Source organism: Kitasatospora sp. NPDC001540, assembly GCF_042894345.1.
GTDB classification, from domain to species: domain Bacteria; phylum Actinomycetota; class Actinomycetes; order Streptomycetales; family Streptomycetaceae; genus Kitasatospora; species Kitasatospora phosalacinea_C.
The window spans coordinates 173,015-230,171 of sequence record NZ_JBIAVO010000004.1 but is presented as its reverse complement, the minus strand read 5'-3'; the positions used below and the strand labels follow the sequence as shown (position 1 = coordinate 230,171).

The window sequence follows — 57,157 nt, the reverse complement described above, 5'->3', positions numbered from 1 at the left end:
CACCTCGGCGGGCACCGCCGCGGGCATCGACGCCTGCCTGCACCTGGTCCGCAAGGTGCAGGGCGCCGAGGTCGCCCGGGAGATCGCCCGCCGGATGGTGGTCGCCCCGCACCGCGACGGCGGACAGGCCCAGTTCATCAACCGCCCGCTGCCCGAGGCCGACGGCGAGTCGCTGGCCGGGGTGCTGGAGTGGATGCGCCGCCACCTCGACCGGGACACCGGCGTCGAGCAGCTCGCCCGGCTCGCCCACATGTCGCCGCGCACCTTCGCCCGCCGCTTCCGGCAGGAGACCGGCACCACCCCGCACCGCTGGCTCACCGGGCAGCGGGTGCTGCTGGCCCAGCGCCTGCTGGAGTCCACCGCGCAGAGCGTGGACGCGGTCGCCGCCCGCTGCGGCTTCGGCAACGCCGCCGCGCTGCGGCACCACTTCAACCGCCGGCTCGGCACCACCCCGCAGGCCTACCGGCGGGCGTTCGGCGGACCGCGGACCGTCGACGGGTACCTGGACGCCTGACCGCCGCGGCGGCGGCCGCGCGGGCGCTCAGGCCGACAGGTGGCCGGTCTGGTTCCAGCCGGCCGGGCGCAGCCGCCCCCCGCGGGCCCGCCAGAGGCTGGTGGAGCAGTTCGCGACCGGGTCCAGCGCCAGCAGCTCCCGCTCGTCGAGGCGGTCCAGCACGTGCCGCAGCATCAGCACCGTGCAGTCGTGCGCGACCACCAGCACCGGCCGCCCGGCCTCCTCCTCGCCCAGGTCGCGCAGCAGGTCGCGGACCCGCAGGGCCACGTCCAGCCAGGACTCGCCGCCCGGCGGCCGGTAGTACAGCTCGCCCATCCGCCGCCGCCGCTCGGCCTCCGCCGGGTGGTCGCGCTCGATCGCGGCCTTGGTGAGCATCTCCAGCACGCCCAGCTCGCGGTCCCGCAGCCGCTCGTCGTAGCGGACGGTCAGCCCCACCGGCACGGCGCCCAGCCCGGACGCCTGGGCCAGCGCGATCCGGGCGGTCTCCGCGGTGCGCAGGTACGGGGAGCACCAGACCGAGCGCGGCCGGTCGGCGGGCGGCCGCTCGGCCCACCAGCGGCCCAGGTCGCGGGCCTGGTCCTGGCCGTGCAGGGAGAGCGGGATGTCGGCGTCCCGGCAGGTGATCGGGACGGACAGGGCGCCGCTGGCGTCCGCGTGCCGGAACTCCACGTTGGCGGTCGACTCGCCGTGCCGGGTGGCGATCAGCACGGAGGGCAGCCGCCGGGCTCTCTCCGGCTGCTCGGCCTCGGGGCGGTGCCCGTTGCGTACCGTGGTGAGGTCGGTCATGGCGGTGGCTCCCCGTGGTCGGTGCGTGCGGTGGGTGTCGTCTCTCCCGGTCTCTCCGGCGAACGGCCCGTCATAAACGGACGGCCGCGCCGTCCTCCCAGTGTCGATCGGGGCGACGGCGCGACCACAGGGCGCACGGCGCGATCGTGCGCGCCCCCGGTGCGTCAGTGCGCCGCCGCGGGCTGCGGAGCGCGCTCCACGGCCTCGTCGCCCGCCTCCGCGCGGTAGTCGGCCCGGTCGGTCCCGTCGGCGCCCTCGGGGGCCCTCAGGGCCCGCAGGAGCGGCGTCAGGACCACGGCGACGAGCAGGTTCAGCGCGAACGCGGTCAGGCCGATGTAGCCCTTCTCGCCCAGGCCGGGCACGTCCGCGCTGTTCCCGCCGAAGTGCCGGGTCGCGGGGGAGGCGATGCCCCACGCCGTCCACGTCCCGTAGACCATGCCGACCGCCCAGCCCGCCAGCAGCGCCCAGCGGTGGAACCAGCGGGTGAACAGGCCCGCGACCAGGGCGACCGCGGTCTGCAGGATCCACAGGCCGCCCAGCAGCTGGAAGTTGATCGCGGCCTGCTTGTCCATCGTCAGCACGAACGCCAGCGCGCCGACCTTCACCAGCAGCGAGGCGAGCTTCGCCACCCGGGTCTCCTCGGCCGGGGTCGCGTCCGGCCGCAGGAACTCCCGGTACACGTTGCGGGTGAACAGGTTCGCCGCCGCGATCGACATGATCGCCGCCGGGACGAGCGCCCCGATCCCGATCGCCGCGAACGCCACCCCCGTGAACCAGGACGGGAACATCTGCGCGAACAGCTGCGGCACCGCCAACTGGCTGTTGAAGCCCGGCACCCCCGCGCCCACCCCCGCCGCGATCGCCAGGAACCCCAGCAGCGCCAGCAGGCCCAGCACCAGCGAGTACGCGGGCAGGATCGCCATGTTCCGGCGCACCGTGCCGCGCGACCCGGACGCCAGCACGCCCGTCACCGTGTGCGGGTACATGAACAGCGCCAGCGCCGAACCGAACGCCAGCGTCGCGTACGTCCACTGCCCCGGGACGCCCAGCAGCAGCGAGCCGCTCGGCCCGCCGTTCGGCCCCGGCACCGCGAACTTCCGCGCCGCCGCCGCGAACACGCTCCCGTAGCCGCCCAGCCGCAGCGGGATGTACACCACCGCCACCAGGATCACCACGTACACCAGCGCGTCCTTGACGAACGCGATCAGCGCCGGGGCCCGCAGCCCCGCCGAGTAGGTGTACGCGGCCAGCACGCCGAAGGCGACGAACAGCGGGAGGTCCTGGAGGAACCAGTTGCCGCTGCCGCCCACCCCCAGGGTGTCCAGCACCGCCTGGATGCCGACCAGTTGCAGCGCGATGTACGGCATGGTGGCCAGGATCCCGGTCAGCGCCACCGCCACCGACAGCACCCGCGAGCCGTACCGCCCGCGCACGAAGTCCGCCGGGGTCACGTAGCCGTGCACCCGGGAGACCGACCACAGCCGGGGCAGGAACAGGAACACCAGCGGGTACGCGATCACCGTGTACGGCACCGCGAAGAACCCCGCCGCCCCCACCGCGTACACCGCCGCGGGCACCGCGACGAAGGTGTACGCGGTGTACAGGTCGCCGCCCAGCAGGAACCAGGTCACCCAGGTGCCGAAGCTCCGGCCGCCCAGGCCCCACTCGTGCAGGTGCGCGGCGTCCTCGGCGCGGCGCCAGCGCGAGGCCAGGAAGCCCATCACCGTCACCAGCGCGAAGAACAGCAGGAAGACCGCCATCGCGGTCCCGTCGACGTGCCTCACGCCGGGCCACCGTCCTTCGGGGCGGGCCTGACCGGAGCGGCCGCCCGGCGGAGCGCCTCGTCCCGCCGCACCAGCAGGTACGCGGTGCCGGTGAACAGCGCCGACACCGGCACCCACAGCAGCTGGTACCAGTAGAAGAACGGCATCCCGCCCAGCCCCGGGGCGAGCCGGTTGTAGGACGGCACCCACAGCATCACCACGATCGGCACCAGCAGGCACAGCCCGGCCAGCACCCGGGCGACGGAGACCGCGGGAGGCGCGCCCGGGACGGGCGCGTGGGGGGAGGAGGGCGGCACGGGCGGCTCCGGGGGACGACGAGGAGTCACCTCAGCGGCACCCTCGGTGATCGGAAGGTCCCTGGCGAGACTAGGGCAGCGGAGTGACCCCTGTCACACCGCCGTCAACCCGATCGCGGGCACCACCCGGACGCGCCGCCCCACGAGGGGCCGAGGCCGTTACGCGGGTCGGTTCAGTCGCGTGATGAACTTGTAGCGGTCGCCGCGGTAGATCGAGCGCACCCACTCCACCGGCGCGCCGTCCGCGTCGAAGGAGTGCCGGGACAGCTGCAGCATCGGCAGGCCCAGGTCGGAGCCGAGCAGGCCGGCCTCGCGCGGGTTGGCGAGGGTGGTCTCGATGGTCTCCTCGGCCTCGGCGACCGTCACCCCGTAGACCTCGCGCAGCGCGGTGTACAGCGAGTTGTGCTTGGCCAGGTTGCGCCGCAGCGCGGGGAAGCGCTTGGCGGACAGGTGCGCGACCTCGATCGCCATCGGGTCGCCGTTGGCCAGGCGCAGGCGCTCGATCCGCAGCACCCGGCCGCCGGGCTTGATGTCCAGCAGCGGCGCGAGCCGGTCGTCGGCGGAGATGTAGGCGACCTCGATCAGGCGGGAGGTCGGCTCCAGGCCCTGGGCGCGCATGTCCTCGGTGTACGAGGTGAGCTGCAGGGCCTGTGCGACCTTCGGCTTGGCGACGAAGGTGCCCTTGCCCTGGATGCGCTCCAGCCGGCCCTCGACGACCAGTTCCTGCAGGGCCTGCCGGACGGTGGTGCGCGAGGTGTCGAACTGGGCGGCCAGCGCGCGCTCCGGCGGGACCGGCGTCCCGGCCGGCTGGGTCTCGGTCAGCTGCAGCAGGTGCCGCTTGAGGCCGTAGTACTTCGGGACCCGGGCCGTGGCGGTGGCAGGGCCGGTCTGGATCGGCACGGTGGAGCCCTCGGCGAGCGCCGCCGTGTCCCTGTCGCCACTCATGGCAGCTCTCACTCCTCGTTGGAGGCGGTCCCTTAACGGACCCCTAAGTCCTATGTAACAGCACATGTTTGCACGCGTGGGAGAACAAGCGTGAGCCCCCGGCCGCATTCGCAGCCGTCCGCCGGGCACGCAGCAGGTTACGCGGCGGGCACGCGGCGGGCCCGGAACGGGGCCGCCTGGCGCCCGTCCCGGGCCCGTCCCGAGCGTGTCAGCCGGCCTGGGCGGCCGTCACCGCGAGCCCCGCGAGGGCCTCCGCCGCGGCGATCGCGCAGACCCGCGAGCCGCCGTAGGTGGCCAGCGTGGTCACCCCGCGGGGGGCGAACAGCTCGGCCACGCCGTGGGCGGTGCCGATCTCCACCACCACCGCGTCCGGCCGGTGCTCGACCAGGGCCAGCGCGGCCCGGCGCATCCAGGGGTGCCGGTGCACGTCGCGCACCACCAGCACCAGCGGGCGGCCGACGGCCGCGCCCGCCAGCGGGGCGGTGTCGATCTCGACGTCGGCGGCGGCGACCTCGACCTGCAGCAGGCCGGAGCCCTCGGTCACGGTCGCGGTCGGGGCGACCCGGGTGGAGGTGGTGCCGGGCACCAGCTCGCCCAGCGGACCGGCCACGCCCCAGGGCGTCTCGTCGCCGACCGCGATGTTCGCGGCCGGGGAGAACTCCACCACGTGCGGGACGCCGCCCAGCGGGCGGAGCTCGCCGCTGATCCGCAGCGCCCGGCGGGCGGCGGCCAGGCCGACGCCGACCTCGGCCTGCTGGCCGACCTGCGCGGCCCGCACCCCGGCCGACCAGCGGGCGACGGCCCGGTTGCGCTCGGCGGCCTCGTGCAGCCGCTCCGCGGACAGCCGGCCCTCGCGGACCGCCCAGACCAGGGCGTCGCGCAGGTAGACGAAGGCGTCCTCGTCCTGCAGGCCGCCGCCGACGCAGATGGTGTCGGCACCGGCCGCGACGGCCCGCACCGAACCGGCCGCGACGCCGTGGGTGCCGGAGATGGCGCCCATCTCGATGCCGTCGGTGACGATCAGCCCGTCGAAGCCGAGCTCCTCGCGGAGCAGGCCGGTCAGGATGCGCTGCGACATGGTCGCGGGCAGCTGGGCGTCGTAGGCGTCGAACAGGATGTGCGCGGTCATGATGCTCTTCACGCCGGCCGCGATGGCGGCGCGGAAGGGCAGCAGGTGCTGGGCGAACTGCTCCAGGGCGAGGTCGATCCGGGGCAGGCCCAGGTGCGAGTCGCCGGCCGTGTCGCCGTGGCCGGGGAAGTGCTTGGCGCAGGCCGCGACACCGGCGGACTGCAGGCCGCGGACGTACGCGGCGGTGTGGCGGGCGGCGAGATCGCCGTCGCCGCCGAAGGACCGGACGCCGATCACCGGGTTGTCCGGGTTGGAGTTGACGTCCGCGTCGGGCGCGTAGTTGAGGTTCACGCCGACGCCGGCCAGGTCGAACCCGATGGAGCGGGCGACCCGCTCGGTGAGGTCGGTGTCGTCGACCTCACCGAGCGCGAGGTTCCCGGGGTAGGAGGAGCCGCTGGTCACTTCGAGGCGGGTGACGTCGCCGCCCTCCTCGTCGGTGGCGACCAGCAGGTCGCCGTTGAGCGCGTACAGCTCCGAGGTCAGCGCGGCGACCTGCTGCGGGGTGCGGATGTTGCGGCCGAACAGGGCGACGCCACCGAGTTCGCCGTCGCCCAGTCTGCGGCGCAGCCACTCGGGCGCGGTCAGACCGGCGAAGCCGGGCTGCAGGACCGCTCCGGCGTCGCGGAGGAGATCGGCGCTTTCCGTACCGGGCATCGCCTTGGTTCCTTCCCTGGGGGTGAGAGGTGTTCAGGTGCAGTGGGGGTGAGGAAGGGGACTAGCCCTTGACCGCACCGGCGGTGAGACCCGCCGACACCTTCTTCTGGAAGAACACGAACAGGATGATCACGGGCAGCGAGACCAGCAGGCCGCCGGCCATCTGCGAGCCGTAGTCCGCGGCGCGGGTGGGCGTGGACGAGTAGAACGTCAGCCAGGTCATCGCGGTCTGCGACTTGTTGCCGCTGGTGCTCAGCAGCATGCTGGCGACGATGAACTCGTTCCAGGCCTGGATCCAGCTGTACACCGCGGTGGTGACCAGGCCGGGCATGGTGAGCGGCAGGATGATCCGGAAGAACGCGCCCCACTGGGTGCAGCCGTCGACCATCGCGGCCTCGTCCAGCTCCGCCGGGATGTTCACGATGAACGAGCGCAGCGTCCAGATCACGTACGGGACGGTGAAGACCAGGTAGGCCAGGATGACGCCGAACAGCGAGCCGGTCATGCCGGCGTTGTTCATCACCACGAACAGCGGGATGAGGATCGCGATCAGCGGCACCATCTGGACCACCAGCATGGTGACGATGAAGAAGCTGCGGCCGCGGAAGTTGAACCGGGCCACGGCGACGGCGGCCAGGAAGCCGACCGCGACGCCGAGCACCACCGCGCCCACGGTCAGGACCAGCGTGCTGCGCAGCGCCGGCAGGAAGCTCGCGTCGTCGAAGATCGTCTTGTAGCTGTCCAGCGAGAACGAGGACGGCCAGAACGTCGGGTCCTGGGAGATCAGGTCCTTGTTGGTCTTGAAGGTGGTGATGATCATCCAGTAGATCGGGAAGGCCATCACCACGGCCACGAACAGCGCGATGACGTTCCAGACCCAGGTCATCACGCTGCTGCGCCCGACCTCGGTCTCCTTGGACCTCTTCGGCTTCCTGACCGGGGGCAGCGGCTGCTGGGTCTCCGGAGCGGGGGAAAGGACGTCGCTCATCGCTCGTTGGCTCCGATCTTGAGCATCTGGCGGATGTAGTACACGAGCACCGCCAGCATCATGACGATCATCACGATGGAGATGACCGAGCCGTTGCTGTACTGCGAGGACGAGACGCCGTGCATGTACAGGTAGATGCCGATGGTCTGGTAGCCGTCCTCGGGGGAGGAGTTGCGCAGCGAGTAGATCTGCGCGAACACCTGGAAGTCCCAGATGAAGCTCAGGGCGGTGCTGATCATCAGGAAGGGCCGGATGACCGGGAGGGTCACGTGGCGGAACGCCTGGAAGCTGTTGGCGCCGTCCAGCTTGGCGGCCTCCATCAGCTCCTTGGGCACCTGGGTGAGCGCCGCGTACAGACCCAGCACCAGGAAGGGCAGGGCGCCCCAGACGACGACGGAGGCGCCGACCACGTACAGGCCGACGGTCGAGTCGGCGAACCAGTCGTAGTGCTTCCAGCTCTCGTCGCCGGTGAGCAGGTAGGCGATGTAGTCGACCACGCCGCTGTTGGAGGAGAACAGCCAGCGGAAGACCTGGCCGTTGACCAGCGCCGGGATCGCCCAGACGAACATCATCACGGTGAAGAAGGTGACCCGGACCCAGGCGGAGACCCGGTTGAGCAGCAGCGCGAGCAGCATGCCCAGCACCATGGAGAGGAGGACCAGCTCCGCGGTGAAGTAGACCGTCCGCAGCACCACCTCCCAGAAGGTGTCGTCGCCCAGTACCTTGCCGAACCCGTCGAAGCCGATGTACTTGGCCTTCTCCGGGTGCGCCAGGTAGGAGAACCTGTTGACGTTCATGAACGACAGGTCGATCAGCTTGTAGATCGGGTACACCAGGACGCCCGCGAGCACGACGATCGCGGGCAGCAGGAGGGTGTAGGGGATGTACTGGCCGCCCGCGAAGACGCCGCGCCGCTGCGGCTTCTTCACCGGGGCGGGCCCCTGGTCTTCGGACCGGGTCACGGTCTCGTTGGTCGTCACGCTCATCAGGGTCCTTCCCGGGCCCGCGAATCCGATCGGTCCTGGCGCACGGGTGGGCAGCCCGCGTGATCGCGGACTGCCCACCCCCTCACCTGCGCTCAGTGCGCGGTCCGTCGGGGGAGTTCCGGGCGCCCCGGACGGACCGTGCGGTTCAGTTGGTTATCAGTCGTTCAGGGAGCCGACGACCTTCGCCTCGACCTTCTTGAGCTCGGTGGCCGGGTCGCCGCCGGCGGCGATCGCGCTGAGCGCGTTCTTCAGCTCGGTCTCGTTGGAGCCGGACCACAGCGGGGAGTTCGGGATGAACCAGGTCTTGCCCTGCGCGGCGTTGCCGGTCGCCTCGTTCGCCTTGTCGGCGGCCTTGTAGGCGTCGACCAGGTTCTTGGCGTTCGGGATCGCGTGCTTGGCGAGCGCGGTCTGCTGCGCGGTGTTGGTGAAGATCTGCAGGAAGGTCGCGCCCAGGCCCGCGTTCTTGGCCTTCGCCGGGACGGCCAGGTCCGAGCCGCCGAGGAACGCCGGGGTCGGGTCGCCGGCCGCCGCGCCCGGGAGGGCGATGGTGGCGAGCTTGTCCTTGAGGGCCGGGTTGCCGTTCTTCTCGTCGATGACCGAGCCCACCTCCCAGCCGTTGCCGATGATGGCGGCGATGTTGCCCTGCGCCATGCGGGCGTCCTGGTCGGTCTCGTCGACGGTGGTGCCACCGACCGAGTAGGCCTTCTGCAGGTCGTTCCAGGTGCTGATGCCCTCGATGAACTTCGGGTCGGTCAGGGTGCTGGTCCACTTGTCGCCGGAGCTCTTGGCGATGACGCCGTCCACGCCGAAGGAGCCGGCGCCGAAGGAGACCGCGGAGTACCAGTTCTTGCCCGGCAGGTACAGGGCGGAGAAGTTGGCGGTGCCCGCGTTGGCGGCCTTGACCTTGTCCAGGGCGGTCTTCAGCTCGGCCAGGGTGGTCGGGGCCTGGGTGACGCCGGCGGCCTCGAACAGGTCCTTGCGGTAGATCATGACGCGGGCGCCGGCGTAGTACGGGACGGCGTAGGTCTTGGAGTGGTCGGCCGACTGGCCGGAGGCGGCCAGCGAGTCCAGCCACCTGTCCGAGTTGTCGAACTTGCTCTTGACCGAGGTCAGGTCGACGAAGGACTCGGCGTCGATGTACTTCGCGGCCTGGGTGTTGCCGATCTCGATCGCGTCGGGCGCGTTGTCCGAGAGCAGGGCGGTGTCGACCTTGGTGGTGTAGTTGGACCAGGTCTGCCACTGGATCTCGACGTCGGCGCCGGTCTCGTTCTTGAACTGGGTCTTCGCGGCCTCGACGACCTCGTTCCACTGCTTCTGGGCGTCGTCCATCAGCCAGACGGTGATCTTCTTGCCCTTGCCGTCCTTGCTCAGGACCTCGGAGGACTTGCTACCGCTGTCGGACGAAGAAGACGAGGAGCAAGCCGAGGCGACGAGCACGGTGGCGATAGCGGCCACGGCTGCGATCTTGCGGTTCAAACCATCCTCCAGAGGGATGAGCAAGGTAGGGCACCGGGCTGCTGGGCCGGCTGGCCGGGAGCTGCGTCGTGCCGTATGGGGGAACGTCACCGGATGACACGGGCACGAACCGCCGTCTCCGGCGGGCCGATCCGTGAGGTGGAGTAGACCATTGGTTTAGACCAACGCCTGGAGGTTGGCATGGACCAATGACGAGCGTCAAGGGTTCAAAGAGCGGTTGCACAAGCCGTTATCAACGCTTGACTCGGTCGTGTTGGACTGGACCAAGCCGGGGAGGAAACGGGACCTATCGGGACATCGGGCCGTGACCTTCCGGTGTCGCGGGCCGCGTCCGCTGCATGGCTATGAGGGCATGTCAAGTACGAGTACCGGCCAGCGGGCGAGGGTCGCGCGCAAGGGTGCCGCGCCGCGCGGCCGCGTGGCCCGACCGCCCGGGCCCCGGGTGCGGGGCCACCAGGGCGCGGGGCGCGGGGCGGGGCGAAAGCGGCGGAGTTTCCCGGCTTAATGTCGCGGACCAATAGCGGGGGCGCCCTCCCCGGTTTTCCGGCCGGGTTCGGCAATGGCCGGGGCGGGAATCCCGGTCGGCGGTTCCGCGGATTTCCCGGATGCCCGCGGCCGGACGCCCGCGGGGTCGGTGTTTTGCGGCGGCCCCGGCTCGGGCGACGCCCGCGCGCGGGCCCGCGCGCGAGGGCTGCGCGCCGCGCCGCCGCAGGTCCCGGCGCCGGGCGGGGTCGACGGCGGCGGCGCCCGGGCGGCGCCGATCCCGTCCGGGGGTGAACTCGTGCGTATCCGACGGGTGGTGGCTCCGGCCCCCGGCCGGGCGGGGGCGGGACGGGCGGGCGACCACCGGCCGGGGCGTCGGATAAAGCGGGGTGCGGGGATTCCGGGAATTGCCCTTGATCCATTCGCCTCACCGAGGGTCACCTTAAGTGAGCCTAAAGTCATGCGCGGGGCGCGGCCCCCCGGGGTGGTTGACGTGGTCGGGCCAAGGAAGGCAACGGATTGACAACGAGCAGGGTGCGAAACAGCACCCGCGTTGACGCCCCAAAATGGTCTAGGCCAAGATCCGGAAATCTGGTCTGTACCACTGCGCAGACCTCCCCGTCCCCATCCGGAGGATTGCGTGAAGCGTCAGGTACTGGCCACGCTCAGCACCGCTGCCCTGTTGGCCACCGCCGCAGGCTGCTCGTCCGGCAGCCCGTCGCCTTCGCCGACGACCGTCGACACGAAGACCTTGACCGGCACCGTCACCGTCTGGTTGATGAACGACGCCCAGAAGAGCTGGCCCGAACTGGTGCAGCAGGTCAACGACGAGTTCGCGGAGAAGTACCCGAAGGTCCAGATCAAGCTCAGCTACCACGACTGGACGAACAAGGTCTCCGAGCTGGACGCCGCGATCGCCGCCGGGTCCGCCCCGGACGTGGTCGAGCTCGGCAACACCGAGACCCTGAAGTACATCGTCAACGGCTCGCTGCTGAAGGTGGACCGGGGCACCTTCGACAACTCCGACAACTGGATCAAGGGCCTCTCCGACACCTGCACCTACAAGGACGCGCTCTACTGCGTCCCCTACTACGCGGGCGCCCGCGTCGGCCTCTACAACTCGAAGATGTTCCAGGACGCCACCGGCTCCGCGGACCTCCCGCAGGACGAGGACGCCATGCTCGGCGCCCTCGACAAGGTCGCGAACAAGTACAAGGGCGTCCCCGGCTACTCGGCGCTGTACCTGCCCGGCCCCTACTGGTACGCCGCGATGTCCTACGTCACCGCGTACGGCGGCTCGATCGCCCGCTTCGACTCGGCCGGCAACTGGCACGGCACCCTGCACGAGGCCAAGTCCCAGCAGGGCCTGCAGCACTTCGTCGACCTGGTGAAGAAGTACAACAAGAGCGGCGACCTCAAGGTCAACGAGCAGGACCAGGCCAAGGTGCTCGGCCACGAGAAGGCCGGCCTGATCTACGCCAACGGCTGGGAGCAGAGCGTCGCCACCGCCCCGATCACCGGCACCCCGGCGCTGCAGGACGTGCTCAAGGTCGCCGCGATGCCCGGCCCCGCCGGGAAGCCGCTGCCCTCCTTCATCGGCGGCTCCGACCTGGCGGTCACCGCCAAGACGCAGAACGCGCAGGCGGCCACCGACTGGGTGCGGATGTTCACCAGCGCCAAGTCCGAGCAGGTGCTGGCCGACAAGGACACCCTGCCGAACAACCTGGTCCAGCTGGCCCCGCTGAAGGACAAGCCCACCACCGCCGCGGCCGCCAACGCCGTCCAGGACGCCTGGTTCACCCCGCTGGCGCCCGGCTGGGGCGCGGTCGAGAAGCAGAACGTCCTGGTCAACATGCTGAACGCGGTCTTCGCGGGCAAGAGCGTCGAGGACGCCACCAAGGAGGCCGACGCCCAGATCGACCAGCTGATCAACAACGCGGGCTGACCGGGACGCCGACCGCCCGGTCGGCGTTCCGAGGCTCGGGACCGGGGCCCGCGGAGTGTGCTGCGGGGCCCGGTCGCACGTAGGATCGGCACAGAACAGTTCCATGCAGCGAGGGTGCGGACTCGCCGCCGTTCAGAGGTCCCCGTCGGGCGTCCCGCCCCACGGGGTAGAACCATCTCTCCACGGAGGCACACCCCGATGTCCGACCCGCAGACTGTTTCCGTACCCGGCAGGATCATGTCGGCGGAGATGGCCGAGCAGCCGGCCGTCCTGCAGCGCATCCTCGACGAGGGCGCGCCCGCGATCCGTGAGATCGCCGCGCAGATCGCCGCCCGCAACCCGCGCTTCGTCCTGCTGACCGCCCGCGGGACCTCCGACAACGCCGCGCTGTACGCGAAGTACCTGATCGAGGTGCTGCTCGGCAAGCCGGCTGGCCTGACCTCGATGTCCACCACCACCGCGTACGGCGCCAAGCCGGACCTCACCGACTGCCTGGTCGTCACGGTCAGCCAGTCCGGCGGCTCGCCCGACCTGGTGGCCTCCACCAAGGCGGCCCGCGAGGCCGGTGCGATCACCCTGGCGGTCACCAACAACGCCGCCTCGCCGCTCGCCGAGGTCTCCGAGTTCCACATCGACGTGCTGGCCGGCCCGGAGAAGGCGCTGCCCGCCACCAAGACCTACACCGCCGAGCTGCTGGCGCTGTACCTGTTCGTCGAGGGCCTGCGCGGCGGCGACGGCTCCGCGGCGAAGGCGCTGCCCGAGCTGGCGGCGGGCATCCTGGCCCGGCAGGGCGAGGTCAAGGACCTGGCCGAGCGCTACCGCTTCGCCCAGCGCCTGGTGATCACCTCGCGCGGCTACGGCTACCCGACCGCCCGCGAGGCGGCGCTGAAGCTGATGGAGACCACCTACATCCCGGCCTCCCCGTTCTCCGGCGCCGACCTGCTGCACGGCCCGCTGGCCATGGTGGACAACGTCTCCCCGGTCATCGCGATCGTCCCGGACGGCAAGGGCGGCGAGGCCCTGCAGCCCGTCCTGGACCGCCTGCGCGGCCGCGGCGCCGACCTGGTGGTGATCGGCCAGCAGAGCCAGGTCGACGCCGCCAGCGCGGGCTTCGCGCTGCCGGCCGGCGTGCCCGAGGAGGTCCAGCCGATCCTGGAGATCCTGCCGCTGCAGTTGCTGGCGTACGAGGTCACCATCGCCCGCGGCCAGGACCCGGACGCCCCCCGCGCGCTCGCCAAGGTCACCGAGACCCACTGAGACGCGCGAAGCCGCCCCCGCGAGGTGCTGCGGGGGCGGCTTCGTCGTGTCCGGGGGCGTGCGCCGAAAGCCTCGCCGGAGGAAAGGCGCCGGAGGGGCCCCGGGCGGGGCCGGAAAACACTACGGGCCACGGCGCCGACACGGGACCCTCAACCCGTGCGGCACCGTAGCCCGGAGCTGTATGCCGGAGGCGGGGACCGTCCGAGGGTTGTGCGGGACCCTCGAACGACGCCTCCGACCGAGGAGGGGCCTCGCGCGGTCAGGGCAGTTGCGCGGAGGGCCTCTCCTTGGTGCATGTTCATTGTGGACTAGACCAATCTGGGTTGTCCAGAGGCGGTCCGCAATTGGTCTGGACAACGTACGGGCAGGTGGACGGCGATACGCTCACCGTGTGCCCTCGCTGAACGAACTCGTCCGCCGCCACACCACCCTCACCGGTGCCGACGTGGAGTGGCTGCACCTCCTGGTCTCGGAGTGGCAGCTGCTCTCCGACCTGTCCTTCGCCGACCTGGTGCTGTGGATCCCCACCTGGGACGGCATCCGCTACGTCTCGGTGGCCCAGATGCGGCCCAACACCGGCCCCACCTCGTACCAGGACGACATGGTCGGCCACCTGGTGCCGCGCGGTCGCCGCCCGCTGCTGGACGCCGCCTACGACGAGGGGCGGATCGTCCGCGAGGGCGACCCGGAGTGGCGGGAGGAGGTGCCGGTGCGGGTGGAGTCCATCCCGGTGCGACGGGACGGCAAGGTGCTCGGCGTGATCGCCCGCAACACCAACCTGCTGACCGTCCGCACCCCCAGCCGGCTGGAGCTCACCTACCTGCAGAGCGCCTCCGACCTGGCCCAGATGATCGCGGCCGGCAGCTTCCCCTTCCCGGGCGCCGAGCAGGCCGACATGGACGCCGCCCCGCGGGTCGGCGACGGCCTGATCCGGCTCGACGTGGAGGGCGTGGTGACGTACGCCAGCCCCAACGCGCTCTCCGCCTACCACCGGCTCGGGCTGACCACCGACCTGGTGGGCAGTCACCTCGGGCGCACCACCGCCGAACTGGTGCCGCCCAGCCGCGGCGCGGTGCACGAGGCGCTGGTGAAGATGGCCAGCGGCTGGGCGCCCCGGCAGACCGAGGTCGAGGCGCAGGGCGGCGTGGTGACCCTGCGGACCATCCCGCTCAAGCCCAAGGGCACCCCCACCGGCTCCCTGGTGCTCTGCCGGGACGTCACCGAACTGCGGCGCCGCGACCGCGAGTTGATGACCAAGGACGCCACCATCCGGGAGATCCACCACCGGGTGAAGAACAACCTGCAGACCGTCGCCGCCCTGCTGCGGCTGCAGTCCCGCCGGATGGACTCGCCGGCAGGCCGGGCCGCCCTGGACGAGGCCGTCCGCCGGGTCGGCTCGATCGCCATCGTGCACGAGACGCTCTCGCAGGCCCTGGACGAGTCGGTGGCCTTCGACGAGATCGCCGACCGGGTGCTGGCGATGGTGATGGAACTCTCCCAGGACGGACGGGTGGTGGCCCGCCGCAGCGGCTCCTTCGGCATCCTGTCCGCCGAGGTCGCCACCCCGCTGGCGATGATCCTCACCGAACTCACCCAGAACGCCCTGGAGCACGCCTTCGGCCCCAGCGCCTCCGGCAACCTGGAGGTCAGCGCGCTGCGCGGCCGCGCCCCGTCGAGCGGCAAGGGCTGGTCGGACACCTGGAACAACGGCGCCAAGCCCGAGGAGTACCTGCTGATCACCGTGCAGGACGACGGCCGCGGCATGCCCGAGGGCTTCGACCCGCAGCAGGCCGGCAACCTCGGCCTGCAGATCGTCCGCACCCTGGCCACCGGCGAACTCGGCGGCACCTTCGACATGGTGGCCGCGCCCGACGGTGGCACCAAGGTGGTGCTGGAGATCCCCGTCCGCTAGCGGGCTGCGCCCTGCCGGGCGTCCTGCCTGCCGGACCGCCCGGCAGGCAGGACGCCGGGGGCAGGGGCTCCGGAGACAGAAACGAGGCCCTGCCGACCGGGGGGGGGTGGGTCGGCAGGGCCTCTCGACCCGGTCCGGCCGTCGGGGGGAGTCGGCCGGAACGGGGGCTTCTGTGGTGGCGCGACGCCCGCCTCCGTGCGTTGCACACGGTGAGCGCCACAGGGCAACAATATTGCTCTAAGTGAACAGTATCAAGTGCCCGGACGGCTCGCGTCGTCGGCCCCGCGGATCGAGCGGGGCCCGTTCGGGAAGGCTCGGCCGGCCAATCGCGGCCGAACCCTTGATCGTGGGTTGATCCGTACTGCTCGCCGACGGTGCGTCAGCAGGTGTGTCAGGCGGTGCGGGCGCGGTTGCGGGCAGCGCGGCGCTTCATCGCACGACGCTCGTCCTCGCTCATGCCGCCCCAGACGCCGGCGTCCTGGCCGGTCTCCAGCGCCCACTGCAGGCACTGCTCCATCACGGGACAACGGCGGCACACGGCCTTGGCTTCCTCGATCTGCAGCAGAGCAGGGCCGGTGTTCCCGATCGGGAAGAACAGCTCCGGGTCCTCTTCGCGGCAGACAGCGCGGTGGCGCCAGTCCATGGTCGTCCAACTCCTCCGGTCGCGGGCGGGTGGCCCGTGACTCACTCGAATGGCTTGTGAATGTGAACGCTTTCACGAATCCCGCAACAGCAAAAGGGACCTAAGGCCCATCGGGCCCGGGCGGTCTGTGCTGAGGGGGGTTCGGCGATTCGAGGGGCTCTCCCGCGGGTCCCGCTGCGGTGTGTCCCGATCGCCATGTAGAGGTTCGCAAACCTCGGAGCTGGATACAACCCCCTTCGGCAAGAAATTTTTGATTCTTCGGTGTCGCCTACCTCACAGGCAGTACTTCTATGGGGTGAAGGGGCTCGAACGTTCGAGAGCAAGGCGACGCCCCCCTTCTGGTCACACAATCACACGCAGTGCCCGTCGTACGCCTGTGAAACTGACGCGACTCCTGTCTCCAAGGTGGTCCCCGTCGACCTGAAACGGGGCCGGTTCCTCTGAAACCAAGGTGAAGTGCCGAACGTCGTGATAGGAGACGAGGTGCTTGCCGGAGGGCCCGGCGGGGCGTGCACCGCCCTCCGGGGCGGGCAGCGGGCGGAGAATCTGACGGACCGTTCGAGCGGTCCGGAACGCGGTCATTCGAGTGATGCCGAAGATGTCGAGATCGGTTTCGAAGGACGCGGCGGGGGAGGGGAACACCGGACGGGAACCCAGGAAGGTCCATGGCGAGGTGTTGGAGACTATGGCCATCACCATGCCCGGCACCGGGTCCCGGCCGTTGATCTCCAGGGAGATCGGCCCCGAACGGCGGTGTTCACGCTCGGTGACGTAGTGCCGGAGCGCCTCGACGACGTAGAGCGCGTGCGTGGATTTGCGCCCCGCACGGCGCTGGCGCTCCACCCGGCCGACCACGCCCGCGTCGAAGCCCAGGCCCGCGGTGAAGGTGAACCAGCGGTCCGGCAGCCCGTCGGTCAGCGCCTTGCCCAGGCCGATCGCCCGCTCCCGGCGGTCCGCCAGCGCGTCCAGCAGCGCGCCCGTCGCCTCCACCGGGTCGTTCGGCAGGCCCAGCGCCCGGGCGAACACGTTGGTCGAACCGCCCGGCACCACCGCCAGCCGCGGCACCCGCTCGCCCGGACCGTGCGCCAGCAGGCCGTTCACCACCTCGTTGACCGTGCCGTCGCCGCCCAGCGCCACCACCAGGTCCACCGAGCCGTCCTCGGCCACCTGCTGGGCCAGGTCGCGGGCGTGGCCGCGGTACTGGGTCTGCGCGACCTCCAGCTTCAGGTCGCTGCGCAGGGCATGGGTCAGGACGTCCCGGGTCCGGCCACTGGTGGTGGTCGCCTTCGGGTTCACGACCAGGAGAGCGCGCATGGTGATCAGCCTACGACCCGCCCGGGACGGGCCGACCGTTACCCTGGCCCGGTGACCGCTGAATCCGCCCCCGCCACCGCTCCCGCCACCGCCCGGCCCGTTCCGCTGCTCGTCGGCGCGGCGCTCACCGCGCTGGAGGGCGCGGCGATGGCCGGCTGGGGCGTCTACAACCTGGTCTCCGGCTTCACCGGCGCGGACGCCGACTTCGGCCGCGCCGAGCTCGGCGGCGTCGTCCTGCTGCTGATGGGCCTGCTGCCGCTGCTGGCCGGCCGCGCCCTGCTGCGCGGGCAGCGCTGGGGCCGCAGCCCCGCCGTGCTCACCAACTCCATCTGCCTGCCCGTCGCGTACTACATGTGGCAGTCCGGCGGCGCGATGGCCGCCGTCGGCGTCGCGGTCGGCCTGCTCGGGCTGGTCGGCATCGGCACCCTGCTCAACCCCCGGGTCACCGCGGTGCTGTACGGCACGCCCGGCGACGGGCCGCAGTAGCCCCCGCGGACGCCCGGACGTCCGGACAGCGCGCAGGGCCCGTCCCCGGGTGGGGACGGGCCCTGCGCGCGTGCCACGGGCCGCTGCGGGCGGCCCTACTCCTCGACCAGCAGCTTCTCGCGCAACTGGGCCAGGGTGCGGGCCAGCAGCCGGGAGACGTGCATCTGCGAGATGCCCACCTCGGCCGCGATCTGCGACTGGGTCATGTTCCGGAAGAACCGCAGCACCAGGATCTTCTGCTCCCGGGGCGGCAACTGGGCCAGCAGCGGCTTCAGCGACTCCCGGTACTCGACGCCCTCCAGCGCCTCGTCGGTCGCGCCCAGGGTGTCCGCCACCGCGGGCGACTCGTCGTCGCTGTCCGGCACGTCCAGCGAGAGGGTGGAGTACGCGTTGGCGGACTCCAGGCCCTCCAGCACGTCCTCCTCCGTGATGCCCAGGTGCTCGGCCAGCTCGTGCACCGTCGGCGACCGGCCGTGCCGCTGGGACAGCTCGCTGGTCGCCGTGGTCAGCGACAGCCGCAGCTCCTGCAGGCGGCGCGGCACCCGCACCGCCCAGCCCTTGTCGCGGAAGTGCCGCTTGATCTCGCCGACGATGGTCGGCGTCGCGTACGTGGAGAACTCCACCCCGCGCTCGTGGTCGAACCGGTCCACCGACTTGATCAGGCCGATGGTGGCGACCTGGGTCAGGTCGTCCAGCGGCTCGCCGCGGTTGCGGAAGCGCCGGGCCAGGTGCTCCACCAGCGGGATGTGCATCCGGACCAGCTGGTTGCGGATCTCCACCCGCTCCGCCGACCCCTCCGGCAGCTCGGACAGCCGCACGAACAGCGCCCGGGCCGCCTCCCGGTCCGGGGCGCCGCTGCGGTGCCCCTGGGCCGGCACGGTCGAGCGGACGACCTCGGCGGCCGCTGCCGGACCGTCGTCCGCCACGGGCGCGACCGCGGGCGCCGTCTCGGGCCCGGGCGCCGCCTCGGGCAGCTCGGGCTTCGGGTCGGTCGGCTGGCTCATCCGGTGGGAGTCCTTCGGGGGGGCTTCGTCAGGGGTGGCGGGGCGGGCGACGCTCGCCTGCGGCGGTACGACGGCAACTGTGCGGTCCAGATCACTCACGGCGATCACCCGTTCCGTTCCGAGAACACGTCACTACCTACGGCTGGCCCGGCGACCCGCCGCGCTTCTTGTGCAGGCTGATGGAGACCGTGTTGTCCGGGCCCACCGTCGAGTCGACCTCACCGGCCAGCGCGGAGAGCACCGTCCAGGCGAAGGTGTCCCGCTCCGGGGCCCGGCCGTCGGTGGTCGGGGCGGAGACCGTGACCCGCAGCGAATCGCCCACCAACTGGAAGACGCAGCTCAGGATCGAGCCGGGCACGGCCTGTTGGAGCAGGATCGCGCACGCCTCGTCCACCGCGATCCGGAGATCCTCGATCTCGTCCAGGGTGAAGTCGAGCCGGGCCGCGAGACCGGCCGTCGCCGTCCGCAGCACCGAGAGATAGGCACCCGCCGCGGGCAGCCGGACCTCAACGAAGTCCTTCGCTCCGGGCTCGCCGTCGATCTGGGACACCCTCACCTCCTGGGTGACGCACGGTGCTTGCGGCCGGGGAGCTGCCAACACCACTGGCTCGGTTCAACTGCCTTGTGCCCCGAGACGTTACCGCGCCCGGGGGTGGTCTGTCGTGATCTCGCGCCACCGTCACGGGAACGGGGGACCACGGTTCGAACGGGCGCGTTCAACGCGGCTCGGAGCCGAGCGCGGTGAGCGCGCCGTCGGTCAGCCGGAAGACCGTCCACTCGTCCATCGGCACCGCGCCGAGCGACTTGTAGAAGCCGATCGACGGCTCGTTCCAGTCCAGCACCGACCACTCCAGGCGCTGGTAGCCGCGCTCCACGCAGATCCGGGCCAGCTCGGTCAGCAGCGCCTTGCCGTGGCCGCCGCCGCGCTTCTCCGGGCGGACGTAGAGGTCTTCCAGGTAGATGCCGTGCGTGCCGCGCCAGGTCGAGAAGTTGCGGAACCAGAGCGCGAAACCGACCCGCTCGCCGGACTCCTCCTCGGCGATCAGGCCGAACACCGCGGGGTGCTCGCCGAACAGCGCGTCGTGCAGTTGCTCCTCGGTGGCCTTCGCCTCGGGCAGGGCCCGCTCGTACTCGGCGAGTTCGCGGATCATGGCGTGGACGAAGGGGACGTCGGCGGGGGTCGCGGTGCGGATCATACGGTCGAGCGTACTCATCTCACCCCTTCATCCGGAAAGGCCTTTATGCCCGGGACGCCGCGGCCGGAAACGGACTCCGGACGGCGCGCCCCGGGCACGGGCGCGGGCGCGGGGCGGGCGCGGGGTCAGGCGGACTGCCGGGCGCGCAGCGCGTTCAGCAGGGCGGCGCCGCGCTCGGCGTCGTCGACGCTGACGGCGAAGTCGTGGCCGGTGGCCGACACCCGCACCACCAGGCACTCGCCGGAGCGCAGCATCACCGTGGTGCCCAGCCCGCTCAACCGGTAGCCCCAGCCGCCGACCTGGGAGGGCAGCCGCCGCTCGACCCGGGCCGAGTCGAGCGCGGACAGCGCCCAGCGGCGGGTCGGCAGGCCGAACGGGCCCAGCGCCACCTCCAGACCGGCCTCGGAGACCCGGACCCGCACCGAGGAGCAGCACGCGGCGGACAGGCCGACCACCGCCAGCACCGCGAACAGCGGCCACCCCCACCCGGCCCCGAACAGGCCCGTCGCGGCGCCCAGCAGCACCACCGCGGCCGCCGGGCCGCTGACCGCCGCGACCACCTGCAGCGGGCGGTTCGCGGCCCGGGAGAACCACACCAGGCGCTCGCCCTCGGCCAGTTCCAGCACCGGGCCCGCGGGCGCCGGGGGAGCGGCCGCGGACAGGCCGCGCCCGCCCAGCAGCCGCACCGCCGCGCCGGTCAGCAGCGCGGCCGCGAGGGCGCCGAGGAACCAGCCGACCGGGAGTGCGGCCCCGTGCCAGTCGGTGCGGTCGAGGTTGGCCCGGACCGCGGCGGCCTGCAGCCCGAGGAACAGCACGCCGCCCGCCAGCAGGGCGGCCAGGTTCCAGACCCGCAGCAGCGCGTCGCCCCGGCGCAGGACCAGCAGGCCCGCCGCACCCAGCACCGCCCAGATCAGCGCGGGCACCAGGCAGGCCGCCCACAGCGGCATCGACCCGTTCGCGGTGCTGCCGCGCCAGTGGGTGGCCAGCCGGTCGGGCAGCCGGTCGGCGACGGTCAGCGGCAGCGCGGCGGTCAGCGCCGCCGTGCCCGCCACCCAGAGCGTCGGCCACCGCAGGCCGCCCCGCTTCGTGCGCTCCTGCCCGGTCACGGCATCCCCTTGATCAGCTCGATGAGTTCGTCCCTGCTGTAGCCGCTCCGGGCGGCCTCCGCGACCAGGGCGCGGGCCTGCTCCAGCAGTCCGGAACGCCGGTCGGCCCCGGCCGCGACGGTCACGCCCCGGCCCCGGCGGAACTCCAGCACCCCGGCGTCGCGCAGGTCGCGCAGACCGCGCAGCACGGTGTTGACGTTCACGTCGAGCGCCTCGGCGAGGTCCCGCGCGGAGGGCAGCCGGTCGCCGGGGCGGCACTCGCCCTCGGCGACGGCGCGGCGGACGGCGGCGGCGACCTGCTCGTGCAGGGGCCGGGTGTCCCTGGTGTCCAGTCTCAGCAACATGGTGCTAATGAAACTAGCACCATTGATTCCATGGGGGGAAGTGGGTAGTGCGGGCGGTGGCGGGCGGAGAGGGAGCCCGGGCGGGCGGGCGCGGGGCGGGACGACGGGGAAGCGGGGTGGCGGCAGGCGGCGCAGGGCGGTGGGGTGGCGGGGGCGTTCGGTCCGGAAAACGCGGACACCCGGCTGCCGGGCCCCGCGGGCGGGGTGGTGGCAGCCGGGTGTCCGGCGCGGTCCGACGGAGGGTCAGGCCTTCTTGGTCTCCCAGAAGATCGCGTCGATCTCGGCGATCAGGTCCAGCAGGGCCTGGCCGGTCGCCGGGTCGGTGGACGCCTTGGCGGCCGAGGCGGCCTTGCCGGCGCGGTTGAACAGGTCGTGCAGACCCGGGTAGGCCTCGAAGTGCGGGGCCTTGAAGTAGTCGGTGTGCAGCACGGAGAGGTGGTGCTTGACCAGCTCGGCGCGCTCCTCCTTGATGACGATGGCGCGAGCCCGGAACTCGGGGTCCTCGTTGGCCTGGTACTTCTCCTGAGTGGCCTTCACGGACTCGGCCTCGATGCGGGCCTGGGCCGGGTCGTACACGCCGCAGGGCAGGTCGCAGTGGGCGTGGACGGTGACTCGCGGAGCAAACAGACGAGAGAACATGGGGGTCCTTCCTTAGATCGTCTTCCCGGGCCCGAGATTACCCTCACGGCAGGCCGAAATCGCCGTCGGCCCGGTGGCCTAGGGCAAAAGAAGGAGTTCGAATCGTGCGATATGGGACACCTCTCGGCGTGGCCGACGTCGCCGGGCCGTCGATGCGGCGGCTGCTCTCCGACGGCGACCGGGTGCTGGTGCGCTACGGGGCGCCGCTGCGGCCGGGGGCGATCGCGCTGTTCCGGCACCCGCTGCAGCAGGACCTGTTGGTGGTGAAGCGGGCGGTGGGGCGGCGGCCGGGCGGGTGGTGGATGCTCTCCGACAACCCGCTGGTGCGCACCGACAGCCGCGAGTACGGCGCGGTGCCGGACGAGTTGGTGCTGGGCCGGGTGCTGCTGCGGCTGGCGCCCCGCCCGGCCTGGCTGGCGCCGGGGCGGCGGGTGGAGCGGGCGCTGCGCGAGCGGGTGCGGCGCGGGCGCGGGCCGCGGCTGGCCGAGCGGCTGGGCGTCAGCGTGCCGTTCGACGAGGAACCGTGACGGGTCGTCAGCCCTGGGCGGCCAGGGTGCGCTGGGCCTCCTGGCGCTTGCGGGCCCGGTAGGCGGCGACGTTGGCGCGGGTCGCGCAGCGGTCGGAGCAGTAGCGGCGGGAGCGGTTGGTGGAGGTGTCGAGGTAGGCGTTGCGGCAGGGGGCGGCCTGGCAGATGCCGAGCCGGTCGACGCCGAGGCCGGTGAGGTGGATGGCCAGGCCCATGCAGGCGACGGCGGCGTAGTTGGCGGCCGCGGTGGGGGCGTTGTCGGCGAGGTGGAGGTGCCAGTTGGGGCGGCCGGTGTCGTCCAGGTCGTCGTGGCCGGAGACCAGCGGGCTGACGGGGTACTCCACCATCAGGCTGTTGAGCAGGTCGACGGCCCGGACGTCCTCGCCCCCGGCGGCGGCCTCGAACACCCCGCGCAGCCGGGTGCGGACGGCGCGCAGCCGGGGCAGGTCGGCCTCGTCGGCGAGCGCGGCGGCCCGGGAGGGTTCGCCGAACAGGGACCGGACGGCGTCCACCGAGGTGAGGTCGTCGGTGCCGCGGCCGGGTTCCTCGCTGTTGACCAGCCGGACGGCGAAGTCGGCGTACGAGGCGAGCTCCACGGGGGTCCTTCCGGACGGGATGTAACGGGCTGATTGACTCCAGGGTATTACAGGTGCGGGCGGACGTGCCGGTGCCCGCCGTGCGCGGGGGCGCAGGGCGGGCACCGGGGGCGTACGGGTGTGCGGGTCAGAGCACCTTGGAGAGGAACGCGCGGGTGCGCTCGTGCTGCGGGTTGCCGAGCACCTCGCGCGGGTGGCCGGACTCGACCACCACGCCGCCGTCCATGAACACCAGCGCGTCGCCGACCTCGCGGGCGAAGCCCATCTCGTGGGTGACCACGATCATCGTCATGCCGTCCTCGGCGAGGCCGCGCATCACGTCCAGCACGTCGCCGACCAGTTCGGGGTCGAGCGCCGAGGTGGGCTCGTCGAACAGCATCAGCTTGGGCTGCATGGCCAGCGCCCGGGCGATGGCCACCCGCTGCTGCTGGCCGCCGGAGAGCTGGGACGGGTAGTTGCCGGCCTTGTCGGCCAGTCCGACCCGCTCCAGCAGGGCCATCGCGCGCTCCTTGGCGGCGGCCCGGCTCTCCTTCTTGACCTGCACCGGCGCCTCGGTGACGTTCTCCAGCGCGGTCATGTGCGGGAAGAGGTTGAAGCGCTGGAAGACCATGCCGATGTCCCGGCGCTTGAGCGCGACCTCGCGGTCCTTGAGCTCGTGGAGCCGGTCGCCCTTCTGCCGGTAGCCGACCAGTTCGCCGTCGACGTACAGCCGTCCGGCGTTGATCTTCTCCAGGTGGTTGATGCAGCGCAGGAAGGTGGACTTGCCGGAGCCGGACGGGCCGACCAGGCAGAACACCTCGCTCTGCCGCACCTCCAGGTCGATGCCCTTGAGCACCTCGACCTGGCCGTAGGACTTGTGCACGCCCTCGGCCCGGACCATCGGACGGTCAGGGGCCTGCGGCTTGGACAGGTCGGTCATGCGTCCTTCCCTCCGTCCGGAGCGCCGGGCGGCGTGTCGCCGGGCGGGGTGTCGCCGGGCGCCGAGGGCGCCGCCGGGCTCGCGGGCGCCGCCGCCTTCGCCGGGGCGCGGCCGGCGAAGAGGGCGCGCACCCGCTGCAGCGGGGTGGGCGGCAGCGTCCGGTTGGCGCCGCGGGCGTAGTACCGCTCCAGGTAGTACTGGCCGACCGTCAGGATCGAGGTCAGCAGCAGGTAGTAGATCGAGATCGCGATCATCGCCGCGATCGGCTTGTAGGTGCGGGTGGAGATGTCGTGACCGGCGGTGAACAGCTCCACCAGCGAGATCACCTGCACCAGCGAGGTGGTCTTCAGCATCGAGATGGTCTCGTTGCCGGTCGGCGGGATGATCACCCGCATCGCCTGCGGCAGCACGATCCGGCGCAGCACGGTGGCCCGGCTCATGCCGAGCGCGTGCGCGGCCTCGGACTGGCCCTCGTCCACCGACTGGATGCCGGCCCGGACGATCTCCGCCATGTAGGCGGCCTCGTTGAGGCCGAGGCCGAGCAGGGCGGCGGTGAACACCGGCACCAGGGTGTTGGACTCCTGGGACCAGAAGGACGGCCCGAACGGGATGCCGAGCGAGATCTCCTTCCACAGGAAGCCGATGTTGTTCCAGAGCACCAGCTGCACCAGCACCGGGGTGCCGCGGAAGACCCAGATGTAGACCCAGGCGGTGCCGGAGAGCACGGGGTTCTTCGACAGCCGCATCACGGCCAGCAGCACGCCGCCGACCACGCCCATCAGCATGGACAGCGCGGTCAGCTCCAGAGTGACCCAGATGCCGTGCACCACGGTGGGGTCGCGCAGCGTGGCGCCGACGAAGTCCCAGTCCAGCGCGGGGTTGGTGAGCAGGACGTGCAGCAGCATCGCGGCGAGCACGGCGACGACAGCGACGGAGACCCAGCGGCCGGGGTGGCGGACGGGAACGGCCCTGATGGTCTCGGGCCGCCCCTGCTGCGCCGACCCCTGGTCGGTCTTTTCCACGTGATTACCTCGTCGGGGGATCGAGCGGCGGAGGGTCAGCCCTTGCCGGCGGGGTTGATCTCGGAGGTGTTGACCGCCCCCGCGGAGACGCCCCACTTGTCGAGGATGGTCTTGTAGGTGCCGTCCGCCATCAGCGACTGGATCGCGCCCTGGACGGCCTTGCTGAGCGGCGAGTCCTTGGCCAGGATCACGCCGTACGGGGCGGCGCCGTAGGTCTCGCCGAGCTTCTCCAGCTGGCCGCCGGTCTGCTTGAGGGCGTAGTCGACGACCGGGGAGTCGGCCAGCATGACCTGGTCGCGGCCGGAGACGAGCGACTGGGCGACGTCGGTCTGCAGGGCGAAGCGGTCGCCGTCGTTCGGGATGGCGGGCTTGCCGGCCTTGGCGCAGTCCGGGTTGCGGGTGTCCTTGATCTCGTCGGCCTGGGTGGTGCCGTCCTGGACCGCGACCTTCTTGCCGCACAGGTCGTCCAGGACGATCTTGTCCGGGTTGCCCTTCTTCACGGCGGCGGAGGTGCCGGCCGAGAAGTAGGTGACCATGTCGACCTGCGCCTCGCGGTCCTTGGTGTCGGTGAAGGAGCTCATGCCGAGCTGGTACTTGTTCGACTGGATGCCGGGGATGATGTCGGTGAAGCCGGCGCTCTGGAAGTCGGCGGTCAGGCCGAGCTTCTGGGCGATGGCCACGCCCAGGTCGACGTCCATGCCGACGATCTTGCCCTTCTCGTCCTTGAACTCGTTGGGCGCGTACGAGGTGTCGGAGCCGACGACCAGCTTGCCGCCGGACTTGAGCTCGGCCGGGACGAGGGCGGCCAGCGCCGGGTCGGCCTGGACGGCCGGGATGGCCTGGGTGGGGATCGGGGCGGCGCCCGAGGTGGTGGTGGTGCCGGTGCTGGAACTGCCGCAGGCGGTGAGGAGCAGCGAACCGGCCGCGAGGGCCGCGGTCGCGGCGATCGGCCGCAGGCGCGGGGAACGGGCAGCGGGCATGGGGGTCTCTCCTCCTGGAGTCGGACGGTGATCGCGCTGCCGGGTGGGGTGGCGCGGTACAGCGGGGTCGTCGTTCGCCACCCTCCGCCGAGGTGACAGGTGGATCCGATGTGGGGGGAATCCTGCCACTCTGGGTGGCCAAATCATCCCCGTGGCAGATCAAAATCGGATAACAGGACTGGCTACCGTCCGTTATCCGGAGCATTTTCCCCGATCATGTCACCCGGTGCATAACCATGCACCGGGTGACCGCCTGCCGGACCGGGGCCTAGAAACTGCCGTTCACCACCGCGCTCTGCACCGCGCCGCCGCTCAGCCCCCACTTCGCCAGGACCTCGTCGTACTGCCCGTTGCGGATCAGCCGGTCCAGCGCCTTCGCCACCGCGTCCCGCAGCGCGGTGTCCTCCTTCTCGAAGGCGATCCCGTACGGCGCCACCTGCAACTGCTCGCCGACCACCTGGAACTGCCCGCCGCCCCGCCCGTGCTGCACCGCGTGCGCCGCCACCGGCGCGTCGTTCAGGTCCACCGCGGCCCGGCCCTGCGCGACCAGGGCCAGCGCCTGGTCGTCGGTCTCGGTCTCGGTCACCGTCAGCTTCCGGCCGGTCTTCTGGCACGCCTCGGCCTGCCGCTCCAGCAGCACCGCCTGCACGGTCTCCCGCTGCACCGCGGCCGTCCGCCCGCACAGGTCGTTGAGGCCGGTGATCCGCTGCGGGTTGCCCTTCGCCGCCACGATCGAGGTGCCGGTGACGAAGTAGTCGACGAAGTCCAGGCCGTCGTTGACCTTCCGGGCCTGCTCGTCGGTGCCGTCCCGGCGCTGCGGGTTGTCGGTCATCCCCGACATCACCAGGTCGTACTCGTTGGCCTGCAACCCCAGCCGCAGCCGGTCGAACGGCACGTCGCTGAACTGCACCCGCACGCCCAGCACGGCGCCCAGGGCGTTGGCCAGGTCCACGTCCAGGCCGTCCGGCTTGCCGCCGTCCGCCTTGAAGCCGATCGGCGCGTACGTCAGGTCGGAGCCGATCCGCAGCACCCCCGACGACCGGATGCGGTCCGGGAGTTGGGCGTGCAGGTCGGCCGCGGTGGCCCCGGCGTCGCTGCTGCGGCCCGACGGGGCGGCGGTGCCGCAGCCGGACAGCAGCAGCGAGCCGGTCAGCGCGGCGGCGGCGAGGGCGGCGGTGCGGGGCGTCGCCGAGGGTCTGGCGGGGGGAGTGGCCGTCGACATCTGGGGTCCTCCTGTGGGAGAGGGGGGCGGGCCCCCGCCGCTGCGCGCTGGTGTGCGCGGCCGGTGCGACGGGGCAGGACGCGTCCCGACGGGCGGGGGAACGTCCGGACAACGGTGGTCGAACACCGGATACTGCCATCCCGGCCTGCTCAGCCGGGTAGCGGGTGTGTCAGAATCTGGTATCGGGTGACCCCCGACGCAGAACTCAGACCGCCGGTTCGCCACAGGGCCGGGGTGCCGCAGGAACGGAAGCCGTCACCGGCTCCGTATCCGAAGCGCCAGCTCCCCTCCGTGTCTGCGTTCACGCCTGCGAGTGCCCGCGGACCCCTCGCTTCGGGGGCCACGCGGAACAAGAAGGACCCGGCACAGGTGCGGTGCCGACGTCCGGACGAACAACGCAGAACACCTGAAACCCTCACCCCGAGGGCGTCGCCCGACGGCTGCGCCCCGACCCGGAGACGGGTGCGCCGAAGGCGGCGCGCCCGTACTCGCGCATTGGCGCGCGACCGGGTCGAAAGTCCGTCGGACGTGCGCCTTCGCTGATATATGACGAAGAGGTCATTGTGGCAGCGGAGATCATCACCGACACCCAGAGCACCGACGATCCGGTGGACGCCGTCTTCGCGCTCCACCGCGGCGGCAAGATGGAGATCCGGGCGACCGTCCCGGTCCGCGACGCGGACGACCTGTCGCTCGCCTACACCCCGGGCGTGGCCCGGGTCTGCACCGCCATCGCCGAACAGCCCGCGCTGGTGGACGACTACACCTGGAAGGCCAACACCGTCGCCGTCGTCACCGACGGCACGGCGGTGCTCGGCCTCGGCGACATCGGCCCCAAGGCCTCGCTGCCCGTGATGGAGGGCAAGGCCATCCTGTTCAAGCAGTTCGGCGGCGTCGACGCGGTGCCGATCGCGCTGGACTGCACCGGGGTCGACGAGATCGTCGAGACCGTGGTCCGGCTGGCCCCGTCCTTCGGCGGCGTCAACCTGGAGGACATCTCCGCCCCGCGCTGCTTCGAGATCGAGAAGCGGCTCCAGGAGCGGCTCGACATCCCGGTCTTCCACGACGACCAGCACGGCACCGCGATCGTCACCACCGCCGCGCTGTGGAACGCCGCCGAGGTGACCGGCCGTCAGGTCGGCGACCTGCGCGCCGTCATCTCCGGCGCCGGTGCGGCCGGCGTCGCGATCGCCAAGATGCTGCTGGCCGCGGGCATCGGCGACGTCGCGCTCTGCGACCGCCGCGGCGTGGTCCACCAGGGCCGCGAGGACCTCACCGACGTCAAGGCGGAGATCGCGGCGCTCACCAACCGCAGCGGCCTCAAGGGCAGCCTGGCCGACGCGCTGAACGGCGCGGACGTGTTCATCGGCGTCTCCGGCGGCACCGTCCCGGAGGAGGCCGTCGCCACCATGGCGCCCGGCTGCTTCGTCTTCGCGATGGCCAACCCCACCCCGGAGATCCACCCCGAGGTCGCCCACCGGTACGCGGCGGTCGTCGCCACCGGGCGCTCGGACTTCCCGAACCAGATCAACAACGTGCTGGCCTTCCCCGGCATCTTCGCCGGTGCGCTCTCCGTCCGGGCCAGCCGGATCTCCGAGGGCATGAAGCTCGCCGCGGCGAAGGCCCTGGCGGGCGTCGTCGCCGACGAGCTGACCCCGCAGAAGGTCATCCCCTCGCCGTTCGACGAGCGGGTCGCCCCGGCGGTGACCCGCGCGGTCGCGGAGGCCGCCCGGGCGGAGGGGCTCGCCCGGATCTGATCCGATCCGCGAGCGCGATGCCGTGGGGTCCGCCCGGGGACGGGACACCGTCCGGGGCGGACCCCGCCGTCTGCGCGGGGGGCGCGGGGGCGGCGGGGCGCGGGGATGCGCAACGGCGGTGCGGGAAAAGCAATATGGGGACGTTCACAGTGAGTCGTGGTTAACGCGCGGGGGGCCGCCCGGTTAGGGTCCGGGCATGTTCGCTGCCTACGCCGCCCGCATCAGCCCCGACGACCCCCTGAGCGCCCTGGAGTTGGGCGAGGTGCCCGAGCCGGAGGCCCGGCCCGGCTGGAGCGTGGTCACGGTCAGGGCCGCCACGCTCAACCACCACGACCTGTGGTCGCTGCGCGGGGTCGGCCTGCCCGCCGAGCGGCTGCCGATGGTGCTCGGCTGCGACGCGGCGGGCGTGGACGAGGACGGCAACGAGGTGGTGATCCACTCGGTGATCGGCCAGAGCGGCCACGGGGTGGGCCCGCGCGAGACGCCGTCCATCCTGACCGAGCGCTACCAGGGCACCTTCGCCCAGCGCGTCGCGGTGCCGACCTGGAACCTGCTGCCCAAGCCGAAGGAGCTGAGCTTCGAGCAGGCCGCCTGCCTGCCCACCGCCTGGCTGACCGCGTACCGGATGCTGTTCACCAACGCCGGGGTCAGGCCCGGCGACACGGTGCTGGTGCAGGGCGCCGGGGGCGGGGTGTCGACCGCGCTGGTGGTGCTGGCGAAGGCCGCCGGGCTGCGGGTGTGGGTCACCGGCCGGGACGAGGCGAAGCGGGCCCGGGCGGTCGAGCTCGGCGCGGACGCCGCGTTCGAGAGCGGGGCGCGGCTGCCGGAGCGGGTGGACGCGGTGATGGAGACCGTCGGCGCCGCGACCTGGTCGCACTCGGTGAAGTCGCTGCGCCCGGGCGGCACGATCGTGATCTCGGGGGCGACCAGCGGGCCCAACCCGAAGTCCACCGAGCTGAACCGGATCTTCTTCCTGCAGCTCAAGGTGGTCGGCTCGACCATGGGCTCCAAGGAGGAGCTGGCCGGACTGCTGGCGCTGTGCGCCAACGCCGGGGTGCGGCCGGTGATCGACTCGGTGCTGCCGCTGAGCGACGCCCGGGAGGCGTTCGCCCGGCTGGAGCGCGGGGACGTGTTCGGCAAGCTGGTGCTCACGCCCTGACCCCGACCCGGTCGGCCCCGGGGAGAGGGCGGAGCGCCCCCGACCCGTCCTCGGGGGCGCTCCGTGTCTCGGCGGACGCGCTCAGCGCTCGTACAGGGCGCGGGCGGCGGCGGCCAGCGCCTGCTGGGCCCGGGCCAGCCGGGCGGCGTCGACGCCGCGGTCGCGGGCGGTGTCCCGGACGTGGTCGCGGAACCGGTCGAGCAGGCGCTCCAGCTCGCGGGCCGGGTCGCCGGCCGGGTCGGTGCGGGCCCAGTCGGGCAGCTCGGACGGCGCGGGGGTCCCGGCGGCGGGCGCGTCCTTGTCGAGGTCGATCCGGACGGCCGGCTCCTCGGCCGCGCCCCAGCGGGCCGCGTCCGCCAACGAGCCCAGGCCGCGGGTGAGTTCGGCCAGGCCCTCGGCCAGCCCGGCCGACCAGTCGCCGCCCGCGGCGTGCGCCTTGACCTGCTCCTCGACCCGGCGCTTGAGCCGCAGCGCCTCCTGCTGGGCGGCGGTGCGGGCGGCCCTGGACTGCTCGCGCAGCCGCTTGGCCTCGGCCTCGGCGGCCTTGGCCTGCTGCCGGGCGGCCTTCTCCTGCTCCTTGGCCCGGCGGGCCTGCTCCTTGGTCTCGGCCTTGAGCCGGGCGAACTCCTCCTTGGCCCGCTGCCAGGACTCCTGGTCGCGCCAGGGGGCCCCGCCGGAGGTGGTGGTGCCGGGGTCGGCGGCGGCCTGGTTCCAGAGCTCGGCGCGCAGGTCCTTGGCGTTGTCCCGGACGTCCTGCCGGATGGCTCCGGCGAGCTGGCCGACCGAGTCGTGGATCTCGGCCTCCAGGTCGGTCAACTCGGCCGAGCGGGAGGCGAGTTCGGCCCGGCCGGGCTCGGTGAGCCGGTAGACCTTGCGACCGCCCTCGGTGGTGTGGCTGACCAGGCCCTCGGCCTCCAGCTTGGCGAGCCGGGGGTAGACGGTGCCCGCGGAGGGCGCGTACAGGCCGTGGAAGCGCTCCTCCAGCAGGCGGATCACCTCGTAGCCGTGCCGGGGGCTCTCGTCGAGCAGCTTCAGCAGGTAGAGGCGCAGTCGCCCGTGGCCGAACACCGGTGTCATCAGGACTCCTTGGTCAGGTCGAGCGGGGCCGCCGACAGCTCCTTGGGCGGGCGCTCCTCCTCGGCTTCGGGGCGGCGCTGGACGGTGACCGCGCCGGTGACGGTGGTCACCGAGAGGCGGCCGCGGCCGGTGCCGAGCTGGCCGGAGAGCTTCTTGGAGCCCCAGCCGCCGCCGACGCTCAGTTCGGCGAAGGCGCTGGAGAGCGTACCGCTGGTGGTGCCGGCCTCGACCTTGGCGTCGGCCAGGGCGGGCAGCCGGACGCCGACCGCGCCGGAGACGGTGTTGACCGCGATGTCGGTGGGGGTGGCGGCGTCCAGGTCGAGCGTGACGGCGCCGGAGACCGAGTGGGCGCGGATCCTGGTCGCGGACCCGGCCACCAGGGTGACCGCGCCGGACACCGTGTTGACCTTCAGCTCGCCGGACAGGCCCTCGGCGTCGACGTCCCCCGAGACGGTGTTGGCGTTGACCAGGCCGGTCAGGCCGGCCAGCGTGATGGCGCCGCTGGCGCCGTGCACGCCGACCTCGCCGCCGATGCCGGAGACCGTGGCGTCGGCGGAGACGGTGCCGACCCGGATCACGGCGGCGGCCGGGACGGCCACCGTGAGGTCGGCGCGGCGCTTGCGGCGCAGGCCGGAGAAGAAGGACTTGACCGTCTGCACGGACTTCACGGCATCGCCGAACTCGCTCCAGCTGAGGTCCTTGTAGGTGACGGTCAGCACGCCGTCCTCCAGCGAGACCTGCAGCGGCTCGCCCTCCAGCCCGGCGACCTCCAGCCGGGCGGGGCCCTCGGTGGGGACCACGTTCACGGTGCCGTCGACGACGCGCACGTGCAGGCTGTGCACGTCCCCGTCGAAGGCGATGTTCTGGGCGCTGTCTACCGTCCACTGGGTCATTTCGGGCTCCCCGTCCGTCCTGTCCTCCGATACGCGATGTATCGCGTTCTTCCTGCTCTTCACGATATATCGCGTAGCCGGGAAGTCAAGGAGCTCCGACCCCCACCCCGACCCGGAGCGCACCCCGAGGCGCCGCTCCGGGAGAACCCCGGGAACGGCCGCGGCCCGGAAGGCGAACTCGCCTTCCGGGCCGCGGTGCTGACGCGTCGTCAGCCGCTCACTCGTCGTCCTCGTCGTCCAGCCGGGCCAGCCAGGTGGCCAGCCGCTCCACCGGCACCTCGAAGTCCGGGTTCAGGTCCACGAACTCCCGCAGGCGCTCGGCCAGCCACTCGAAGGTGACCTCCTCCTGGCCACGCCGGCTCTCCAGCTCCTCGATGCCGCGGTCGGTGAAGTACACGGTGGTTCGCTCCGGGGGTGCGGGTTCTCGGTCCGTCGGGCTCCAGGATAGTGCGGCTCCGATCAGCCGTTGTACCGGTAGTAGCTGAGCGAGAGCGACACCGCGCCGTCGTTGCCGACGTTGTTGATCTTCATGACCGCCACGCTCCAGGTCTGCCGGTTGCGCACGCAGATCATCCGGCCCGGCGGGAGGTCGGCGTACGGGAACGCCGCGCTCGGGTTCTTGTCGATGGCGTCCGAGCACTCCTGCGGGGTCAGCGAGTCCGCCTTGCTGAGGTACCGGTCGTAGTCGTCGGGCACGTACAGCTTGTCGTAGCTGGGCCGCAGCAGGGTGTCGCTGAGGGAGGTCGGCACCACCTTGCCGTTGAGCAGGTCGAAGCCGTAGTCGTTGCTGGGCGCGGACAGCTCGCGGTCGGTGTAGACCGCGGTGAACCCGGCGGGCGCCCCGCTCTTGCGGGCGGAGGGCGAGGCGGACGCCGAGGTGGCGTGCTTGGACGGGGCCTCCGACGGCGCCGCCACCTGGTCCTGGCTGCCGGACCCGCCCCCGGCCGGGGACGGGCCCACCGTGACGGTCTGCGTCGCGACCGGGTGGTTGTCGTCGTCCTTGTTCAGCGTCTTCATCAGCACCAGGCCGCCGGTGGTGCCCGCCAGCAGCGTCACCAGCGTGACCACCAGCAGGGTCTTCCAGGACACCCCGCCCCGGCGCTCCGGCCGCGCGGGCTCCGCGACGGGCGGCTCGGCGGCCAGCGGGGCGGCGGGCCCGGGCGGCGGGGTGTGCCGCTCGGTCAGCCGCAGCGTCGGGTCGGCCGGGGCGGCCGCCGCCTCCGGGACCGGGGCCGGGGCCGGTGGCCCGAACGCGCCGGACGGCGGCGCGAGCGGGGCGGGCTGCGGCACGGGCGACGCGAGCGGCGGCGCGGACGGGGGCGCGAGCGGGGCGGGCTGCTGCGCGAACGGGGCGGCGACCGGCAGCGGGGGAGTGGCGGGCAGGGTCGGCGGCGCCGCGGGCAGCGGGGTCGGCGGCGTCCGCGGCAGGTCGGAGCGCCGGGTGATCTCGGTGTTCACCTGCCCGGGCAGCCAGTCCTCGCCGAACCGCAGCTGCCCGCCCACCACCGGGTGCTCCCGGGCCGCCCGGATGATCTCGGCGGGCGTCGGCCGGTCCGCCGGGTCCTTCGCCAGGCAGCGGCCGACCAGCTCGCGCAGCGGCGCCGGGACGGTGCTCAGGTCCGGCTCCTCGTGCACCACCCGGTACAGCACCGCGGTGTCCGGCCCGTCGCCGAACGGCGGCGCGCCGCCCGCCACGTACGCGGTCAGCGCGCCCAGCGCGAACACGTCGGTGGCCGGGGTGACCGGCCTGCCCTGGGCCTGCTCCGGCGACATGAACGCGGGCGAGCCGATCCGGTAGCCGGTGCCGGTCAGCGCCGTCGCGTCGGCGGCCCGGGCGATGCCGAAGTCGATCACCCGCGGCCCGTCCGAGGCCACCAGCACGTTGGCCGGCTTGAGGTCCCGGTGCACCACCTGGACGCTGTGGATCGCCTGCAGCGCCTCCGCGATGCCGCCGACCAGCAGCAGCACCGTCCGCACCGGCAGCGCCCCGTGCTCGCGCACCACCTGCTGCAGCGAGGGCCCCGGCACGTACGAGGTGACCAGCCACGGCGCGCCCGACTCCAGGCCGCCGGAGTCGATCACCTGCGCCGTGTACAGCCCGTGGATGCGCTGGGCGCTGCTCACCTCCTGCGCGAAGCGGCGGCGGAACTCGCCGTCCTCGGCGAACTCCGGGCGCACCACCTTGAGCGCCACCGGGCGGCCGCCCGGCGTGTACGACAGGTAGACCCGGCCCATGCCGCCCGCCCCGAGCCGGGCGAACAGCCGGTAGCCGCCGACCTCCCGGGGGTCGTCCGCCAGCAGCGGCTGGAAGACCGGCGGGAGCGGTGCGGCGTGCTGCGGAGTGTCGGCTGCCATGCGGCGGGTCCCCCTGTGGACGAGCGGATCGAGAGGCGGCCGTCCCGGCACCCGGAGGCGGGAACGGCGAACCATAACCTATCGATCCGTCAGATCCCGTGCAGCCCGCGGTGTCCCCCCGGGCGTCACGGTCCGGAAACGGAACCGCCCCGCCCCCGGGGAACCGGGGGACGGGGCGGTGCCGCGCCGTGCCGTGCCGCGTTCAGCGCGTCAGAGCGCGAACACCTCTTCGATCAGCGCCTGCTGCTCGGCCGCGTGCCGCTTGGCGGAACCCACGGCCGGGGCCGAGGAGGCCGGACGGGCCACCCGGCGCAGTCGGGCGTTGCCGCCGGAGCGGCCGATCACGACCTGCAGGTGGTCGACCAGGTTCATCGCGATGAACGGCCAGGCACCCTGGTTCGCCGGCTCCTCCTGCGCCCAGACGAACTGGACGTTCTCGCCGTAGCGGCCCAGCTCCTCCTGCAGCTCGGCCACCGGCAGCGGGTACAGGCGCTCGACGCGGACGATCGCGGTGTCGGTGACGCCGCGCTCGGTCCGGGCCGCCTCCAGGTCGTAGTAGAACTTGCCGGAGGTGATGACCACCTTGCGGACCTGCGCCGGGTCGACCGTGCTGTCCCCGATCACCGGGCGGAACGAGCCGCTCAGGAACTCGGAGGTGGCGGACGCCGCGGCCTTCAGGCGCAGCATCGACTTCGGGGTGAAGACGATGAGCGGCTTGTGGTGCGGGTTGTGCGCCTGCCAGCGCAGCAGGTGGAAGTAGTTCGACGGCAGGGTCGGCATGGCGACCGTCATGTTGTCCTGCGCGCACAGCTGCAGGAAGCGCTCCGGGCGGGCGGACGAGTGGTCCGGGCCCTGGCCCTCCATGCCGTGCGGCAGCAGCAGGACGACGCCGGAGTGCTGGCCCCACTTCTGCTCGGCGGAGGCGATGTACTCGTCGACCATGGTCTGCGCGCCGTTGACGAAGTCGCCGAACTGCGCCTCCCACATGACCAGCGCGTTCGGGCGGGTCAGCGAGTAGCCGTACTCGAAGCCCATCGCCGCGTACTCGCTGAGCAGCGAGTCGTAGACGGTGAAGCGGGCCTGGTCCTCGGTCAGGTACATCAGCGGGGTGTAGTCCTCGCCGGTGTTCCGGTCGATCAGCACCGCGTGGCGCTGGCCGAAGGTGCCGCGGCGCGAGTCCTGGCCGGCGAGGCGGACGGGGTGACCCTCCATCAGCAGCGAGCCGATGGCGAGCGCCTCGCCGGTGGCCCAGTCGATGGTGTTGTCCTCGACCGAGGCGGCGCGGCGCTGCAGCTGCGGCAGCAGGCGCGGGTGCACGGTCAGCCAGTCCGGCAGGTTGACCTGCGAGGCGGCGATCCGCTTGACCATCTCGGCGGAGATGCCGGTCTGGATGGACACCGGGAAGTCGGCGACCGGGCGGCCGGTCTCGGCCGGAGCCGGGGCGGCGGTGGCCTCGCGGACCTCGGCGAACACCTTCTCCAGCTGGCCCTGGAAGTCCTGGAGCGCCTGCTCCGCCTCCTCCATGGTGATGTCGCCGCGACCGATCAGCGCCTCGGTGTAGAGCTTGCGCACCGAGCGCTTCTTGTCGATCAGGTCGTACATCAGCGGCTGGGTGAACGACGGGTTGTCGGCCTCGTTGTGACCGCGGCGGCGGTAGCAGATGAGGTCGATCACGACGTCCTTGTGGAACTGCTGGCGGAACTCGAAGGCCAGCCGCGCGACGCGGACCACGGCCTCCGGGTCGTCGCCGTTCACGTGGAAGATCGGCGCCTCGATCATCCGGGCGACGTCGGTGCAGTACATCGACGAGCGCGAGGAGGCCGGGGCGGCGGTGAAGCCGACCTGGTTGTTGACCACGATGTGCACGGTGCCGCCGGTGCGGTAGCCGCGCAGCTGCGACATGTTCAGGGTCTCCGCGACCACGCCCTGGCCCGCGAAGGCCGCGTCGCCGTGGATCTGGATCGGGAGCACCGGGAAGGTGGTGCCGCCGAAGTCCAGGATGTCCTGCTTGGCGCGGGCGATGCCCTCGACCACCGGGTCGACGGTCTCCAGGTGGGAGGGGTTGGCGGCCAGCGACACCTTGATGGTCTCGCCGTCCAGGCCGGTGAAGGTGCCCTCGGAGCCGAGGTGGTACTTCACGTCGCCGGAGCCGTGCATCGACTTCGGGTCCAGGTTGCCCTCGAACTCGCCGAAGATCTTGCCGAACGGCTTGCCGACGATGTTCGCCAGCACGTTCAGGCGGCCGCGGTGGGCCATGCCGATCACGGCCTCGTCGAGGCGGTGCTCGGCGGCGGCGTCGATGGTGGCGTCCAGCAGCGGGATGAGCGACTCGCCGCCCTCCAGCGAGAAGCGCTTCTGCCCGACGTACTTGGTCTGCAGGAAGGTCTCGAAGGCCTCGGCCGAGTTCAGCCGGCGCAGGATGCGCAGCTGCTCCTCGCGCTCCGGCTTGGTGTACGGCTTCTCCAGGCGGTCCTGCAGCCACTTGCGCTGCGCCGGGTCCTGGATGTGCATGTACTCGATGCCGACGGTGCGGCAGTAGGTGTTGCGCAGCAGGCCGAGGATGTCGCGGAGCTTCATCATCTTCTGGCCGCCGAAGCCGCCGACCGCGAACTCGCGCTCCAGGTCCCACAGGGTGAGGCCGTGCGTGGTGACGTCCAGGTCGGGGTGCTTGCGCTGCATGTACTCCAGCGGGTCGGTGTCGGCCATCAGGTGGCCGCGGACCCGGTAGGAGTGGATCAGCTCCATGACGCGGGCGGTCTTGTTGACCTCGTCGTCGTGGGTGGTCGCCACGTCGGTGGCCCAGCGCACCGGCTCGTACGGGATCCGCAGGGACTCGAACACCTCGTCGTAGAAGTTGTTCGCGCCCAGCAGCAGCTGGTGGATCGAGCGCAGGAACTCGCCCGAGGCCGCGCCCTGGATGACCCGGTGGTCGTAGGTCGAGGTCAGGGTCATGATCTTGGAGATGCCCAGGCGGGCCAGCGTCTCCGGCGAGGAGCCCTGGAACTCGGCCGGGTACTCCATGGCGCCGACGCCGACGATGGTGCCCTGGTTCTGCATCAGGCGCGGCACGGAGTGCACGGTGCCGATGCCGCCGGGGTTGGTCAGCGAGACCGTGACGCCGGTGAAGTCGTCCATGGTCAGCTTGTTGGCGCGGGCCCGGCGGACGATGTCCTCGTAGGCCTGCCAGAAGCCGAAGAAGTCGAGCGTCTCGGCCTTCTTGATGGCCGCGACGACCAGCTGGCGGTCGCCGTTCGGCTTGACCAGGTCGATGGCGAGGCCCAGGTTCACGTGCTCGGGCTTCACCAGGTAGGACTTGCCGTCCTCCACCTTGTAGCTGTAGTTCATGCCCGGGTTGGCCTTCACGGCCTGCACCAGCGCGTAGCCGATCAGGTGGGTGAAGGACACCTTGCCGCCGCGGGCGCGCTGCAGGTGGTTGTTGATGACGATGCGGTTGTCGATCAGCAGCTTCGCCGGGACGGCGCGCACCGAGGTGGCGGTCGGAACCTCCAGCGAGGCGTCCATGTTGGACGCCACGGCCTTGGCCGGGCCGCGCAGCACGGTCAGCTCGGGGCCCTCGGCGGCCTTGGCCGGAGCGGCGGCGGCCGGGGCCGCCGCCTTCGGCGCGGGCGGCGCGGCGGGGGCGGCCGGGAGCGGCGCGGGGGCGGCCACCGGCTGCGCGGGCGCCGGCGCGACGGGCGCGGGGGCGGCGGGCGCGGCCGGAGCAGCGGCAGCGGGAGCGGCAACGGGGGTCGGCTGGGCGCCGACCGGAGTTGCGGCCTGGGTCACTGGAGTCACCTCGGTACCGGGCTTGTAGTCGGCGAAAAAGTCCCACCAGGCGCGGTCGACCGAGGCCGGGTCCTGGAGGTACTGCTGGTAGATCTCGTCGACGAGCCACTCATTGGGGCCGAAGCCAGTGGAACTTGCCGAGCTGGGGGTTTCTTGGTGTGGCGACACGGGGCAACCGCCCTCTTCCGCTTCCTTTTGGGATGGTGGACAGCGGGGATTAAGGCTACGCCTCCGACGAGTGATCGCGCAGTCCCCGGTGGTCAGGCGTCGCCCAGATCACATTGCCGGGCCGGTTTTTGGCCGGATCCGTGCGTTAGTGACGCCGGAAATCAGGGAACGGGGGCATCGATCGGTCGTGGGCATACCGGAAGAAAATCGGACGAATCAGTGGTCTGGACCACTTGAGGACTCCGGCCGGGGACCGGCTCCGAGCGGCCCGGCCCCGGTTTGTACCGATTCCGCCACAGTCTCAGGCGGGCACCGGGGACTCACCCGGGAGGGTGACCTCGATCCGGCAGCCCGCGGCCGCCTCCGCCACCCGGATCCGGCCGCCGTGCAGGTCCACCGCCCAGCGCGCGATCGCCAGCCCCAGGCCCGTCCCGCCGTCGCTGCCCGGCCCCAGCGCGGTCGGCGAACCGCTGCGGCCGAAGCGCTCGAAGACCCGTTCGCGGTCCGCCGCCGGGATGCCCGGGCCCTGGTCCTCCACCTCCAGCAGCAGCCCGCCGCCCTCCGCCGCCCGGGCCCGCACCGTCACGGTGCCGCCCGCCGGGGAGTGCTTGCAGGCGTTGTCCACCAGGTTCGCCACCACCTGGTGCAGCCGCTCGGCGTCCGCCACCGCCGCCAGGTCCGGCGGCTGCACGTCCAGCGCCAGCCGCACGTCCCCGCGCCGGGCGTACGCGCCGCCGGCCGTCGCGCCGTCCACCGTCACCCCGCGCAGCACCCCGTCCAGGAACGGGCCGACCTGGAACGGGCGGGAGTCCAGCGGGACGACGCCGTCGTCCAGCTTCGACAGGTCCAGCAGGTGGGTCACCAGGCGGCCCAGCCGCTCGGTCTGCTCCAGCGCGGTGCCCAGGTTCTTCGGGTCCGGCTTCACCACGCCGTCCACCACGTTCTCCAACAGGCCGCGCAGCGCCGCGATCGGGGTGCGCAGCTCGTGCGAGACGTTGGCGATCAGCTCGCGGCGGTGCCGGTCCGCGGCCTCCAGGTCGGCCGCCATCCGGTTGAAGGTGTCGGCCAGCTCGCCGATCTCGTCCCGCGAGGAGACCTCGACCCGGGCGCTGTAGTCGCCCTCCGCCATCGACCGGGCCGCCGCCGTCATGTCGCGCAGCGGCGCGGTCAGGCCGTGCGCCAGGAACTGCATGAACAGCAGCGAGGCGATCAGCGAGAAGATCATGATGATCCGGATCTGGGTCTCCGACCGGATCGCCACCACCACCATCCCGGTGGCCAGCACCACCGAGACGACCACCAGCAGGGCCAGCTTGCCCTTGATCGAGCGGACCGGGTCGAAGGGGCGGATGTCCGCCCACACCCGGCGCGCGGCGCGCACCGCGAGCGGGGGGCGCGCGAGCGGGGGCCGGGGAGCGGCCGGATCGGCGTCCCCGTTGCGTTGCTGCGGAAAGGTCATGGTGTCCCTGCGACTCGTCCTCGGTGGCGCACCCCGGCGCGGCGCGCGGCGGGGCCGGGCCGCCGCGCGGACCCCCGCGGAGGCCCGGACCGGCGGCGACCGGTCAGGACAGCGGGGCCTCCAGCGCGTACCCGACCCCGTGCACCGTGCGGATCCAGCTCGCGCCGATCTTCCGGCGCAGCGCCTTCACGTGGCTGTCCACCGTCCGGGTGCCCGAGGCGTCGGTCCAGTCCCACACCTCGGCCAGCAACTGCTCGCGGGTCAGCACCGCGCGCGGCTGCGCCGCCAGGCAGGCCAGCAGGTCGAACTCGGTCGGCGTCAGGTGCACGTCGCCCGAGCCCAGCCGGACCCGGCGCTGCACGTGGTCGATCTCCAGCTCGCCGAAGCGCAGCGACCCCAGCGCGGGCGTGCGGGCCGCCTGCTGGGCCCGCTCGACCCGGCGCAGCAGCACGTTCACCCGGGCCGCCAGCTCGCGCATCGAGAACGGCTTGGTCATGTAGTCGTCCGCGCCGACGCCCAGACCCACCAGCAGGTCCGTCTCGTCGTCCCGCGCGGTCAGCATCAGCACCGGCACCGGGCGCTGCGCCTGGATCCGGCGGCACACCTCCAGGCCGTCGAAGCCCGGCAGCATGATGTCCAGCACCACCAGGTCCGGCTGCCAGGTGTGGAACCCGTCCACCGCGCCCGGCCCGTCGTGGGCCACCGCCACCTTGAAGCCCTCGGCTCCCAGCCGCGCCGCGATCGACTCCGCGATGGTCGGCTCGTCCTCCACGACGAGCACCCGTCGCTGGGTGCCCACCGGTCCACTGCTGATCGTCTCTTGCTGCATCTCTGTCACGGTCACGCCACCGCCCCCAGGGCTCGCGGTCCGGCCGTCCGGGGGGACGGCGGGCGCCGCTCGTAGTCGTCTTGTTTCCGTCGTGCTGTTCCGCCGCGGGTGTGCCCCGTCGGCGGACGCATCAGGTTTGGCAGGTCCCCGTTCGGAACGGGCACGGGCCGATACCTTACCCGCAGCACTTGCGAGCTGTAACGGTACGTGTGCGAGCGGCACGCGCCCGGGCCGAGGTCTTCACAGAAGTTCCTCAGACACCTCTCACCCGCCCCCCGTATCGTGGGCACGACAAGGCGTTCGGGAGGCACCATGACCAGCGCGGAGCTGCGACGACGACTGATCAGGCCCGGGCTGCGGGCCGTGCCCACCCCGCGGACCAACCCGTTCGCGTTCGGTTACCTCACCCTGCTGCTGGGCACCACCCTCTACGCCCGCTTCGGCGACCCCGACACCGTGCACCGGCTCCAGTCGCTCTCCTCCACCGACGCGCACAACCTGCTCGCCCACCCCGCGCTCTCCCTCGTCGGCAGCGGCCTGTGGGTCGCCGGGCCGGTCTGGATGCCGTACTTCTGGGCCTTCGCCCTCACCGTCGCACCCTTGGAACGACGGATCGGCGGCCTCCGTGCCCTCGGCGTCTTCGGGGCCGGCCACGTCACCGCGACGCTGCTCTCGCAGGGGGTCGTGGTCGCCGCGGTCGCCACCGGCCACGCCGAGGCGGGGCTGCTGGACGCGATGGACATCGGCGTCTCGTACGGGGTGCTGGCCTCGCTGGGCGCGCTCGCCGGGCTGCTCGGGCCGACCGGGCGGAAGGTCGCGCTCGGCGCGGGGGTGGCGCTGATCGGGCACCAGGTGGTCGGCGACGCCGACCTGGTCACCGCGATCGGCCACCCGGCCGCGCTGGCGGTGGGCGTCGCGCTGTGGCCGGTCGTCCGCGGGGGCGGGCCCCGGCGGCCCCGGCGCTCCTGGGGCGGGCGGGTCGCGGCGTGGGCGGGGCTCCGGCCCGTGCCGCGGTCCTCCTGACGGGCTCCTTCCGCCGCGCGCGGTTCTCCCCGCGCCCCTGACGGGGCGCGGGGTTCCTGCTGCGCGCCGGTGGTGCGAGGCGTGTTCTCCGGGAGCGAACACGGGGCGGGGAACAATCGCGGATCGCCGAACCTTAGTCAGGTCAACTCAACTTCACTGACTGGGGAGAGATCATGGCATCGACGTCCGTTCCGCTCACTCTGCCTGTGCTGCCGCTCGACGACGAGGTGGTGCTCCCCGGCATGGTGGTTCCGCTGGAGCTGTCGGACCCCGAGGTGCGCGCCGCCGTGGAGGCGGCGCGGGCCGGGAGCGCCGGGGGGAAGCCGCAGGTGCTGCTGGTGCCGCGGCTGGACGGGTCGTACGCGGCGGTGGGCGCGCTGGCGACGGTCGAGCAGGTGGGGCGGCTGGCGGACGGCGACCCGGCGGCGCTGGTGCGGGCCGTGCGGCGGGTGCGGATCGGGGCCGGGACGACCGGGCCCGGGGCCGCGCTGTGGGTGGAGACCACGCCGTTCAAGGAGTCGGACCAGGGGCTGCCGGTGGCGGGGCGGGCGGCCGAGCTGGTCAAGGAGTACAAGGCGCTGTCGACGAAGTGGCTGCGCCGCCGCGGGGCCTGGCAGATCGTCGACCGGGTGGCCGCGATCGAGGACGTCGGCGAGCTGGCCGACAACATCGGGTACGCGCCGTTCGCGACCGCCGAGCAGAAGCTGAAGGTGCTGCTGGAGGCGGACCGCCCGGCCCGGCTGGAGTACGCGCTGAGCCTGCTGCGCGAGCACCTCGCGGAGGAGGAGGTCAACGACACCATCCGCAAGGACGTCGAGGAGGGCGTGGCCAAGCAGCAGAAGGAGTTCCTGCTGCGCCGCCAGTTGGAGGCGGTGCGCAAGGAGCTGGCCGAGCTGAACGGCGAGACCGATTCCGAGGAGGAGGACTACCGGGCCCGGGTCGAGGCGGCCGCGCTGCCCGGGAAGGTGCGCGAGGCGGCGCTCAAGGAGGTCGACAAGCTGGAGCGCGCCAGCGAGCAGTCGCCCGAGGGCTCGTGGATCCGCACCTGGCTGGACACCGTCCTGGAGCTGCCCTGGAACGAGCGCTCCGAGGACGCGTACGACATCGCCGGGGCCCGTGCCGTGCTGGACGCGGACCACACCGGGCTGGCGGACGTGAAGGACCGGATCGTCGAGTACCTGGCGGTGCGCAAGCGCCGGGCCGACCGCGGGCTGGGCCAGATCGGCGGGCGGCGCGGGGGAGCGGTGCTGGCGCTGGTCGGCCCGCCCGGCGTCGGCAAGACCTCGCTCGGCGAGAGCGTCGCGAAGGCGATGGGCCGCTCGTTCGTGCGGGTCGCGCTCGGCGGCGTGCGGGACGAGGCGGAGATCCGCGGCCACCGGCGGACGTACGTGGGCTCGATCCCCGGCCGGATCGTCCGGGCGATCAAGGAGGCCGGGACGATGAACCCGGTGGTGCTGCTGGACGAGATCGACAAGGTCGGCTCGGACTACCGGGGCGACCCGGCGGCGGCCCTGCTGGAGGTGCTGGACCCGGCGCAGAACCACACCTTCCGGGACCACTACCTGGAGGTCGAGCTCGACCTCTCGGACGTGGTCTTCCTGGCCACCGCGAACGTGCTGGAGGCCATCCCGGAGCCGCTGCTGGACCGGATGGACCTCGTCCGCCTCGACGGCTACACCGAGGACGAGAAGGTCGCCATCGCCCGCGACCACCTGCTGCCGCGCCAGCTCGCCAAGGCGGGCCTGGACGGGGCCGAGCTGACGGTGGACGAGGCGGCGCTGCGCAGGCTGGCCGCCGAGTACACCCGGGAGGCAGGCGTCCGGAACCTGGAGCGGTCGATCGCGCGGATCCTGCGCAAGGTCGCCGCGCAGGCCGAGCTGGGCGAGCGCGAGCTGCCCGCCGCGGTCGGCCCGGACGACCTGCGGGCGCTGCTGGGCCGCCCGCACCACGTGCCGGAGGCGGCGCAGGAGCCGGCCGAGCGGCGCACCGCGGTGCCGGGCGTGGCGACCGGCCTGGCGGTCACCGGGGCCGGCGGCGACGTCCTCTACATCGAGGCCTCGCTGGCGGACGCCGAGACCGGTTCGACCGGGCTGACCCTGACCGGCCAGCTGGGCGACGTGATGAAGGAGTCGGCGCACATCGCGCTCTCCTACCTGCGCTCGCGCGGCGCCGAGCTGGAGCTGCCGGTGACCGGGCTGCGCGAGCGGGGCATCCACCTGCACGTGCCGGCCGGCGCGGTGCCGAAGGACGGCCCGAGCGCGGGCATCACCATGACCACGGCGCTGGCCTCGCTGCTGTCCGGCCGCAAGGTGCGCGCCGACGTGGCGATGACCGGTGAGGTGTCGCTGACCGGGCGGGTGCTGCCGATCGGCGGGGTGAAGCAGAAGCTGCTGGCCGCGGACCGGGCCGGGATCACCACGGTGATCATCCCCAAGCGCAACGAGGCGGACCTGGACGACGTCCCCGCCGAGGTGCTGGAGCGCCTGTCGGTGCACCCGGTGGCGGACGTCCGGGAGGTGCTGCGGCTCGCGCTGGAGCCCGCGGAGGTGCTGGTGGCGGCGGCCTGACGGACGCCGGGGGCCTCGGAAGCGCGCGCACTTCCGAGGCCCCTGGTGGTTGCCGCTCCGGGCCCGTGGGACACTTCCCGCATGCCGTCCCCTACGCAGCGCGCGCTGGCCGCAGTTCCGGAGCGCTACCGTCCGTTCCTGGTCAAGCACCGCAAGCTGGTGAAGTTCCTCGTGGTGGGAGGAACCTGCTTCATCCTCACCATGCTGATCAACTTCGCCCTGAAGATGTCCGTGCTGGAGAGCAAGCCGGTCATGGCGCTCACCGTCGCGACCGTGATCACCACGGTGGTCTCGTACGTGCTGAACCGGCAGTGGTCCTTCCGCGCGGCCGGGCGCAAGCGCGAGGCCGCCGGGTTCTTCGTGGTCAGCGCGCTGGCCGTGGGCGTGAACGACCTCCCGCTGGTCGCCTCCCGGTACGTGTTCGACCTCCGCACGCCGGACGTGAGCCACTTCACGCAGGAGCTCGCCGACTTCTTCAGCGGCATGATCATCGGCACCCTGCTGGCGATGGCCTTCCGCTTCTGGGCGATGAACCGCTTCGTGTTCACCCAGCTGTCCGACCGGGTCGCCCAGGGCCGGCAGGACCAGGAGCCGGGGCGGGAGCCCGAGCGGGTCTGACCCCGCCCCCGGTCCGTCGCACCTCGGCCGCTCACGTCCCGCGAGGGACGGGGCGGCCGAGGCGCGGTGTGCGGGCCACCGCGAGGAAGGTCACCCCGACGCCGACCACCGCCCAGGCCGCCAGCACCAGGAACGGCACGGTGAGGTTGGTGGAGTCCAGGTAGGCGATCGAGCGGGCGGCGGAGGTGCCGGCCCCGTTCGGGATCCACTCGCCGATCGCCCGCCAGAACGCGGGCAGCAGCGGCGGCGGGAAGACGCCGCCCGCGCTGGGGTTGCCCAGCACCACGAAGAGCAGCACCGCCAGGCCGATGCCGACCACGTCGAACAGGCACTCCAGGGCCATGGTGACGGCGCCGACCGAGAACACCACCAGGGTGCCCAGGCCGGTGAGCGCGGCGATCGAGCCGGGCAGCGCGTGCAGGACCGGGCCGATGATCAGCGCGCCGCCGAGGCCCGCCGCGACCGAGTACAGCGCCAGCGTGCCCAGCCGCAGCACCGCCCGGGCGGTGTTGGCCGGGCGGGAGCCCGCGCTGATGCCGAGGATCGAGGCGACCAGGTAGCCGCCCACGCACCAGCCGACCACCAGGTAGAAGGCCGACAGGCCCTCGGCGTCGCCCTTGGCCAGCGGGATGGTGTCGTCCACCACCACCGTCCGGCCCTGGCTCGCGGCCAGCTTGCCGACGATGCCCTCCGCGGCGGTGGCGGCGGCCGGGCCGCGGGCGTCGGCGACCAGCAGCGCGTCCTGGGTGCCGGTTGGGTCGACGACCCAGGCCGCGTAGATCTTCTGGTCCTTGATCCGGGCCCGGGCGGTGTCCCCGTCCGGCAGGACGGAGGCGCGGACCGCGTCGTCCGGGACGGCCTCCAGTGCGCCGACCAGCTTGGGCGCGACCTCCGGCGGGGCGACCACCGCGATGGACAGCTCGTGCGGCGTCGGGTGGTGCAGCGCGCCCACGTACGAGGTGATGAAGCCGAGTTGGAGCAGCAGGACCGCGACGACCAGGAAGAACGCGCGCGGGGTGACCGCGTCCCGGAGGTCGCCGAGGAAGCCCTTCCCTGGCTCTGCCTGGTGGGCCATGGTGTGGTGTCCCCTCACATAGCGATGAATGCGGCGAAAACGTCCAAATCGTTACTTCGTACCACGTGGCGGCCGGGTGCCGGGGGAGGCGCGGGCTGCGCGATACTGTCCGCCATGAGTGACCCCCTGGACGGGCGGAGCCCCGCCGAGCTGGCGTTTCTCGCGGTCGAGCGGGAAGTGGCGACGCTGTTCCGGCGCAGCCGGGCGCGGGCGGCCGAGATCTCCCGGCGGGTGCACCCCGAGCTGGAGGCCGGGGGGTACGTGCTGCTCGGGTTCATCCAGGAGTCCGGGCGGGCCCGGGTGACCGACGTCGGGCTGCACTTCGGGGTGGGCAAGGCCACCGTGAGCCGGCAGATCCGGGCGATCGAGGAGCTGGGGCTGCTGCGGCGGGAGACCGACCCGCTGGACCGGCGGGCCTCGCTGGTGTCGCTGACCGAGGAGGGCGAGCGGCGGTTCGCGGCGGCCCGGGAGGAGCGGATGGCGCGGTTCCGGGCCTCGCTGGCCGGGTGGGAGCCGAGCGAGCTGGAGCAGTTCGCCCGGCTGCTGGAGCGGTTCAACGAGTCGACCGAGGGGGTCTGAGGGCGGCGCGTCGGGATGATTCCTTTACCTGGGCTTGAAGAAAGTTGCCTTAGTCAACTATCCACGTATAGTTGCTTGAGGCAACGAATTTTCAGTCGAAGGAAACGCATGTCGACGACCCTCCCCGCACCTCCGCAGGACCGGATGTCCCACCGTCAAGTACTCGAAGCCCTCTCGGGCCTGCTGCTCGGCCTGTTCGTGGCCGTGCTCTCCTCCACGGTGGTCTCCAACGCCCTCCCGCGGATCCTCACCGACCTGCACGGCGGCGAGTCCGCGTACACCTGGGTGGTCACCGCCGCCCTGCTCTCGATCACCGCCGCCACCCCGCTCTGGGGCAAGCTCTCCGACCTGGTCAGCAAGAAGCTGCTGGTCCAGATCGCCATGGTGATCTACGTCCTCGCCTCCGGCCTGGCCGGCCTGTCGCAGAGCATCGGCATGCTGATCTTCTGCCGGGTGCTGCAGGGCATCGGCGCGGGCGGCGTGATCGCGCTCGGCCAGATCTGCCTGGCCGCGATGGTCCCGCCGCGCGAACGCGGCCGCTACAGCGGCTACTTCGGCGCGGTCTTCGCGCTCGCCACCATCGGCGGCCCGCTGATCGGCGGCGTCATCGTGGACACCTCCTGGCTCGGCTGGCGCTGGTGCTTCTACGTCGGCGTCCCGTTCGCGCTGGTCGCCATCCTGGTGCTGCAGCGCACCCTCAAGCTCCCCGAGGCGCCCGCCCGCAAGCCGAAGATCGACTACCTGGGCGCGACCCTGGTCACCGCCGCCGTCAGCCTGCTGATGATCTGGATCTCGCTGGCCGGCAAGAACTACGACTGGGTCTCCTGGCAGACCGCCGTCATGGTGATCGGCGGCCTGGCGCTGGCCGGGCTGTTCGTGCTGGTCGAGAAGCGCGCCGCCGAGCCGCTCATCCCGCTCGACCTGTTCCGGCACCGCACCGTCACCCTCGCCGCGGTGGCCAGCGCCTTCGTCGGCGTCGGCATGTACGGCACCACCACCTTCCTCGGCCAGTACTTCCAGCTCGCCAAGGAGAAGACCCCCACCCAGGCCGGCCTGCTCACCCTGCCGATGATCTTCGGCCTGGCGGTCTCCTCCACGGTGGCCGGAAAGATGATCACCAAGTACGGCAAGTGGAAGGGCTTCCTGGTCACGGGAACCGTGCTGCTCGCCGTCGGCCTCGGCCTGCTGGGCACCGCCCGGGCCGACACCGCGTACGGGCTGCTCGCCCTCTACATGCTGCTGGCCGGCATCGGCCTCGGCCTGACCAGCCAGAACCTGGTGCTCGCGGTGCAGAACACGGTGCCGCGCAACGAGCTCGGCGCGGCCAGCTCCACGGTCACCTTCTTCCGCACCATGGGCGGTGCGATGGGCGTCTCCGCGCTCGGCGCGCTGCTCGGCCACAAGGTCGCCAGCTACACCGCGGAGAACTTCGCCAAGGCCGGGATCCCCGCCACCGGGGCGTCCGGCGACGGCATCCCGGACCTCAAGAAGCTGCCCGCGCAGATCGTCCCGCTGGTCACCGACGCGTTCGGGCACGGCGTGGGCACGGTGTTCCTGGTCGCCGCGCCGTTCGCGGTGGTGGGCTTCCTGCTGGTGCTGTTCATCCGCGAGGTGCCGCTGCGCACCTCCAACGAGGAGCGTCCGGCCGCCCCCGCCGGGGCCGAGGCGGCGGAGCTGGTCAAGGACTGACCGGCGACCGATCCGACCGGCGCCGCGGAGGCGCCACCGACGACATGCGAGAAGGGCCCCCGCCGTCGCGGCGGGGGCCCTTCGTCGTGCGTCGTGCGCTGCTCCGATACGCCGTGCGCTACTTCGCGGCGATCAGCGAGATGCCGTACAGCACCACGGCCGTGCAGGCCGCGAAGCAGACGCCCGCAGCGACCAGCGCCGGGACGCCCCGGCCGGTGCCGGCCGCCACGGCGGCCTCCCGGCGGGACAGGGCGAGGTTGCCGAGCGCGAAGACGACGACCACGGAGACGGTCACCAGCAGGCTGACGCCCGCGGTCTCGGCCAGTGCGGCCCACTTGATGTTCACGGCGGGGTTCCTCTCAGGCCGCGAGGGTGGTCGGGGCGGCGGCGGCCGGGGCGACCACGGCGGGCACCTCGGCGGCGACCGGGGCCACCTCGTTGACGTTGTCGGCGTGCACCGGCTGGCGGCGCGAGACCAGCCACATCGAACCGGCGCCCAGCACCAGCGCCAGGCCGACCACGGCCACGCCCCAGTTGCCGCGGTCCGCGACCAGCGCGGCCAGCCCGGAGACCACGGCGGCGGCCGGCAGGGTCAGGCCCCAGGTGTAGGCCATCCGGCGCACCATGCCCCAGCGCAGCTTCCCGGACGGCCCGCCCAGGCCCGCGCCCATGATGCCGCCGGAGCAGACCTGGGTGGTGGAGAGGCCGTAGCCCATGTGCGAGGAGGTCAGGATCACCGTCGCGGCCGCGGTCTCCGAGGAGAAGCCCTGCGGCGGCCTGATGTCGGCCAGGCCGGAGCCCATCGAGCGGATGATCCGCCAGCCGCCCATGTAGGTGCCGAGCGCGATGGCCAGGCCGGCGCTGACGATCACCCAGGTCGGCGGGCCGTCGCCCTTGTGCAGGGCACCGGCCGAGATCAGGGTCAGCGTGATGATGCCCATGGTCTTCTGCGCGTCGTTGGTGCCGTGGGCGAGCGAGATCAGCGAGGAGGAGAAGATCTGGCCCCGGCGGAAGCCCTTCTCGGTGCCCTCCTTCGGCGCGCCCCGGGTGATCAGGTACGCCAGCTTGGTGGCGCCCCAGGAGGCCAGGCCCGCGATGATCGGGGAGGCCACCGCCGGGATCAGGATCTTCGAGACCACGGTGGAGAAGTTCACGCCGTGCAGGCCGACGCCCACCACGGTGGCGCCGATCAGGCCGCCGTACAGGGCGTGCGAGGAGGACGAGGGCAGGCCCTTGAGCCAGGTCAGCAGGTTCCACAGGATCGCGCCGACCAGGGCGGCGAAGATGATCGAGGGCTGCAGTCCGGCCTTCTCGTTGACGAGGCCGCCCGAGATGGTGGTGGCGACCTTCACGGAGAGGAAGGCCCCGGCGAAGTTCAGCACCGCCGCGATCGCGACGGCGACCTTGGGCTTGAGCGCGCCGGTCGCGATGGAGGTGGCCATCGCGTTGGCGGTGTCGTGGAAGCCGTTGGTGAAGTCGAAGGCGAGCGCCGTGATGATCACAACGGCCACCAGGAACGTGATGTGTTCCATACCCAAACAATCGTCGTAGTGGTCGGACTGACGTTGCTGTCCTCGGCGAAGGTAGGGAGGGATAGTGAACGGGAGGTTAACTGGACGCGGAGTCGCGGTTCCGTTCGTTGCGCGGGAGTTGCCGAACCGTCCGGTTCCCGTGGAGGACCGGGCCCCGTCCCGTGGAGACCCGGCCCCCCGGTGAGACCGGTCTCACAGTCGGAACCGGATGAGAATTCACCCGGCGGCCCCGAAAGCACCTGCCCCTGACCGGCCTTCCCGTGGCAGGATCGGTCCGATCGCCGACGGACAACCAGGGGAGGGCCGGCCGATGGGGGCAGGGCAGCGGACCGAATCGACCGGCCTGCGACCTTGGGTGCGCGCCGCGTTGCGCTGCGGGGCGGTGCTCGCCGCCGCCGCGCTCACCCTGCCGTTCCTCGCCTCGGCCGCGTACGCCGTCCCCCAGCCCGGCGCCCCGACGGTCTCCGCCGGGTCCGACCCGCTGGCCGACGCCAAGCGCACCCTCGGGCCGATGCTCGAACAGCTGCACGCGCTCTACCAGCAGGCCGAGACCGCCACCGAGAAGTACAACGGGACGGTCGCCGCGCTCGCCGAGCAGCAGGCCACCGTGCAGGACCTCGACGCCCGGGCCGAGCTCCAGCAGAACGCCGTCGACGCGGGCACCGACCTGGCCTCCCAGCTCGCCTCCGCGCAGTACCGCAACAGCCAGGTCTCCGGGTACGCCGAACTGCTCATGGCCGAGAACCCGTACGAGGCCGTGGTGATCGCCGAACTGCTGCACTCCGCCGGGCGCTCGCAGAAGGAGTTCCTGGACCGGCTCAAGGCCGACCGGGACACCCTCACCGCGCTGCGCACCGCCGCCGAGCAGGCCGTCGCCGAGTCGCAGGCGCTGGCCGCCGAGCAGGATAAGGCCAGGAACGACGTGGCCGCCAAGCTCGCCGAGGTCGAGCAGCTGGTCGGCTCGCTCACCGGCGCCCAGCGCGACGAACTGGCCGAGCTGGAGAAGCAGCAGGCCAACGAGGCCCAGCTGACCTTCCTGGCCTCCGGCGCGCTCGGCAAGGGCGAGCGGACGCCCTCGGCGACGGGCCGCAAGGCGGTCGCCTGGGCGCTGCAGCAGCTCGGCAAGGACTACGTGTGGGGCGGCGCCGGGCCGGACGTCTTCGACTGCTCCGGCCTGACCTCGCAGGCCTGGCTGCACGCCGGGAAGGCCATCCCGCGCACCAGCCAGGAACAGTGGGCGCAGCTCAAGCACGTCCCGCTGAACCAGATCCGGCCCGGCGACCTGATCGTCTACTACGGCGGCGCCACCCACATCGGGATGTACATCGGCGGCGGACTGATCGTCCAGGCCCCGCACACCGGCGACGTGGTGAAGGTCACGCAGATCGGGGCCATGCCGATCCTGGGCGCGGTCCGGCCGGACGGGGACGACGCGGCGGACGACGCGGGCGGCGCGTGGAAGGTGCCGGATGTGCCGCTGGGCGCGGTGAGGATCCAGCCCGCCAAGCCCTCCACGCTGCCGACCCCGCCCGCCACCACGCCGACGCCGACGCCCGGCGGGTCCGCCACGCCCACCGACCCGGCGACGCCGAGCGGTTCGGGCACGCCGAGCGGGAGCGGCACCCCGAGCGGCTCCGGGACGCCTTCGGGCTCGGGGACGCCTTCGGGTTCGGGCACCCCGAGCGGGAGCGGCACGCCGAGCGGCTCCGGGACACCGAGCGGCTCCGGGACACCGAGCGGGACCGGGACGCCTTCGGGCTCGGGCACGCCGAGCGTGGCGGGCACCCCGAGCGTGGCGGGGACGCCGAGCGGCTCGGGGTCCTCGTCCGGCGGGGGCGGTTCGGCCTCGCCGTCGGGGAGCGGCTCGGCGGGCTGAGGCCCCCGGCCCCCGGGCCCCGGCCCCCGCCCCCGGCTACGCGGGCTCGAAGCGGACCACCACGGACTTGGAGGTCGGGGTGTTGCTGATGTCGGCCGTGGAGTCCAGCGGGACGAGGACGTTGGTCTCCGGGTAGTAGGCGGCCGCGCCGCCGCGGGCGACCGGGTAGTGGACCACCCGGAAGCGCGGGGCGCGGCGCTCGCTGCCGTCGGTCCACTCGCTGACCAGGTCGACGAACTGCCCGTCGGCGAGGCCGAGTTCGGCGGCGTCGGCGGGGTTGACCAGGACGACGCGGCGGCCGCCGGTGATGCCGCGGTAGCGGTCGTCCAGGCCGTAGACGGTGGTGTTGTACTGGTCGTGCGAGCGCAGGGTCTGCAGCAGCAGCCGCCCGGCGGGGACGTCGGGGGCGGTCAGCGGGTTGACGGTGAAGTTGGCCTTCCCGGTGGCGGTGGGGAAGGTGCGGCTGTCGCGCGGGGCGTGCGGGAGGGCGAAGCCGCCGGGGCGGCGGACCCTGGCGTTGTAGTCGTCGAAGCCGGGGACGACCCGGGCGATCCGCTCGCGGATCCGGTCGTAGTCGAGGGCGAACTCCTCCCAGGGGGTGGGGTCCTGGGGGCCGAGGACGGCGCGGGCCAGCCGGGTGACGATCGCGACCTCGGAGAGCAGGCCGGGCGCGGGCGGGCGCAGGCCGCCGCGGGAGGAGTGCACCATGCCCATGGAGTCCTCGACGCTGACGAACTGCGGCCCGGCGGCCGTCACGTCGCGGTCGGTGCGGCCCAGGGCGGGCAGGATCAGGGCGCGGGCGCCGGTGACCACGTGCGAGCGGTTGAGCTTGGTGGAGACGTGCACGGTGAGGCGGCAGCGGCGCATCGCGGCCTCGGTGGCGTCGGTGTCGGGGCCGGCCGCGACGAAGTTGCCGCCCATCGCGAAGAACACCTTCACCCGGCCGTCGCGCATCGCCCGGATGGTGTCGACGGTGTCGTGGCCGTGCACGCGCGGCGGCTCGAAGGCGAACTCCCGGCCCAGCGCGTCCAGGAAGGCCGCGGAGGGGCGCTCGAAGATGCCCATGGTGCGGTCGCCCTGCACGTTGCTGTGCCCGCGGACGGGGCAGACCCCGGCGCCGGGGCGGCCCACGTTGCCGCGCAGCAGCAGGAAGTTGACCACCTCGCGGATGGTGGGGACGGCGTGCTTGTGCTGGGTGAGGCCCATCGCCCAGCAGACGATGACCTTCTGCGCGCCCAGCACCAGGCCGTGCAGCTGCTCGATCTGCTCCCAGGGCAGGCCGGTGGCGCGCAGCACGGCCGCCCGGTCCAGCTCGGCGGCGTCGGCGGCGAACTCGTCGTAGCCCGCGCAGTGTTCGGCGACGAAGGCCTCGTCGACGGCGCCCGGGGTGGTGAGCAGCAGGTGGTTGAGGGCGCGGAACAGGGCGAGGTCGCCGCCGAGCCGGATCTGCAGGAACAGGTCGGTGAGCTTGGTGCCGCCGCCGACCAGGCCGCGCGGGGTCTGCGGGTTCTTGAACCGCTCCAGCCCGGCCTCGGGCAGCGGGTTGACGCTGACGATCCGCGCCCCGGCCCGCTTGGCGCGCTCCAGGGCGGAGAGCATCCGGGGGTGGTTGGTGCCCGGGTTCTGGCCCGCGACGATGATCAGGTCGGCCTGGTACAGGTCCTTGAGCGAGACGCTGCCCTTGCCGACGCCGAGCGTCTCGGTGAGCGCCGAACCCGAGGACTCGTGGCACATGTTGGAGCAGTCCGGCAGGTTGTTGGTGCCGAGCTTGCGGGCGAACAGCTGGTACGCGAAGGCGGCCTCGTTGGAGGTGCGGCCGGAGGTGTAGAACGCCGCCCCGTCCGGGGAGTCGAGCGCGGTCAGCTCCTCGGCGATCAAGGCGAAGGCCTCGTCCCAGCCGATCGGCGCGTAGTGGGTGGCGCCCTCGTCCAGCAGCATCGGGGTGGTGAGCCGGCCCTGCTGGCCGAGCCAGTAGCCGGAGCGCTCGGCGAGGGCGGCGACCGGGTGCTCGGCGAAGAAGGCCGGGGTGATCCGGCGTTCGGTGGCCTCCTCGGCGACGGCCTTGGCGCCGTTCTCGCAGAACTCGGCGAGGTGCGGCTTGTCCGGCTCGGGCCAGGCGCAGCCCGGGCAGTCGAAGCCGCCCGGCTGGTTGACCCTGCGCAGGGTGGACAGCACCCGGCCGGGGGACATCTGCTCGGCGGCCATCCGCAGGGTGTGCCCGATCGCGGGCAGGCCGGCGGCGGCGTGGGCCGGGGGCGCGACGTGCGGGGCGTCCTGGGCGGGGTCGCGGTGCGGGGGCTGCTTGGCCATGGCGTTCTCCGGAGGGCTCGGGTGCCTGGAGCGTATCCGGTGCGGGTGGCACGGTCGTCCGGCGGTCGTTCAGTCCTCCTTCTGCAGTTCGACGAGCAGGCGGCGGGCGACGGCGTCGTTCTGGCGGAAGGACGGGGCGTCGGTGCGCGGGCGGGCGAAGGCGGCGGGGGCGCGGGTGGTGGTGGGGGCGCCGAGGGCGGTGCGGCGGGGGTGCGGGCGGTGGCCGAGGGCGGGGTCGATCAGCCGGGCCTCGGGGTCGGTGCGGACCAGCCCGGAGCGGTAGACGTGGCCGTCGGGGTCGGTCAGCCGCTCCTCGTCGATCCGGCCGTCGCGCAGGAGCTGGCGCAGCAGCGGGTCGTTGGTGCGGTCGAGGGCGTGCCGGGGGAGGAAGGCGTCGACCAGGGCGGTGCCGTGGACGTGGTGGCCGGGCAGGGCGGGGGAGGAGGCGCGGAAGGTGCCGTGCTCCTCGTCGAGGTCGACGCGCAGCTCGGGGCCGAGGAAGTGCAGCAGCCCGGCGTCGGAGAGGGCGAGCAACTGCTCCAGGCGGAAGCCGGGCGGGCCGGAGGCGTAGAAGGAGAAGAAGCCGTTCCACCAGCCGTCCAGGTGGGCGGCGGTGGAGCGGGCGGTGAGCGGGTGGGCGGGCAGCAGGTGGACGAGCTGGCCGTAGAGCGAGAGCAGGGCGTAGAAGGCGCCCAGGTCGGCGCTGTGCCGCAGGTCGGAGCGGCGGGCCAGGTCGGCGCGCAGGTGGGCGCGCAGGTGCTGCTGGAGCTCGGCGGGGCTGCCGACCCGCAGGCCGGTGAGCGGGCGGTCGAGCCGTTCCAGGTCGAGGCGGTCCTCGGGGTCGGGGACGGCGGCGGCGACCAGGTCCACCCGCTCGGGGCTGTCCCAGGGGTGGCGGTCGTAGGCGGCGAGGAACTCCGGCCAGGACAGGGCGGTGCGCTCGGGGTGGCCGTGGAACAGCTCGTGGTAGTAGCCGAAGCCGATCTCCTTGGCCATCGCGGGCCACAGGTCGCGCCGGAAGTCGACCTGCTCGTCCGGGAGTTGAAGGCCGGGGCCGAAGTAGCGCGGGAACGGCGGGGGCGGGCCCTGGAGCCGGTAGCCGGTCTTGGCGTGGTACGGGACGCCCCGGCGGCTCCCCGCGTACAGCACGGGTTCGCGGCCGGAGGGGAGGTAGCGCAGGCCGCCGCCGGGGCGGGGGGCGAAGCGGCCGCCGCGGCCCTCGGTGAGCAGGGCGACCAGGTCGACGAAGGCCAGGCCGAGGCCGCGGACCACCACCCGTTCGCCGGGGGCGAGGCCGGAGAGGTCGGCGTCGGCGGTGAAGGCGGGCGGCAGGTAGGTGCGGCCGTGGCGGGCGGCGAACGCGCGGGGTCCGGCGGTGTCGGGGCCGGGCGCGGAGTCGAGGTGGCCGAGGGCGAGCACCACCCGGTCGGCGAGCAGCACGGTGCCGGAGAGGTGGACGCGCTGCGGCCCGTCCGGGTCGCCGGTGATCCGGCGCGCGGTGTCCCGGTGGACGAACAGCCGGACGTTGTCCGGGAGTTCCTCGGCGGCCCGGCGCAGCACCCAGTCCAGGTAGCCGCTCTGGGCGCGCCGGGTCGGGAAGTCGGTGGGGGCGAGGGCGCGCAGCTCCGCGGCCACCTCCCCGTCCTCGGCCGGGCGGTACGGGGGGTGGGCGGCCGGGTCGGCGGCCCACTCGGCGAGCGAGGGGCCGGGGCGGACCGGGCCGTCCATGGTGGTGCGCTCGTCGGTGAACATGGTGACGTCCTCGGCCATCGAGTTCATCCGCAGCAGCGGGGACTGTGCGTGCCGCCAGATCCGGCCGCCGCCGGGCGGGTGCGGGTCGACCAGGTGGACGTCCAACTCGACGCCGGGGCCCAGTAGTTCGGGCGCGTTGGCGGCGATCCGCTCCAGCAGGCCGGTGCCGCGCGGCCCGGCCCCGATCACGACCAGTACGGGCACCGCGCTCACCGCCCGGCCGCGCGGCGGAGCGGGAGCCGGCCCAGCGCCGCCCGGGCCCGCTGGAGCGGGGTCGGCGGCAGGTCGCCGCGGGTGGCGCCGCGGGCGAAGTACCGCTCCAGGTAGTACTGGCCGACGGACAGCACGCTGGTCACCGCGATGTACCAGAGGGTGGCCACCATCAGCAGCGGGATCACCCGGTACGTCTGGTTGTAGATCATCTGGGCGGAGAACAGCAGGTCGTGGACGGCCAGCACGCTGATCACCGAGGTGCCCTTGAGGGTGCCGATCAGCATGTTCCCGGCGGGCGGCAGGATCGCCCGCATCGCCTGCGGCAGCACGATCCGGCGCAGCACCCGGCCGCGGCCCAGGCCCAGCGAGGCGGCCGCCTCCAACTGCCCCTGGTCGACCGACAGCACGCCGGAGCGCACCACCTCGGCGGCGAACGCGGCCTCGTGCAGGGTCAGGCCGATCAGGGCGGTGAGCACCGGGCCGAGCAGGTTGACGGTCTTCACCGAGAACAGCTCGCCGCCGAACGGCAGGCTCAGCGACAGCGTCGGGTACAGCAGCCCGATGTTGAACCAGAGCAGCAGCTGCACCAGCAGCGGGGTCGCCCGGAAGATCCACACGAAGCCCCAACTCAGGCCCTGCAGCACGGGGTTGCCCGAGAGCCGGGCCACCGCCAGCGCGGTGCCCAGGGCGAAGCCGAGGGCCACCACCGCGCCGGTCAGCCACAGCGTCAGCAGCAGGCCGCGCAGGATCGACGGCGAGGTCAGGTAGGAGCCGACCACCGGCCACTCGAAGGCGGCGTTCCCGGCCAGCGAGCGCACCAGCAGCGCGGCGGCCAGCAGCGCCAGGCCGCCGCTGAGGTACCGCCCGGGGCGGCGGCGGGGCACGACCGGCAGCCCGGCGAGGGCGGGCGGCGCGGCGTCCGGGGCCTTGGTGGTCGGGGTCTTGTCGGTGGGGGCCCCGGAGGCGGGGGACGCGTCGGCCGGGGTCCCGGAGGTCGGGGGAGCGGCGGTGCGGGGGCTGGCGGACGGGACGGCGGGCGAGGCCATGGAGGGCTCCAACGGGCGGCGGGGCAGGCGGTCTCCGCATGCCGTCACTCACGCGCGCCGCGTCCCTCAACGCGGCTGGGCCTGGCGGCAGTTCGGCCGGGCCCGGGCAGTTCTCGCTCCGATTCGATCGTACGCGCGAGCGAGCGGCGGCTGTCAAGGACGCGGGTGTGACGTCGGTGTTTCGTCCCCGGCGGAAAGGTTGACGGACCGTCCGCGGCACTGCTCAACTGTTCGACATGACA

General features: G+C 72.7%; 48 protein-coding genes (1 of these 48 only partly in view). 14 read left to right on the top strand and 34 right to left on the bottom strand.

The window, feature by feature from the left end:
* On the top strand, positions 1-514 hold the 3' portion of the coding sequence (locus tag ACFY00_RS07860) for a helix-turn-helix domain-containing protein (protein ID WP_388028616.1). 461 nt of this gene lie to the left of the window's left edge; the window shows 514 of its 975 coding nt (coding positions 462-975); the start codon falls outside the window, past its left edge; its stop codon occupies positions 512-514.
* A 27-nt stretch (positions 515-541) separates the two neighbouring features.
* Here ACFY00_RS07860 and ACFY00_RS07855 read toward each other — a convergent pair whose 3' ends face one another.
* The 8 genes from ACFY00_RS07855 to ACFY00_RS07820 all read right to left on the bottom strand — a co-directional run bounded on the left by ACFY00_RS07855 (position 542) and on the right by ACFY00_RS07820 (position 9,537).
* Positions 542-1,300, bottom strand: coding sequence for a histidine phosphatase family protein (locus ACFY00_RS07855; protein WP_388028369.1), 759 nt, complete (start codon positions 1,298-1,300; stop codon positions 542-544).
* 164 nt (positions 1,301-1,464) lie between these two features.
* On the bottom strand, positions 1,465-3,060 hold the full coding sequence (gene mctP, locus ACFY00_RS07850; RefSeq protein WP_388028612.1) for a monocarboxylate uptake permease MctP: 1,596 nt from the start codon (positions 3,058-3,060) through the stop codon (positions 1,465-1,467).
* A gap of 20 nt (positions 3,061-3,080) precedes the next feature.
* Positions 3,081-3,380 (bottom strand): DUF3311 domain-containing protein, encoded by a 300-nt coding sequence (locus ACFY00_RS07845; RefSeq protein ID WP_388028368.1) that lies wholly within the window; start codon positions 3,378-3,380, stop codon positions 3,081-3,083.
* A 159-nt stretch (positions 3,381-3,539) separates the two neighbouring features.
* Complete coding sequence (locus tag ACFY00_RS07840) at positions 3,540-4,325, bottom strand: GntR family transcriptional regulator (RefSeq protein WP_388028366.1); 786 nt, start codon at positions 4,323-4,325, stop codon at positions 3,540-3,542.
* A gap of 208 nt (positions 4,326-4,533) precedes the next feature.
* Positions 4,534-6,108: a glycoside hydrolase family 3 protein gene (locus ACFY00_RS07835; RefSeq protein WP_388028364.1), complete on the bottom strand. Its 1,575-nt coding sequence runs from the start codon at positions 6,106-6,108 to the stop codon at positions 4,534-4,536.
* Positions 6,109-6,169: 61 nt separating this feature from the next.
* On the bottom strand, positions 6,170-7,096 hold the full coding sequence (locus ACFY00_RS07830) for a carbohydrate ABC transporter permease (RefSeq protein WP_388028361.1): 927 nt from the start codon (positions 7,094-7,096) through the stop codon (positions 6,170-6,172).
* Entirely contained in the window at positions 7,093-8,082 is a 990-nt protein-coding gene (locus ACFY00_RS07825; protein WP_388028359.1) for a carbohydrate ABC transporter permease, read from the bottom strand. Before ACFY00_RS07825 ends, ACFY00_RS07830 begins: the two co-directional genes overlap by 4 nt.
* 156 nt (positions 8,083-8,238) lie before the next feature.
* On the bottom strand, positions 8,239-9,537 hold the full coding sequence (locus ACFY00_RS07820) for an extracellular solute-binding protein (RefSeq protein WP_388028356.1): 1,299 nt from the start codon (positions 9,535-9,537) through the stop codon (positions 8,239-8,241).
* Between the two features lie 1,282 nt (positions 9,538-10,819).
* Here ACFY00_RS07820 and ACFY00_RS07815 point away from each other — a divergent pair.
* The 3 genes from ACFY00_RS07815 to ACFY00_RS07805 all read left to right on the top strand — a co-directional run bounded on the left by ACFY00_RS07815 (position 10,820) and on the right by ACFY00_RS07805 (position 15,155).
* Positions 10,820-11,986, top strand: a complete 1,167-nt coding sequence (locus ACFY00_RS07815) for an extracellular solute-binding protein (protein WP_388028353.1) — start codon at positions 10,820-10,822, stop codon at positions 11,984-11,986.
* A 198-nt stretch (positions 11,987-12,184) separates the two neighbouring features.
* Positions 12,185-13,243: an SIS domain-containing protein gene (locus ACFY00_RS07810; RefSeq protein WP_388028351.1), complete on the top strand. Its 1,059-nt coding sequence runs from the start codon at positions 12,185-12,187 to the stop codon at positions 13,241-13,243.
* A 391-nt stretch (positions 13,244-13,634) separates the two neighbouring features.
* Positions 13,635-15,155 (top strand): sensor histidine kinase, encoded by a 1,521-nt coding sequence (locus ACFY00_RS07805; protein ID WP_388028348.1) that lies wholly within the window; start codon positions 13,635-13,637, stop codon positions 15,153-15,155.
* A 391-nt stretch (positions 15,156-15,546) separates the two neighbouring features.
* Here the strand turns inward: ACFY00_RS07805 and ACFY00_RS07800 are convergent, their stop codons facing one another.
* Positions 15,547-15,798 carry a WhiB family transcriptional regulator gene (locus tag ACFY00_RS07800; protein WP_014138019.1) on the bottom strand — a complete coding sequence of 84 codons (252 nt, stop codon included), beginning with the start codon at positions 15,796-15,798 and terminating at the stop codon, positions 15,547-15,549.
* Positions 15,799-16,140: 342 nt separating this feature from the next.
* Positions 16,141-17,112, bottom strand: a complete 972-nt coding sequence (locus ACFY00_RS07795) for a diacylglycerol/lipid kinase family protein (RefSeq protein ID WP_388028346.1) — start codon at positions 17,110-17,112, stop codon at positions 16,141-16,143.
* Between the two features lie 51 nt (positions 17,113-17,163).
* On the opposite strand from ACFY00_RS07795, the gene ACFY00_RS07790 reads away from it, so the two are divergent.
* Entirely contained in the window at positions 17,164-17,598 is a 435-nt protein-coding gene (locus ACFY00_RS07790; protein ID WP_388028344.1) for a hypothetical protein, read from the top strand.
* 95 nt (positions 17,599-17,693) lie between these two features.
* Here the strand turns inward: ACFY00_RS07790 and ACFY00_RS07785 are convergent, their stop codons facing one another.
* From ACFY00_RS07785 to sodN, 6 genes are all read right to left on the bottom strand, one after another.
* A complete protein-coding gene (locus ACFY00_RS07785) occupies positions 17,694-18,701 on the bottom strand; it encodes a SigB/SigF/SigG family RNA polymerase sigma factor (RefSeq protein ID WP_388028341.1) in 1,008 nt (335 codons plus the stop codon).
* A 37-nt stretch (positions 18,702-18,738) separates the two neighbouring features.
* A complete protein-coding gene (locus tag ACFY00_RS07780) occupies positions 18,739-19,152 on the bottom strand; it encodes an anti-sigma regulatory factor (protein ID WP_388028339.1) in 414 nt (137 codons plus the stop codon).
* Between the two features lie 166 nt (positions 19,153-19,318).
* Positions 19,319-19,798, bottom strand: a complete 480-nt coding sequence (locus tag ACFY00_RS07775) for a GNAT family N-acetyltransferase (protein ID WP_388028336.1) — start codon at positions 19,796-19,798, stop codon at positions 19,319-19,321.
* Between the two features lie 125 nt (positions 19,799-19,923).
* A complete protein-coding gene (locus ACFY00_RS07770) occupies positions 19,924-20,904 on the bottom strand; it encodes a DUF1648 domain-containing protein (RefSeq protein ID WP_388028333.1) in 981 nt (326 codons plus the stop codon).
* A complete protein-coding gene (locus ACFY00_RS07765; protein WP_388028331.1) occupies positions 20,901-21,248 on the bottom strand; it encodes a GntR family transcriptional regulator in 348 nt (115 codons plus the stop codon). Before ACFY00_RS07765 ends, ACFY00_RS07770 begins: the two co-directional genes overlap by 4 nt.
* Before the next feature lie 243 nt (positions 21,249-21,491).
* Positions 21,492-21,887: a superoxide dismutase, Ni gene (gene sodN, locus ACFY00_RS07760; RefSeq protein WP_388028328.1), complete on the bottom strand. Its 396-nt coding sequence runs from the start codon at positions 21,885-21,887 to the stop codon at positions 21,492-21,494.
* Positions 21,888-22,039: 152 nt separating this feature from the next.
* Between sodN and sodX the strand changes: the two genes are divergently transcribed.
* The gene (gene sodX / locus ACFY00_RS07755) at positions 22,040-22,414 is read left to right on the top strand and encodes a nickel-type superoxide dismutase maturation protease (protein WP_388028609.1); all 375 of its coding nucleotides are present in this window, start codon (positions 22,040-22,042) and stop codon (positions 22,412-22,414) included.
* A gap of 7 nt (positions 22,415-22,421) precedes the next feature.
* On the opposite strand, the gene ACFY00_RS07750 is transcribed toward sodX, so the two are convergent.
* The 5 genes from ACFY00_RS07750 to ACFY00_RS07730 form a co-directional block, all read right to left on the bottom strand.
* The gene (locus tag ACFY00_RS07750; protein ID WP_388028326.1) at positions 22,422-23,009 is read right to left on the bottom strand and encodes a CGNR zinc finger domain-containing protein; all 588 of its coding nucleotides are present in this window, start codon (positions 23,007-23,009) and stop codon (positions 22,422-22,424) included.
* 127 nt (positions 23,010-23,136) lie between these two features.
* Positions 23,137-23,889: an amino acid ABC transporter ATP-binding protein gene (locus tag ACFY00_RS07745; protein ID WP_388028606.1), complete on the bottom strand. Its 753-nt coding sequence runs from the start codon at positions 23,887-23,889 to the stop codon at positions 23,137-23,139.
* A 35-nt stretch (positions 23,890-23,924) separates the two neighbouring features.
* Positions 23,925-24,950 carry an amino acid ABC transporter permease gene (locus tag ACFY00_RS07740; RefSeq protein WP_388028324.1) on the bottom strand — a complete coding sequence of 342 codons (1,026 nt, stop codon included), beginning with the start codon at positions 24,948-24,950 and terminating at the stop codon, positions 23,925-23,927.
* 35 nt (positions 24,951-24,985) lie between these two features.
* Positions 24,986-25,930: an ABC transporter substrate-binding protein gene (locus ACFY00_RS07735; RefSeq protein ID WP_388028323.1), complete on the bottom strand. Its 945-nt coding sequence runs from the start codon at positions 25,928-25,930 to the stop codon at positions 24,986-24,988.
* A 268-nt stretch (positions 25,931-26,198) separates the two neighbouring features.
* A complete protein-coding gene (locus ACFY00_RS07730; protein ID WP_388028321.1) occupies positions 26,199-27,152 on the bottom strand; it encodes an ABC transporter substrate-binding protein in 954 nt (317 codons plus the stop codon).
* Between the two features lie 563 nt (positions 27,153-27,715).
* Here ACFY00_RS07730 and ACFY00_RS07725 point away from each other — a divergent pair.
* Together ACFY00_RS07725 and ACFY00_RS07720 are read left to right on the top strand one after the other, a co-directional pair.
* Entirely contained in the window at positions 27,716-28,909 is a 1,194-nt protein-coding gene (locus tag ACFY00_RS07725) for an NADP-dependent malic enzyme (RefSeq protein ID WP_388028318.1), read from the top strand.
* 196 nt (positions 28,910-29,105) lie between these two features.
* Positions 29,106-30,068: a zinc-binding dehydrogenase gene (locus ACFY00_RS07720; RefSeq protein ID WP_388028315.1), complete on the top strand. Its 963-nt coding sequence runs from the start codon at positions 29,106-29,108 to the stop codon at positions 30,066-30,068.
* Between the two features lie 81 nt (positions 30,069-30,149).
* Here ACFY00_RS07720 and ACFY00_RS07715 read toward each other — a convergent pair whose 3' ends face one another.
* From ACFY00_RS07715 to ACFY00_RS07685, 7 genes are all read right to left on the bottom strand, one after another.
* Positions 30,150-31,145 carry a helix-turn-helix transcriptional regulator gene (locus ACFY00_RS07715; protein ID WP_388028314.1) on the bottom strand — a complete coding sequence of 332 codons (996 nt, stop codon included), beginning with the start codon at positions 31,143-31,145 and terminating at the stop codon, positions 30,150-30,152.
* Positions 31,145-32,038 carry a DUF4097 domain-containing protein gene (locus ACFY00_RS07710; protein ID WP_388028313.1) on the bottom strand — a complete coding sequence of 298 codons (894 nt, stop codon included), beginning with the start codon at positions 32,036-32,038 and terminating at the stop codon, positions 31,145-31,147. The genes ACFY00_RS07715 and ACFY00_RS07710 overlap by 1 nt, the downstream gene beginning before the upstream one ends.
* A 217-nt stretch (positions 32,039-32,255) precedes the next feature.
* Complete coding sequence (locus ACFY00_RS07705) at positions 32,256-32,435, bottom strand: DUF6104 family protein (RefSeq protein ID WP_014138038.1); 180 nt, start codon at positions 32,433-32,435, stop codon at positions 32,256-32,258.
* 62 nt (positions 32,436-32,497) lie between these two features.
* Positions 32,498-34,393: a serine/threonine-protein kinase gene (locus ACFY00_RS07700; RefSeq protein WP_388028311.1), complete on the bottom strand. Its 1,896-nt coding sequence runs from the start codon at positions 34,391-34,393 to the stop codon at positions 32,498-32,500.
* Between the two features lie 210 nt (positions 34,394-34,603).
* Entirely contained in the window at positions 34,604-38,347 is a 3,744-nt protein-coding gene (locus ACFY00_RS07695; RefSeq protein ID WP_388028309.1) for a multifunctional oxoglutarate decarboxylase/oxoglutarate dehydrogenase thiamine pyrophosphate-binding subunit/dihydrolipoyllysine-residue succinyltransferase subunit, read from the bottom strand.
* A gap of 301 nt (positions 38,348-38,648) precedes the next feature.
* Positions 38,649-39,806, bottom strand: coding sequence for an ATP-binding protein (locus ACFY00_RS07690; protein ID WP_388028307.1), 1,158 nt, complete (start codon positions 39,804-39,806; stop codon positions 38,649-38,651).
* A 103-nt stretch (positions 39,807-39,909) separates the two neighbouring features.
* Positions 39,910-40,635 carry a response regulator transcription factor gene (locus ACFY00_RS07685; RefSeq protein WP_033212075.1) on the bottom strand — a complete coding sequence of 242 codons (726 nt, stop codon included), beginning with the start codon at positions 40,633-40,635 and terminating at the stop codon, positions 39,910-39,912.
* 312 nt (positions 40,636-40,947) lie between these two features.
* Between ACFY00_RS07685 and ACFY00_RS07680 the strand changes: the two genes are divergently transcribed.
* The 3 genes from ACFY00_RS07680 to ACFY00_RS07670 all read left to right on the top strand — a co-directional run bounded on the left by ACFY00_RS07680 (position 40,948) and on the right by ACFY00_RS07670 (position 44,843).
* Positions 40,948-41,658, top strand: coding sequence for a rhomboid-like protein (locus ACFY00_RS07680; protein ID WP_388028305.1), 711 nt, complete (start codon positions 40,948-40,950; stop codon positions 41,656-41,658).
* Between the two features lie 173 nt (positions 41,659-41,831).
* Complete coding sequence (gene lon / locus ACFY00_RS07675) at positions 41,832-44,225, top strand: endopeptidase La (RefSeq protein ID WP_388028304.1); 2,394 nt, start codon at positions 41,832-41,834, stop codon at positions 44,223-44,225.
* Positions 44,226-44,306: 81 nt separating this feature from the next.
* Positions 44,307-44,843: a GtrA family protein gene (locus ACFY00_RS07670; protein WP_388028302.1), complete on the top strand. Its 537-nt coding sequence runs from the start codon at positions 44,307-44,309 to the stop codon at positions 44,841-44,843.
* Between the two features lie 31 nt (positions 44,844-44,874).
* Here ACFY00_RS07670 and ACFY00_RS07665 read toward each other — a convergent pair whose 3' ends face one another.
* Positions 44,875-45,918 (bottom strand): DUF3533 domain-containing protein, encoded by a 1,044-nt coding sequence (locus ACFY00_RS07665; RefSeq protein WP_388028300.1) that lies wholly within the window; start codon positions 45,916-45,918, stop codon positions 44,875-44,877.
* 114 nt (positions 45,919-46,032) lie between these two features.
* Here ACFY00_RS07665 and ACFY00_RS07660 point away from each other — a divergent pair, with 114 nt between their 5' ends.
* Both ACFY00_RS07660 and ACFY00_RS07655 read left to right on the top strand, forming a co-directional pair.
* The gene (locus ACFY00_RS07660; protein ID WP_388028299.1) at positions 46,033-46,497 is read left to right on the top strand and encodes a MarR family winged helix-turn-helix transcriptional regulator; all 465 of its coding nucleotides are present in this window, start codon (positions 46,033-46,035) and stop codon (positions 46,495-46,497) included.
* Between the two features lie 108 nt (positions 46,498-46,605).
* Positions 46,606-48,186, top strand: coding sequence for an MDR family MFS transporter (locus tag ACFY00_RS07655; RefSeq protein WP_388028297.1), 1,581 nt, complete (start codon positions 46,606-46,608; stop codon positions 48,184-48,186).
* Positions 48,187-48,304: 118 nt separating this feature from the next.
* On the opposite strand, the gene ACFY00_RS07650 is transcribed toward ACFY00_RS07655, so the two are convergent.
* Both ACFY00_RS07650 and ACFY00_RS07645 read right to left on the bottom strand, forming a co-directional pair.
* Entirely contained in the window at positions 48,305-48,532 is a 228-nt protein-coding gene (locus tag ACFY00_RS07650) for a hypothetical protein (RefSeq protein ID WP_380467567.1), read from the bottom strand.
* Between the two features lie 13 nt (positions 48,533-48,545).
* Positions 48,546-49,718, bottom strand: coding sequence for an anion permease (locus ACFY00_RS07645; protein ID WP_388028295.1), 1,173 nt, complete (start codon positions 49,716-49,718; stop codon positions 48,546-48,548).
* Between the two features lie 310 nt (positions 49,719-50,028).
* Here ACFY00_RS07645 and ACFY00_RS07640 point away from each other — a divergent pair, with 310 nt between their 5' ends.
* A complete protein-coding gene (locus tag ACFY00_RS07640) occupies positions 50,029-51,594 on the top strand; it encodes an NlpC/P60 family protein (protein ID WP_388028294.1) in 1,566 nt (521 codons plus the stop codon).
* 36 nt (positions 51,595-51,630) lie between these two features.
* Here the strand turns inward: ACFY00_RS07640 and ACFY00_RS07635 are convergent, their stop codons facing one another.
* The 3 genes from ACFY00_RS07635 to ACFY00_RS07625 form a co-directional block, all read right to left on the bottom strand.
* Complete coding sequence (locus tag ACFY00_RS07635) at positions 51,631-53,904, bottom strand: FdhF/YdeP family oxidoreductase (protein WP_388028292.1); 2,274 nt, start codon at positions 53,902-53,904, stop codon at positions 51,631-51,633.
* Between the two features lie 69 nt (positions 53,905-53,973).
* Positions 53,974-55,860, bottom strand: coding sequence for an FAD/NAD(P)-binding protein (locus ACFY00_RS07630; RefSeq protein ID WP_388028290.1), 1,887 nt, complete (start codon positions 55,858-55,860; stop codon positions 53,974-53,976).
* Positions 55,861-55,865: 5 nt separating this feature from the next.
* A complete protein-coding gene (locus ACFY00_RS07625) occupies positions 55,866-56,915 on the bottom strand; it encodes an amino acid ABC transporter permease (protein WP_388028288.1) in 1,050 nt (349 codons plus the stop codon).
* Positions 56,916-57,157: the final 242 nt, after the last annotated feature.

Coding starts and splice junctions, on each gene's coding strand:
- lon (WP_388028304.1), top strand. CDS start 41,832: ATGGCATCGACGTCCGTTCCGCTCACTCTGCCTGTGCTGCCGCTCGAC.
- ACFY00_RS07635 (WP_388028292.1), bottom strand. CDS start 53,904: ATGGCCAAGCAGCCCCCGCACCGCGACCCCGCCCAGGACGCCCCGCAC.
- sodX (WP_388028609.1), top strand. CDS start 22,040: ATGCGGCGGCTGCTCTCCGACGGCGACCGGGTGCTGGTGCGCTACGGG.
- ACFY00_RS07655 (WP_388028297.1), top strand. CDS start 46,606: ATGTCGACGACCCTCCCCGCACCTCCGCAGGACCGGATGTCCCACCGT.
- ACFY00_RS07765 (WP_388028331.1), bottom strand. CDS start 21,248: ATGTTGCTGAGACTGGACACCAGGGACACCCGGCCCCTGCACGAGCAG.
- ACFY00_RS07680 (WP_388028305.1), top strand. CDS start 40,948: ATGACCAGCGCGGAGCTGCGACGACGACTGATCAGGCCCGGGCTGCGG.
- ACFY00_RS07745 (WP_388028606.1), bottom strand. CDS start 23,889: ATGGTCCGGGCCGAGGGCGTGCACAAGTCCTACGGCCAGGTCGAGGTG.
- ACFY00_RS07735 (WP_388028323.1), bottom strand. CDS start 25,930: ATGCCCGCTGCCCGTTCCCCGCGCCTGCGGCCGATCGCCGCGACCGCG.
- ACFY00_RS07840 (WP_388028366.1), bottom strand. CDS start 4,325: ATGAGTGGCGACAGGGACACGGCGGCGCTCGCCGAGGGCTCCACCGTG.
- sodN (WP_388028328.1), bottom strand. CDS start 21,887: ATGTTCTCTCGTCTGTTTGCTCCGCGAGTCACCGTCCACGCCCACTGC.
- ACFY00_RS07700 (WP_388028311.1), bottom strand. CDS start 34,393: ATGGCAGCCGACACTCCGCAGCACGCCGCACCGCTCCCGCCGGTCTTC.
- ACFY00_RS07825 (WP_388028359.1), bottom strand. CDS start 8,082: ATGAGCGTGACGACCAACGAGACCGTGACCCGGTCCGAAGACCAGGGG.
- ACFY00_RS07775 (WP_388028336.1), bottom strand. CDS start 19,798: ATGATCCGCACCGCGACCCCCGCCGACGTCCCCTTCGTCCACGCCATG.
- ACFY00_RS07690 (WP_388028307.1), bottom strand. CDS start 39,806: ATGACCTTTCCGCAGCAACGCAACGGGGACGCCGATCCGGCCGCTCCC.
- ACFY00_RS07715 (WP_388028314.1), bottom strand. CDS start 31,145: ATGACACCGGTGTTCGGCCACGGGCGACTGCGCCTCTACCTGCTGAAG.
- ACFY00_RS07685 (WP_033212075.1), bottom strand. CDS start 40,635: ATGCAGCAAGAGACGATCAGCAGTGGACCGGTGGGCACCCAGCGACGG.
- ACFY00_RS07665 (WP_388028300.1), bottom strand. CDS start 45,918: ATGGCCCACCAGGCAGAGCCAGGGAAGGGCTTCCTCGGCGACCTCCGG.
- ACFY00_RS07720 (WP_388028315.1), top strand. CDS start 29,106: ATGTTCGCTGCCTACGCCGCCCGCATCAGCCCCGACGACCCCCTGAGC.
- ACFY00_RS07835 (WP_388028364.1), bottom strand. CDS start 6,108: ATGCCCGGTACGGAAAGCGCCGATCTCCTCCGCGACGCCGGAGCGGTC.
- ACFY00_RS07815 (WP_388028353.1), top strand. CDS start 10,820: ATGAACGACGCCCAGAAGAGCTGGCCCGAACTGGTGCAGCAGGTCAAC.
- ACFY00_RS07670 (WP_388028302.1), top strand. CDS start 44,307: ATGCCGTCCCCTACGCAGCGCGCGCTGGCCGCAGTTCCGGAGCGCTAC.
- ACFY00_RS07640 (WP_388028294.1), top strand. CDS start 50,029: ATGGGGGCAGGGCAGCGGACCGAATCGACCGGCCTGCGACCTTGGGTG.
- ACFY00_RS07855 (WP_388028369.1), bottom strand. CDS start 1,300: ATGACCGACCTCACCACGGTACGCAACGGGCACCGCCCCGAGGCCGAG.
- ACFY00_RS07830 (WP_388028361.1), bottom strand. CDS start 7,096: ATGAGCGACGTCCTTTCCCCCGCTCCGGAGACCCAGCAGCCGCTGCCC.
- ACFY00_RS07645 (WP_388028295.1), bottom strand. CDS start 49,718: ATGGAACACATCACGTTCCTGGTGGCCGTTGTGATCATCACGGCGCTC.
- ACFY00_RS07800 (WP_014138019.1), bottom strand. CDS start 15,798: ATGGACTGGCGCCACCGCGCTGTCTGCCGCGAAGAGGACCCGGAGCTG.
- ACFY00_RS07810 (WP_388028351.1), top strand. CDS start 12,185: ATGTCCGACCCGCAGACTGTTTCCGTACCCGGCAGGATCATGTCGGCG.
- ACFY00_RS07660 (WP_388028299.1), top strand. CDS start 46,033: ATGAGTGACCCCCTGGACGGGCGGAGCCCCGCCGAGCTGGCGTTTCTC.
- ACFY00_RS07795 (WP_388028346.1), bottom strand. CDS start 17,112: ATGCGCGCTCTCCTGGTCGTGAACCCGAAGGCGACCACCACCAGTGGC.
- ACFY00_RS07625 (WP_388028288.1), bottom strand. CDS start 56,915: ATGGCCTCGCCCGCCGTCCCGTCCGCCAGCCCCCGCACCGCCGCTCCC.
- ACFY00_RS07730 (WP_388028321.1), bottom strand. CDS start 27,152: ATGTCGACGGCCACTCCCCCCGCCAGACCCTCGGCGACGCCCCGCACC.
- ACFY00_RS07710 (WP_388028313.1), bottom strand. CDS start 32,038: ATGACCCAGTGGACGGTAGACAGCGCCCAGAACATCGCCTTCGACGGG.
- mctP (WP_388028612.1), bottom strand. CDS start 3,060: ATGGCGGTCTTCCTGCTGTTCTTCGCGCTGGTGACGGTGATGGGCTTC.